41 protein-coding genes and 8 pseudogenes (2 of these 49 running past the window's edge) are annotated in these 57671 nt (G+C 70.0%); 24 read left to right on the top strand and 25 right to left on the bottom strand.

All coding sequences use genetic code 11. The features are described 5' to 3' along the window. Positions 1-757 carry the 5' portion of an NAD-dependent protein deacetylase gene (locus OO68_RS15030; protein ID WP_033308849.1) on the bottom strand. 158 nt of this gene lie to the left of the window's left edge, so 757 of the gene's 915 nt are visible here — the first part of the coding sequence; its start codon is at positions 755-757; the stop codon falls past the left edge of the window. A 180-nt stretch (positions 758-937) separates the two neighbouring features. On the opposite strand from OO68_RS15030, the gene OO68_RS15025 reads away from it, so the two are divergent. Next, positions 938-1216 (top strand): GlsB/YeaQ/YmgE family stress response membrane protein, encoded by a 279-nt coding sequence (locus OO68_RS15025; protein ID WP_033308848.1) that lies wholly within the window; start codon positions 938-940, stop codon positions 1214-1216. 88 nt (positions 1217-1304) lie between these two features. On the opposite strand, the gene OO68_RS15020 is transcribed toward OO68_RS15025, so the two are convergent. The 10 genes from OO68_RS15020 to OO68_RS14975 all read right to left on the bottom strand — a co-directional run bounded on the left by OO68_RS15020 (position 1305) and on the right by OO68_RS14975 (position 12371). After that, complete coding sequence (locus OO68_RS15020) at positions 1305-2126, bottom strand: endo alpha-1,4 polygalactosaminidase (RefSeq protein ID WP_078625309.1); 822 nt, start codon at positions 2124-2126, stop codon at positions 1305-1307. Beyond that, positions 2123-2785, bottom strand: coding sequence for a spherulation-specific family 4 protein (locus OO68_RS15015; RefSeq protein WP_033308847.1), 663 nt, complete (start codon positions 2783-2785; stop codon positions 2123-2125). The genes OO68_RS15020 and OO68_RS15015 overlap by 4 nt, the downstream gene beginning before the upstream one ends. Further along, the gene (locus OO68_RS15010) at positions 2782-3675 is read right to left on the bottom strand and encodes an NAD-dependent epimerase/dehydratase family protein (RefSeq protein ID WP_033308846.1); all 894 of its coding nucleotides are present in this window, start codon (positions 3673-3675) and stop codon (positions 2782-2784) included. The genes OO68_RS15015 and OO68_RS15010 overlap by 4 nt, the downstream gene beginning before the upstream one ends. A gap of 7 nt (positions 3676-3682) precedes the next feature. Next, positions 3683-4396: a nucleotidyltransferase family protein gene (locus OO68_RS15005; RefSeq protein WP_033308845.1), complete on the bottom strand. Its 714-nt coding sequence runs from the start codon at positions 4394-4396 to the stop codon at positions 3683-3685. 43 nt (positions 4397-4439) lie between these two features. Further along, the gene (locus OO68_RS15000) at positions 4440-5441 is read right to left on the bottom strand and encodes a GDP-mannose 4,6-dehydratase (protein ID WP_033308844.1); all 1002 of its coding nucleotides are present in this window, start codon (positions 5439-5441) and stop codon (positions 4440-4442) included. A gap of 49 nt (positions 5442-5490) precedes the next feature. Continuing rightward, a complete protein-coding gene (locus tag OO68_RS14995; protein WP_033308843.1) occupies positions 5491-6909 on the bottom strand; it encodes a hypothetical protein in 1419 nt (472 codons plus the stop codon). Next, complete coding sequence (gene pelF, locus OO68_RS14990) at positions 6906-8423, bottom strand: GT4 family glycosyltransferase PelF (protein ID WP_033308842.1); 1518 nt, start codon at positions 8421-8423, stop codon at positions 6906-6908. Before pelF ends, OO68_RS14995 begins: the two co-directional genes overlap by 4 nt. A 99-nt stretch (positions 8424-8522) precedes the next feature. After that, the gene (locus OO68_RS14985) at positions 8523-10649 is read right to left on the bottom strand and encodes a hypothetical protein (RefSeq protein WP_033308841.1); all 2127 of its coding nucleotides are present in this window, start codon (positions 10647-10649) and stop codon (positions 8523-8525) included. Between the two features lie 398 nt (positions 10650-11047). Further along, on the bottom strand, positions 11048-11560 hold the full coding sequence (locus OO68_RS14980) for a hypothetical protein (RefSeq protein WP_033308840.1): 513 nt from the start codon (positions 11558-11560) through the stop codon (positions 11048-11050). Between the two features lie 322 nt (positions 11561-11882). Continuing rightward, positions 11883-12371, bottom strand: coding sequence for a TetR/AcrR family transcriptional regulator (locus tag OO68_RS14975; RefSeq protein ID WP_033308923.1), 489 nt, complete (start codon positions 12369-12371; stop codon positions 11883-11885). Between the two features lie 272 nt (positions 12372-12643). On the opposite strand from OO68_RS14975, the gene msrA reads away from it, so the two are divergent. The 3 genes and pseudogenes from msrA to OO68_RS14960 all read left to right on the top strand — a co-directional run bounded on the left by msrA (position 12644) and on the right by OO68_RS14960 (position 14848). After that, positions 12644-13153 carry a peptide-methionine (S)-S-oxide reductase MsrA gene (gene msrA / locus OO68_RS14970; RefSeq protein ID WP_033308839.1) on the top strand — a complete coding sequence of 170 codons (510 nt, stop codon included), beginning with the start codon at positions 12644-12646 and terminating at the stop codon, positions 13151-13153. Positions 13154-13326: 173 nt separating this feature from the next. Then, positions 13327-13509 (top strand): annotated as a pseudogene (locus OO68_RS14965) (aldehyde dehydrogenase); the annotation flags it as partial. Between the two features lie 385 nt (positions 13510-13894). After that, the gene (locus OO68_RS14960; RefSeq protein WP_033308837.1) at positions 13895-14848 is read left to right on the top strand and encodes a GNAT family N-acetyltransferase; all 954 of its coding nucleotides are present in this window, start codon (positions 13895-13897) and stop codon (positions 14846-14848) included. A 51-nt stretch (positions 14849-14899) separates the two neighbouring features. On the opposite strand, the gene OO68_RS14955 is transcribed toward OO68_RS14960, so the two are convergent. Together OO68_RS14955 and OO68_RS14950 are read right to left on the bottom strand one after the other, a co-directional pair. Beyond that, complete coding sequence (locus tag OO68_RS14955) at positions 14900-16552, bottom strand: ABC-F family ATP-binding cassette domain-containing protein (RefSeq protein ID WP_033308836.1); 1653 nt, start codon at positions 16550-16552, stop codon at positions 14900-14902. An 84-nt stretch (positions 16553-16636) separates the two neighbouring features. After that, positions 16637-17317 (bottom strand): ATP-binding cassette domain-containing protein, encoded by a 681-nt coding sequence (locus OO68_RS14950; protein ID WP_033308835.1) that lies wholly within the window; start codon positions 17315-17317, stop codon positions 16637-16639. A gap of 313 nt (positions 17318-17630) precedes the next feature. Between OO68_RS14950 and rph the strand changes: the two genes are divergently transcribed. Then, positions 17631-20243: a rifamycin-inactivating phosphotransferase gene (gene rph, locus OO68_RS14945; protein ID WP_051814638.1), complete on the top strand. Its 2613-nt coding sequence runs from the start codon at positions 17631-17633 to the stop codon at positions 20241-20243. A 116-nt stretch (positions 20244-20359) separates the two neighbouring features. Next, positions 20360-21238, top strand: a complete 879-nt coding sequence (locus OO68_RS14940) for an alpha/beta hydrolase (RefSeq protein ID WP_033308833.1) — start codon at positions 20360-20362, stop codon at positions 21236-21238. An 86-nt stretch (positions 21239-21324) separates the two neighbouring features. Here OO68_RS14940 and OO68_RS14935 read toward each other — a convergent pair whose 3' ends face one another. Further along, complete coding sequence (locus tag OO68_RS14935; RefSeq protein WP_033308832.1) at positions 21325-21690, bottom strand: STAS domain-containing protein; 366 nt, start codon at positions 21688-21690, stop codon at positions 21325-21327. A 169-nt stretch (positions 21691-21859) separates the two neighbouring features. Between OO68_RS14935 and OO68_RS14930 the strand changes: the two genes are divergently transcribed. After that, complete coding sequence (locus OO68_RS14930; protein ID WP_033308831.1) at positions 21860-22327, top strand: ATP-binding protein; 468 nt, start codon at positions 21860-21862, stop codon at positions 22325-22327. A 49-nt stretch (positions 22328-22376) separates the two neighbouring features. Here the strand turns inward: OO68_RS14930 and OO68_RS46260 are convergent, their stop codons facing one another. Together OO68_RS46260 and OO68_RS48725 are read right to left on the bottom strand one after the other, a co-directional pair. Further along, on the bottom strand, positions 22377-22535 hold the full coding sequence (locus tag OO68_RS46260) for a hypothetical protein (protein WP_157852716.1): 159 nt from the start codon (positions 22533-22535) through the stop codon (positions 22377-22379). A gap of 18 nt (positions 22536-22553) precedes the next feature. Then, a pseudogene (locus OO68_RS48725) lies at positions 22554-23811 on the bottom strand (MFS transporter). 410 nt (positions 23812-24221) lie between these two features. On the opposite strand from OO68_RS48725, the pseudogene OO68_RS48720 reads away from it, so the two are divergent. From OO68_RS48720 to OO68_RS47150, 7 genes and pseudogenes are all read left to right on the top strand, one after another. Continuing rightward, positions 24222-25128 (top strand): annotated as a pseudogene (locus OO68_RS48720) (helix-turn-helix domain-containing protein). 247 nt (positions 25129-25375) lie between these two features. Continuing rightward, positions 25376-25737: pseudogene (locus tag OO68_RS48715) on the top strand (transposase); the annotation flags it as partial. A 29-nt stretch (positions 25738-25766) separates the two neighbouring features. Beyond that, a pseudogene (locus OO68_RS48710) lies at positions 25767-25914 on the top strand (IS5/IS1182 family transposase); the annotation flags it as partial. Between the two features lie 376 nt (positions 25915-26290). Continuing rightward, positions 26291-31123, top strand: coding sequence for an NAD-glutamate dehydrogenase domain-containing protein (locus tag OO68_RS14915; RefSeq protein ID WP_078625317.1), 4833 nt, complete (start codon positions 26291-26293; stop codon positions 31121-31123). Between the two features lie 15 nt (positions 31124-31138). Then, positions 31139-32515, top strand: a complete 1377-nt coding sequence (locus tag OO68_RS43460; RefSeq protein WP_063739315.1) for a lipase/acyltransferase domain-containing protein — start codon at positions 31139-31141, stop codon at positions 32513-32515. A 10-nt stretch (positions 32516-32525) separates the two neighbouring features. Then, positions 32526-36689: an AAA family ATPase gene (locus OO68_RS14905; protein ID WP_033308830.1), complete on the top strand. Its 4164-nt coding sequence runs from the start codon at positions 32526-32528 to the stop codon at positions 36687-36689. A 755-nt stretch (positions 36690-37444) separates the two neighbouring features. Beyond that, positions 37445-37609, top strand: a pseudogene (locus OO68_RS47150) (IS5/IS1182 family transposase); the annotation flags it as partial. 52 nt (positions 37610-37661) lie between these two features. Here the strand turns inward: OO68_RS47150 and OO68_RS14900 are convergent. From OO68_RS14900 to OO68_RS14890, 3 genes are all read right to left on the bottom strand, one after another. Continuing rightward, positions 37662-38063 carry a VOC family protein gene (locus tag OO68_RS14900; RefSeq protein WP_033308829.1) on the bottom strand — a complete coding sequence of 134 codons (402 nt, stop codon included), beginning with the start codon at positions 38061-38063 and terminating at the stop codon, positions 37662-37664. An 89-nt stretch (positions 38064-38152) separates the two neighbouring features. Then, complete coding sequence (locus OO68_RS14895) at positions 38153-38356, bottom strand: hypothetical protein (protein WP_033308828.1); 204 nt, start codon at positions 38354-38356, stop codon at positions 38153-38155. A 179-nt stretch (positions 38357-38535) separates the two neighbouring features. Further along, positions 38536-42189, bottom strand: coding sequence for a LamG-like jellyroll fold domain-containing protein (locus OO68_RS14890; protein WP_051814635.1), 3654 nt, complete (start codon positions 42187-42189; stop codon positions 38536-38538). 489 nt (positions 42190-42678) lie between these two features. On the opposite strand from OO68_RS14890, the gene OO68_RS14885 reads away from it, so the two are divergent. The 6 genes from OO68_RS14885 to OO68_RS46790 all read left to right on the top strand — a co-directional run bounded on the left by OO68_RS14885 (position 42679) and on the right by OO68_RS46790 (position 48960). Then, positions 42679-43701, top strand: coding sequence for a LacI family DNA-binding transcriptional regulator (locus tag OO68_RS14885; protein ID WP_033308826.1), 1023 nt, complete (start codon positions 42679-42681; stop codon positions 43699-43701). A 143-nt stretch (positions 43702-43844) separates the two neighbouring features. Then, on the top strand, positions 43845-45086 hold the full coding sequence (locus tag OO68_RS14880) for a sugar ABC transporter substrate-binding protein (protein ID WP_033308825.1): 1242 nt from the start codon (positions 43845-43847) through the stop codon (positions 45084-45086). A gap of 10 nt (positions 45087-45096) precedes the next feature. Beyond that, entirely contained in the window at positions 45097-46080 is a 984-nt protein-coding gene (locus OO68_RS14875) for a carbohydrate ABC transporter permease (RefSeq protein WP_033308824.1), read from the top strand. Continuing rightward, complete coding sequence (locus OO68_RS14870) at positions 46077-46901, top strand: carbohydrate ABC transporter permease (protein WP_033308823.1); 825 nt, start codon at positions 46077-46079, stop codon at positions 46899-46901. The genes OO68_RS14875 and OO68_RS14870 overlap by 4 nt, the downstream gene beginning before the upstream one ends. Before the next feature lie 81 nt (positions 46902-46982). Then, positions 46983-48719, top strand: coding sequence for an MGH1-like glycoside hydrolase domain-containing protein (locus OO68_RS14865; protein ID WP_033308822.1), 1737 nt, complete (start codon positions 46983-46985; stop codon positions 48717-48719). A 73-nt stretch (positions 48720-48792) separates the two neighbouring features. Continuing rightward, on the top strand, positions 48793-48960 hold the full coding sequence (locus OO68_RS46790; RefSeq protein ID WP_167345892.1) for a hypothetical protein: 168 nt from the start codon (positions 48793-48795) through the stop codon (positions 48958-48960). Between the two features lie 81 nt (positions 48961-49041). Here the strand turns inward: OO68_RS46790 and OO68_RS14860 are convergent, their stop codons facing one another. Together OO68_RS14860 and OO68_RS14855 are read right to left on the bottom strand one after the other, a co-directional pair. Continuing rightward, entirely contained in the window at positions 49042-49290 is a 249-nt protein-coding gene (locus OO68_RS14860; protein WP_157852713.1) for a serine hydrolase, read from the bottom strand. Positions 49291-49556: 266 nt separating this feature from the next. After that, entirely contained in the window at positions 49557-49934 is a 378-nt protein-coding gene (locus OO68_RS14855) for a MerR family transcriptional regulator (protein ID WP_033308820.1), read from the bottom strand. Between the two features lie 72 nt (positions 49935-50006). Here OO68_RS14855 and OO68_RS14850 point away from each other — a divergent pair, with 72 nt between their 5' ends. Further along, a complete protein-coding gene (locus OO68_RS14850) occupies positions 50007-50735 on the top strand; it encodes an SDR family oxidoreductase (RefSeq protein ID WP_033308819.1) in 729 nt (242 codons plus the stop codon). A 188-nt stretch (positions 50736-50923) separates the two neighbouring features. Here the strand turns inward: OO68_RS14850 and OO68_RS42260 are convergent. Beyond that, positions 50924-51892, bottom strand: a pseudogene (locus tag OO68_RS42260) (helix-turn-helix transcriptional regulator). A gap of 92 nt (positions 51893-51984) precedes the next feature. On the opposite strand from OO68_RS42260, the gene OO68_RS14840 reads away from it, so the two are divergent. Then, the gene (locus tag OO68_RS14840; protein ID WP_033308818.1) at positions 51985-52350 is read left to right on the top strand and encodes a VOC family protein; all 366 of its coding nucleotides are present in this window, start codon (positions 51985-51987) and stop codon (positions 52348-52350) included. Between the two features lie 126 nt (positions 52351-52476). Continuing rightward, positions 52477-52668 carry a cupin domain-containing protein gene (locus OO68_RS14835; protein ID WP_033308817.1) on the top strand — a complete coding sequence of 64 codons (192 nt, stop codon included), beginning with the start codon at positions 52477-52479 and terminating at the stop codon, positions 52666-52668. Between the two features lie 90 nt (positions 52669-52758). Here OO68_RS14835 and OO68_RS14830 read toward each other — a convergent pair whose 3' ends face one another. The 3 genes and pseudogenes from OO68_RS14830 to OO68_RS14820 form a co-directional block, all read right to left on the bottom strand. Then, positions 52759-53976 carry a GNAT family N-acetyltransferase gene (locus OO68_RS14830; protein WP_033308816.1) on the bottom strand — a complete coding sequence of 406 codons (1218 nt, stop codon included), beginning with the start codon at positions 53974-53976 and terminating at the stop codon, positions 52759-52761. Between the two features lie 599 nt (positions 53977-54575). After that, positions 54576-55727: a S1 family peptidase gene (locus OO68_RS14825; RefSeq protein WP_033308815.1), complete on the bottom strand. Its 1152-nt coding sequence runs from the start codon at positions 55725-55727 to the stop codon at positions 54576-54578. Positions 55728-56002: 275 nt separating this feature from the next. Beyond that, positions 56003-56356 (bottom strand): annotated as a pseudogene (locus OO68_RS14820) (ATP-binding protein); the annotation flags it as partial. A 253-nt stretch (positions 56357-56609) separates the two neighbouring features. Between OO68_RS14820 and OO68_RS14815 the strand changes: the two are divergent. After that, positions 56610-57671 carry the 5' portion of an S-(hydroxymethyl)mycothiol dehydrogenase gene (locus OO68_RS14815; protein WP_033308813.1) on the top strand. It continues 24 nt past the right edge of the window, so 1062 of the gene's 1086 nt are visible here — the first part of the coding sequence; its start codon is at positions 56610-56612; its stop codon lies beyond the right edge, outside the window.

Here is a 57671-nt window from a genome sequence, read left to right as displayed (position 1 = left end):
CGGCCTGGGCCGCCTGGCGGACGAAGCGGAGCCCGGACATCACCGTCAACGAGGAGCCCAGGACCAGTAGTGAGGCCGCCCCGCGGACCAGCTCGCGGCAGTGCTCGACGCGCTCCGGCGGAACCGGTTCGCCGAAGAACACGACGTCCGGTTTGAGGGTGCCGCCGCAGACCGTGCAGGGAACCACGCGGAAGTCCGCGACCTGGTCGTCCGTGAGGTCGGCGTCGCCGTCCGGGTTGATCCCGGCGGCCACGGGCTCGAACCCCGGGTTGGCCTCCTCCAGCCGCCGGGCGAGTTCGCGGCGCGGGCTGAACGCGCCGCAGGAAAGGCAGACGACCCGGGCCAGGGTGCCGTGGAGCTCCACGACGTCGTCGCTGCCGGCGGCCTGGTGCAGGCCGTCCACGTTCTGCGTGATGACGCCCGAGAGCAGGCCGTGCCGGCCGAAGGCCGCGACGGCCAGGTGCCCGGTGTTGGGACGGGCCCGGCCGAAGGTGCGCCACCCGAGGTGGCTGCGCGCCCAGTACCGGCGCCGGGCCCCGGCGCTCGCGGTGAAGTCCTGGTAGGTCATCGGAGTGTGCCGGCTGAGGCTCCCGCCCTCACCCCGGTAGTCGGGGATGCCCGACTCCGTCGAGATGCCCGCTCCGCTGAGCACCAGCACTCCGCCGGTGCTCAGCGCATCGGCGACCGGCCCCGGGTCCGAGGTGGCGGGCGGCAGGTCCTCGGAAGGGGTCCAGCTCAGGGTGGGGCGCATGCGCATGCAGTCAGGGTACGAAAGGACACCCCGCAAAGGGGACCGGACGGCCGCCGCCGGGGCCCGACGGGAGGCCGCCGCCCTCCACCGCGCCTGAGCCGATATCAGGCCGAGACGTTTGGCCGGGCCGGATCGGCGTACCCGATGACTTAACACAATCCTTATACGACGAAGCGGAGACGGACCATGGGCATCATTGCTTGGATCATCATCGGGCTGCTCGCCGGCGCGATCGCCAAGGCCCTGATGCCGGGCAAGGACCCCGGCGGCATCATCATCACCATGCTCATCGGCATCGTCGGCGGTCTGCTCGGCGGCTGGCTGGGCAAGGTCATCTTCGGCGTCGACTCCGTCGACGGGTTCTTCGAACTCTCCACCTGGATCGCCGCGATCGTCGGCTCCCTCATCCTGCTCGCCCTCTACCGCGTCGTCACCGGCAACCGGCGCACACACCGCCACGCCTGACCCGTTGAAGGCAGACACTCCGGACGCACCTGGACGGCTCCCTCCCGTACGCGGGGGAGGGAGCCGTCCAGGTGCGTCCGGAGCGCGCTCAGCAAGGGCGGCGCCACGCCCCGAGTTCCGGTTCCTTCAGCATCGACGACAGCTTCAGCCGGCGGGACTCGGCGCAGAAACGGCTCCGGGGCTCGGTGTACTCCACGTGGAACACGGCCTTGCCCGCCGCGATGAACGGCGAGAGCTCGCCGCACTCGTCATACTGGGCGCATTCCTCGTTGACCGCGAAGTCGAAGTGGTCCACGAGCTGGGGGATCTGCGGCAGGTCGTTCTTCAGCCCCACCGACAGCCCACGCTCGTGGGCGATGGCCGCGATCATGCGGTTGTACCTGAGCTGGTCGCGTGCCGTGAGCGGGAAGCCGGTGTCGTTGCCGTAGCCCTCCACCAGATCGGGTTCCACCGCGTCGAAGCCCTTGGCGCGGCACATGTCGAAGCGGCGTTCCATGATCGGTCTCAGGACGGCCAGCCGCCGGATGTCCAGCCACCGTTCGCCCGCCCACCCGTTGGGCTCGCCCAGCACCGAGTGAGGGAAGGCGTCCCGGTCCGGCCGGAAGTCCTCCCACGCACCCACGTTGACGTAGCAGATGACCTTCTTCCCCGCGCGGTGCAGCCGGGCCACGTCCGCCGCGGAGTTCTCGAACCCGTCGATGTCGTAGACGGGAACATCGGCCGAGGCATCGACCCTGCCGTCCAGTTGCCACTGCCAGGCGAGACCGGGACGGGGTTTCCACACAGCCCGGGGAGGTGACGTCGTAGCGGGCGGGCCGGCGGATCGCTCGGCGCTGCCGGAGCAGCCCGTCAGGGCCGCCGCCGTGAGGACGGTCAGCAGGGCCACGCGGACGGCAGCCCGCTCCCTCATCGCTCCGCCCCGGTGAGCGCGGGCGTCAACTGTGCCCACGGGTTGGGTGGTTCACCCGTCACCGGTCCGCTGACCGCCGCTCCGCGCTCGTGCGCGGTGCGCACGGCGAGGGGGACGAGAGCCCCGGGCACGCCGTAGACGAGGTGGCACAGCCGCTCGGGTGGGTGCCGTGCGGTCCAGGCCGGCCGGGTGAAGGCGGAGACGTACGTCGACCAGTGGCCCTCGAAGGTGACGGTCAGGTCGGCGAGGCGGGCGTAGCCCGGAGCCGGATGGACCCCGGGGTTGAGGACGACCGTCCCCGCCCCCAGCCGGCGTACCGCCCGTACCAGGCGGCGGCACGCCGGCAGCCCGTCCGCGGTCGCCGTCACCCGGTCCAGGAAGCAGCCGTCCGCCGCGTACCACTCCCGGTGCCGGCGCACGTCCTCGGCGACGGCCGCGGGGTCGCGCACCCCGTAGTCGGTGTCGACGTAGCCCAACAGACGTGCCCCTGCGGCTCGCAGCGCACCGGACGCGGCCGTGAACGCCGGGTCGGGGACCTCGCCCGGACCGCTCGCCGGGTTGAGGACGACCCCGTAGGTGCGGTTCGCGGCGGTGATCAGCCGGTGCCAGGCGCCCGGGTCCTCGGCCGGATGGACGTACAGCGGGATCAGCAGGTTCACGGGGTGCGGCCGCCTTCCCACAGCGCGGCCAGCGCGTCGCCGAGGGTGTGGGCCGGACGCCAGCCCAGGGCCCGCTCGGCGGCGGCGATGTCGGAACACTGCCACGACACCTGCGCGGAACGGGCCGAGCCGGCCGTGCCCTCCTCGATCCGGCCCCGGAAGCCGGCCAGATCGGCCAGGCCGCGCACCAGGTCACGCACCGGAACGGCCCGGCCCCCGCCGATGTTGAGGACGGGCGGCAGCGGGCCCGGGGCCGTGGCCGCGAGTACCGCCGCCCGTGCCACGTCGCGCACGTCGACGAAGTCGCGGTGGGCGGACAGGTCACCGAGCCGCAGCACCGCCTCCGGGCCCGGGCCGGCCTCCCGCAGCAGGGCGGCGATCCGGCCGGGCAGCCCGGAGGGCGGCGCCCCGGACCCCACCGGATTGCCCACCCGCAGCACCACCGCGTCCAGGCCGGAGGCGGTCACCGCGACCGTGCCCGCGAGCTTGGTCGCGCCATAGGGTCCGACCGGGCGGGTGGCCGCCGACTCCGTCACCGGGGTCCCCGGTGCGCCGGGGCCGTACTCGGCGGCCGAGCCCAGGTGCACCAGGCGGGCAGCCGGGGCCGCCTCGCGCAGTGCGGCGCACAGCACCGCGGGGCCACGGGCGTTGACCTCGGCGAGGGTGACAGCGTCGCCGCCGGTCGCGCCCGCGCAGTTGATCACGGTGTCGGGCGCGGCCGACGCGAGGGCCTTCGCCAGCCGCTCCGGGCGGACGCGGGCGAGATCGACGTCGAGGTCGGCGGCCGGAGACCGGCCGCCGCCGAGCACCAGCGCGCCGGGCAGGGCGCGCAGCCGCTCGACGACGTGGCGGCCGAGATAGCCGGTGAAGCCCAGGACGAGAATGCGCATGACGTGCTCAGGCTCCCTTGAGCAGCAGCGACTTGCGGGTGGTGAACTCGGCGTTGGCCCGGTCGTAGTCGTCGGGGCGGCCGATGTCCAGCCAGTACCCGTCGAACTCGTAGGCGTGCGGCTGGTTCTGCGTCTTCAGCAAGTCGAGCACCAACTCGTCGAAGCCCAGGGGCAGTCCGGGTGTGTACCCCTCCAAAGTGGCGCGGGACAAGCCGTAGACGCCCATGGAGACGCGGTAGTCCATGCTCGGCTTCTCGGTGAACGCCACGACCTTGCTGGAGTCGGTGGTCAGCACCCCGAAGTCGATGTGCACCTTGCGGGCGTACGTCGCGATGGTCAGCGGAGCCCCGGACGCGCGGTGCCGGCGCAGGACGTCGGCGTAGTCGAGGTCGGTGAGGACGTCGCCGTTCATCACCAGGAAGGTCTCGGGCAGCCGGTGACGCAGGGTGAGCAGCGGGCCCATGGTGCCCAGGGGGCTGTCCTCGGTGGCGTAGTCGACAGCCAGGCCCCACTGGGAGCCGTCGCCGACGTAGGCGCGGATGATTTCGCCGAGGTGGCCGATGGCGATGGTGCAGCTGGTGAATCCGGCCGCGGACAGCTGGCGCAGCACGATCTCCAGGATGGCGTGCTGGTCGCCGATGGGCACGAGCGGCTTGGGCAGCGCGGTGGTGTACGGCCGCAGCCGGACGCCCTTGCCTCCCGCCAGGATCACTGCGTGCATGGGGCTCCTCCTTCGTGAACGTGCGCTGACGTGCCGGACGGGGTCAGATGTTGTAGATGCCGGTCTTGTAGCGGGCCAGGTTGGCCGGGTCGCGGAAGAACGTCACGGTGTGGGCGAGGCCCTCCTCCAGCGTGTGCGCGGGCTGCCAGCCGGTTGCGGCGGCGAGCCGGCTGGCGTCGGCGACGAGGCGCATCACCTCGGAGTTGGCGGGGCGGATGCGGGCGGTGTCCTCGCGTACGTCGAGGGCGGTGTCCATCACCTTGCCGATCAGCGCGACCAGGTCGCCGACCGAGATCTCCCCGCCGGTACCGGCGTTGAAGGTACGGCCCACCACGCGCTCGGCGGGCGCGGTACCGACGGCGAGGAAGGCCTGTGCGGTGTCCTTGACGAAGGTGAAGTCCCGGGTGGGACGCAGGTCGCCGAGGGTGATCGTGCGCTCCCCGGCCGCGACCTGCCCGATGACGGTGGGGATGACCGCCCGCATCGACTGGCGCGGCCCGAAGGTGTTGAAGGGCCGCAGCGTGACGACCGGGGTGTCGAAACTGGCGTGGTAGCTGTCGGCCAGCCGGTCCCCGCCCGCCTTCGAAGCGGCATAGGGGGACTGGGTGTTGATGGGGTGGTCCTCGGTGATGGGCACGGTCTGCGCGGTGCCGTACGTCTCGCTGGTGGAGGTGTGCACCAGCCGGGGCGTGCCGAGGGCGCGCACGGCTTCCAGCACGTTGAGGGTGCCGGTGACGTTGGTGTCCACGTAGCTGTGCGGGGCTTGGTAGGAGTACGGGATCGCGATCAGGGCGGCCAGGTGGTAGGCGGTGTCGGCGCCTTCGAGGAGACCGCGGACGGAGCCGGGGTCCCGTACGTCGCCGAGGACGATCTCCACCTGGTCCAGGACGTCCGGGTGCAGGGTCTCCAGCCAGCCGTAGGAGGAGAAGGAGTTGTACTGGGCCATGGCCCTGACCCGGTGTCCGGAGGCGACCAGCGCCTCGGTGAGGTGCGAGCCGATGAAGCCCTCGGCTCCGGTGACGGCGGCGAGCGGTGCGGAAGTCAACTGCGGTGTCCCTTCGGATGGGGGGAGGGGAGTGGGAGGGGGGCGGGGCTCAGGCGTGCGGGGCGGGCCGGCCGAGCAGCCACAGCGCGCACGCCGACAGACACAGGGCGGCGGCGCCGCAGACGAGGGGCAGGGCCAGGTCGGCGCCCGGTGGAAGGTGGAAGAGGAGGACCGCTCCGGCCCCGCCCGCTGCCGTCAGACAGATCCCGGCCGACGACCAGGCCGCCCCGAACGCCTGGAGCAGCAGCGCGGTCCACAGAACGGCCGCGAGCAGCAGCAGGGCGACGGGGTCGGCGCCGGCGAGCAGGGCCGCGGGCAGCAGCGGGGCGAGGTAGGCCAGCAGACAGAGGCCGAGGATGCTGGCCGAGCGCAGCAGGAACCCGGCGGGCGTGGCGGCGGTGCGCAGGGCGGCGACCGACAGTCCGCGGTAGCGGTAGAGCAGCCATTCCGCCGGCCCCATGCTCAGCGTCAGCACGATCACCGCGTACGGCTCCTCCCGCCCCTCCAGCAGCACCAGCACCCCCGCGGCCAGCCCGAACAGGCCGTACGGCAGGGACCACAGCAGACGCGGCCGGGTCGCACCGGCGACGGCCGGGACGGCGAGGGCGCCCCGGAGGACCCGGCCGGTCACGGAGAGCGTGGCGAGCAGCGTCAGCAGGGGCAGCCCGGCCCGGAGCCCGGGACCCGGCTCCCACCACGGCAGGACGGCGGCACCCGCGACCAGCGGGCTCAGCGCGGCCAGCAGCAGCCGCTCCCGGCCCAGCACCAGCAGGACTCCGGCCGCTGCCAGGTACGCGGACTGTGCCGCCGCCGCCAGGGTCACCGGCCCGCCGTCGGCGGGCAGCGCGGCGGCCGCCGTGGCCACGACGGCTCCGGCGGGCGCGCCGGCCAGGAGGGTACGGCCCGCCTCCCGGCGTCCCGTCGCCAGCCGCAGGTGCGCACGGTGGCCGAGTGCCTGCCCCCACGCCCAGGAGACGAGTCCGGCGACGATGAGGGCGGGGGCGTACCCGCCGCCGTCCCACAGCGGTGCGGTCAGCAGGTAGGCGAGACCGGGCAGCGCGAACAGCACGCCCCGCAGCAGACAGCGGACGGTGTCGGGGCGCCATGGGTCGGCCGCCGGGGCGGGTTCGGGGAACGTGCGCGGCACCCGTTCGTACAGCGCGCAGGCGAGGGAGAAGAGGTTCGGGTGGCCGTACCGTTCGTTGATCAGGGAAGCGGACAGGCCCTCCGCCTCCAGAAGGGCGGCCACCTCGTAGGGATGGACGGCGGGACCTATGCGGTCGGCGAGTTCGGCGGCGAGTTCACTGACCGCCTCGTCGTCGGGGCCGCGCCGGGGCAGCCGGATGGCGAGGGTGGCGTCGTCGAGGGCCCAGCGCGGCCGACGGCGCGGCGGACGGGAGCCGGCCAGCCGGATGGCCAGCGTGTCCTGCTCGGCACCGCCGGGTTCGAGGGACATCGGCCCGCTCACCGGGCGAGGCTTCCGGTGCGGTGGACGGCCGGGGCGGCCGTCCCGGCCGTGGGCGTGTCCGTCAACTCCCGCGCTGGACAGGTCAGTTCCAGATAGATGGATCGAAACGTGTCAATGGTCTGCCGGAGGGTGAACTGCTCGATGACCCGCAGCCGGGCCGCCTCGCCCATCGCCCTGCGCCGTCCGGGATCGCCCAGCAGATCCAGCGCGGCCGCGGCCATCGCCTCCGGATCGCGCGGAGGCACCACGAGCCCGGTGTCGCCGACGGCCTCGCGGACCCCGCCCACGTCGGTGGAGACGGTCGCCCGCCCGCAGGACATGGCCTCGATCAGGGTGAAGGGGAAGCCCTCGCTGATGCTGGAGAGCATCACGACGCTCCCGGCGGCGTAGGCGTCCTTGATGTCGTCGACGCGCCCTTCGAAGGTCACGGCGTCGGCGTGCCCGAGCTCGGCGGCCAGGGTCTCGCAGCGTTCCCGGTAGGCCTCTCCGCCCCGGGGCGTCCCGCCGAACAGCCGCAGTCGTGCCTGCGGGAGCCGGACGCGGACGAGAGCGAAGGCCCGGACGAGGGTCTCCAGGTCCTTGATGGGGTCGACGCGGCCCGCCCAGCTGAGGGTCGGGACGTCCGGTTCGGGGCCGGCCGCCGGGAAGGCGGCGGGGTCGACGCCGTTGTACACGGTGCGGATCGACGCGGGGTCGGCGCCGCCCTCCTCCTCCCACAGCCGGTTGTAGCGGTTGCCCGGAGTGATCAGTGCGGCCCGGCGGTAGCTCTCCTGCGCGAGCAGTCGGAAGAACCCGAGGATCACGGCCTTCACCGGCCAGCGGTAGGGCGCGGTGCGATAGCCGAGGTAGCGCTCGCGCAGGTACACGCCGTGCTCGGTCAACAGCAGCGGCACGCCGTGGCGTTCGAGGGCGGCGAGCCCCGGCAGGACGGCGACCCCGCCGCTGACGGCGTGTGCGACCCCGGACTCGGGGGCCGGGGCGGCCAGCGGACGCAGGGCGTGCTCCAGCAGGGCGGTCGCGGTGAGCGCGTCGTGCAGGGTCGGCCGCGCCTCGCGGACGGCGAGCCCGGGGCGGTTCCACAGCGCGGTGAGGATCGTGACGGCCCGGTCTCCGCGCAGGAAGGGGCTCAGCGTCCCGTCCGACGCGGCGCGTGCCAGCGCGTAGAGGGCGGGCGGGAACCCGTCCTCGGCGCGCGGGTCGAGCAGCGCGGCCAGGAACCGCTCGTAGGCGGCGGCGAGTTGGTTGCGGGCCCGGCCGCGGGGCGGTCGGCCTGCGGGCGGGGCACCCCACATGGGGACGGACAGCACACCCGAGACGTGCGCGGGGAGGTCCCACACGAGCGGCTCCCGTCCGGTTCCGGTGACGGCGATGACGTCGAAGGCGAGGTCGGGCATGCCCTGGACGAGCTGGTCGCACCAGACGCTGACGCCGCCGTGGCTGTGCGGATAGGTGCCTTCGGTGAGCAGGGTGACGCGCGTCGCTCCGGTACGTCGCGCGCCCTGGGGAACGGGCATCGATGTGCTCCACGGCCGAGGAGTGGGGTGGTTCGGGCGGGTCACGGCCGCCCGCCGGGGCGGCCGTGACCTTCGGTGGGTCCTGTGCGGGTGCGCCGTTCAGCCGTCCGAGGTGTGGCCCACCGGATCGGTGACGCCCGCGGGGAACCGCGTCTTCGGCGCGGGGCCGGTGGCCGGGGCGGGTTCGGCGGCGTCGGCGACCGGAGCCGGGGCCGACGCCGGCAGGGTGAGAGCGAGCGGCTCGCCTGTGGAGGGGGTCCAGCCGGACACCGTCCCCGCGTACGCCTCGCCGAACGCGGCACCGGCCAGCGTGGTGCCGGTGGGCAGGGTCGCCGGCACCGCGAGCCCGTCCGGCGCGTCGACGGTCACGGTGTCGCCGACGCGGTGGGCGGTGACCTCACCGGCCCGGAGGGCGGCCTGCCAGTCGGCCCGGCGCCGGAGTTCGGTGCCGATGTCCCGCATCCGCGGGTTCACGACGGGGGTGTCCTCCGTGAAGAGGGCCTTATAGCCGTCCAGGACGCCGTTGAGCACGGGGTAGGCGATGCGGTCCTCGGCCAGGTTCGACTGGTGGATGAAGTGCGGCTTGGGGTCGTTGGCCAGGACGTGCCCGAGGGCGATCCGCGTCTCCAGCGGCACGATGTGGTCCGGGTAGCCGGTGGCGGCGTCCAGCGGAGCCGCCAGACACGTGGTGGTGGCCGGGTTGTCCTCGCAGATGCCGCTGCCGCCCTGGGCCCGACTGGTGTAGATCCAGTTGTACTCGTCCACCTGTTCCGCAGCCCGGCCGGCGTTGTAGAAGACGTTCATCGGATAGCGGGGCACGGTCGTGGCCGGACCGACCTGACGCTGGTCGGGCTCACGGGAGTTGTCGGAGCCGAGCCAGGTGATGTCGTTGTCGCCGAGGGCGAGCGCCAGGTTGGGGTTGTCCTCCGGCTGTTGCGGCAGCACCTTCATGCCGGAGTGCTCGCCGGTGACCAACTCGTCGTTCACCAGCGGGAGTCCGGCACGCTCGCCCCAGACCCGATTGGTTGCGATCTCGTCGGAGATGTCGTTGCGGCTCATCCACCGGGTGCTGCCGTCGGCGTCGGTCGCGCACTTCCAGGGCACCACGGTCGTGTCCTGCACGCAGCCGAGGAAGGGGTGCGAGTAGGTGTGGTTGATCCACCGGAACTCGCCCCGCCGCGCGATCAGCCGGTCGGCGAGCGCGTCGGCGCCGTTGTTGTCCTCCCGGTGGTCGACGCTGCCGGCGCCGTTGTAGGCGAAGTCGAGGGTGAACTTCTTGTCGTTCTGCCAGTCGACGGCGTGGTCGACGTCGGCGGCCGTCATCCGGATCGGGTCGGGTGTCGCGTTCGGGTCCGTGCAGTCGACGTCGCCGGGCGTGCAGTTGAGCGTGCTGTTCCACCGGTCGTCGGCGGCGAACACGTCGTCCACGTGGACGGAGAAGTAGTTCCGTGAGGCGCCCAGGTGCACACCGCCGGTCATCCAGTCCACGATGCCGCGGGCCAGGAGCCGGAACTGCTGCTGGTACCGGTTGTAGACGAAGGTGACGACCAGCTCGCGCCGCCCGTCGTGCCGGTACTCGCCCACCAGCGCGCCCTTGGCCGACTGCCCGGGGATCGTCGCCTCCACGTACGGGGTGAAGTCGGCCCCCGCCACGGGCTTCGACAGGTAGGCGTAACTCTCGCCGACGGCCGGGTCGTTGTCCTCGAAGGGCACCGCGCCGTCGAGATAGCCGAAGGGGCCCGACTTGCCGGCGGCGGTCACCTCCGCCCGCTTCCCGTCGATGCTGCCGGAGTAGCCGCCGTGGATCGGGTACTGCAAACCGGCTTCGGGACGCGCGTAGGTATAGGCGTCGACCTGGGGGATGTCGTAGGTCCGCTCGTACGCCGTGAGGGCCGCCATCTCGGCTGAGCCGGCCGGGAACGGGTTGTCGTTCGGCAGCACGACGGCCTGGAACTTCGCGCGCGGCCGGCCGTCGACGGTGTCCGCGAGGAAGTCGGCGTCGATCACGGTCCGGCCGGACTGCGTGAGGTCGATCCGGGTGTACGGCGTTCCGGCCGCGGTCAGTTCGGCGGCTATCGCGTCGGTGGACGGGCCGCCGTCACTGACCACCAGCACCCGCAGATCGACGCGGGGCGTGGTGTCGGCGTGGGCCGCGCCGGCCGGCAGGCCCAGTGCGGCGATGAGCACGCCCACCGTGAGAACGGTGGTGCGTAAGGTCCGCTTCATGCGGTGAGGTCCCCTCCCCGGGCAGGGGCGAGTACGGCTCCCGTGGAGCGGACGCACCCCCTTGCGTGCCGCCGGCGTCCCCCTCAGAAGCCGGTTCGTCACGCATCCGTTCGCGTCACATAGTGATGCCTGTGTGGAGATTTCGCGGTCATGTTGCGGAACATGACGGAAAAGCGCAGGTGTCGAATGGGGCCCATTCGAAAGCGAAGTGAGCCGTTCCCGGTCGCGGGACGAGGCCGGGCCTGGTGGGCGGCAGGGCTCGGCGTGCTGGTCCGGGCCCTGCGCGGCGCACCGGCGGGCCGGTGGGGCCCGCCGGTCGTCGTGCCAGTGGTCCAGACCGGAGCGCATGCCCGGGTGTGGCGGCTTTCAGGTCACGCTCGCCTATAGCGGACCGGGCGTCAGGCGCAGAGCACGCGCGTTACCGGCGTGTAGACCGGGCCGCCGCTGACGTTCGTCGAGTCGCTGAACTCGGCGTAGAAGTACGAGTAGAAGCCGATGTTGCCGTTGCAGCCGGAGTCGGCGGCGACGTCCAGCGTCAGGGTGACCGTACGGCTCTGGCCGGGCGGGATGGTGGCGCCGTAGTTCGCGCCGAGGTTGGCCGGGCCGGTCCCGGAGCAGGGGGCGGGGCCGTTCGCCGTCGTCAGGCTGCACCCGCTGAAGCCGTACTTCAGGTCGGGGCGCTGGGTGGTGAGCCAGGTCGGCTCGATCGTCTGGTACACGAACCAGACGTCATACGTGTTGTTGTTGGTGATGGTCATCGACAGCTTGACCGAGCCGCCGGGCGTGGTCGTGGCGCTGTCGGTGGCGAAGGTCAGCTCCGCCGGTGCCGGGCCGGCCGCGCTCGCGCCGGGAGCCAGGCCGAACACGGCGAGGGCGAGAGCGAGGACGGCGGTGAGACCGAAACGTCTCATCAAGGGTGATCGCATGGCCACGGAGGGTAGGCAGCGGCCGGGCGCAGCGTCTGCACCGGGAGGGAGGTGCCGTGCGTAACGCGGCTGGAAGTGTTCATGGTGTGGATGGTGCGTGACGAAAGCGTGACGGACCGGCAGGAGTCGCATTCGCCCAGGCAGTTGGTGTGCGAGGGGCCGGCGGTGCGGGGTGGGTGCCGTCGGCCGCTTCCGCGGCGCGTGGACGTGACATTGGCGCGTATGGGCTCAGGCCGGAGTCTCCGTCGCCCGCGATCCCCCTCGGCTTCTCGGCCATCCGTGGGATTCCGGCCCGCCAGGGATTCGGTCAGGACTCTCCGACTCCACGCAGCAAGGTGTCGACCACGACGTCCGCCGCCTGCGCGGGGCTCAGTTCGCGCATCTGCCGGGACGCGAGGTGCATGAGCTGGGCCAGCAGCGCGCCCGCCCACCCCTGCGGGAGCCCGGACCGCAGGAGTCCTTCCTCCGTGGCGCGCCGGAGGAAGGTGTCGACCTCGCGGACGGAGGCGTCCCGGCGGGCGCGGACGCTGTCGTCGGCGAGCATGCGGGCGAGGTCGACGGGCCACGTGCGGTTCACGGCGATGATGTTCTCGACGTAGCGGTGCAGGGCGACGGCGACGGGGGCTTCGCGCAGCCGGGCGTCCTCGATGGCGTGCTCGATGGCCGTGAGGCGAGCCGCGTAGATCGCGGCCAGGAGGTCCTCGCGGGAGGCGAAGCGCCGGTAGACGGTGCGGCGGTCCACGCCGGCCTCGGCGGCGATGTTCGCGATGCTCGCGCCCGGGTCGGCGGCGAGCATGCGCGCGCCGGTGGTCAGGACGGCTTCCAGATTGCGCGCGGCGTCGGCTCTCACCGCACCGAGTCTAGTCGTCGCCTGTGGAACCTGAGGTGGCTATCGCCTCACCTTCGTGAAGGGAGGTCGGGGAATCGCCACGCCGATGTAACGGTTATGCGTGGCAGGACCGCCGCGACCCATCGAATCGTCACCTGTCAGAATGGTGACTGCACGCGAAGGGCGTGTGTGCGAGGCTGGTCTCGTGTGGACGGATGCGGCGAGAAGGGTGATGCGTCATGAGTGATGTCGAGGAGAGGGCGCTGCTTGCGGGTGGCTGCTTCTGGGGGATGCAGGAGCTGATCCGGTCGCTCCCCGGTGTGATCCGTACCCGGGTCGGTTACAGCGGCGACGACGACAAGCCCCACGCCACCTACCGTGACCACGGAAGGCACGCGGAGACGATCGAGATCGTGTTCGATCCGACCGCCACCGACTACCGCACGATCCTGGAGTACTTCTTCCAGATCCACGACCCGACCACGAGAGACCGGCAGGGCAATGACATCGGCCTGAGCTACCGCTCCGCCATCTTCTACCTCGACGACGAGCAGCGGCGCGTCGCGCAGGACACCATCGCCGACGTCGAGGCGTCCGGGCTGTGGCCGGGCCCGGTGGTGACCGAGGTGGTGCCGGCCGGCGCGTTCTGGGAGGCCGAACCCGAGCACCAGGACTACCTCCAGCGCTACCCGGACGGCTACACCTGTCACTTCCCGCGACCGAACTGGAGGTTGCCCAGGCGCGGCTGATCCAGACCGCCGACGTGGCCGGGGAGGGCTCTGCCCTCCCCGGCCACGCGTCGTTTCCCCTGTCGTGCGAGGCGGACACCTGGCGCGCAGATGCGACGGAAATTCACACAAGTACTACAGAAGAGTGACAGATATCGATGGTGTTTGAACTGCTCCCTGAGGAGAGACGGCGCATGACCACTTACGACCGGCTGTTCATCGGAGGTTCTTGGGTGGAGCCCGGCGATCCGGAGCTCCTGGACATCACCTCGCCGCACGACCGGTCGGTGATCGGGCGCGCGGCCCAGGCGCAGCCCGTCGACGTGCACCGGGCGGTCGCGGCGGCGCGGGCCTTCTTCGAGGCGGGTGTGTGGCGATCATCGTCTGACGACCACTGCCACCGTCACCGGTTTGGCGGGTGACGCATGGAGGGGCATGCTGGTCCTCGTCCGAGGACCAGCGTGATTGCGAAGGGGAGACCGGTCATGGGCAAGGAACTGTCGACGGACACCGCCGCAGCGGCACGGCACGCGCGGTTCGGCCGGCTCCCCGAGCGCATCCGCTTCGAGGACATGGCCGAGGAGACGGAAGCCGCACCGGGAGGCGGGGTGAACGCCTACACCCCCGAGGGTTCGTGGAAGTACTACTCGTGTCTCGTGTCTCGCGCTCGACCTGGGCCTGTATACCCGCGGCACACCCGGGCCCCTGCTCAGGCCCAAAACGGTTCGACGGTCCTGCGGGATCCTGGCACAGTGACGCACCATGGCGAATGCCGAGCAGGTGACGGCCGGGGACGTGCTACTCATGCAGGGGCTGGCGCAGCGCGTCACCGCCGACCGCCCCGACCTGGTCAACAGCGACGCCTCGTACGGCGAGTTGGCCTGGAACTGGGGCAAGGGACAGGCCGTTGACGGCGCGAGCTGGCGACGCCGGATGTGGTTCTCCGGCGATGACCTGGTGGCATGGGGCTGGACCCACCTTCCGCGCCGGGTGAGGCGGAGCGACGGGTCGGTGCGGGACGTCACCGGCGCCTACCTGGCCTACCAAATCCATCCCGGCCACGCCGAGCTCGTCGACGAGGTGATCGACTGGTACGACCGTACGGCGGCGGGCACCGAGCGGACGGTGCTGCCGGGTGCCGCCGACGAGTACGCCCTGCGACGGTGGGCGGCGCACGGCTATGTGACCGACCCGGCCGGGCTGGGCGACAAGGGGACCTGGACCCAGCTCAACGAGCGGGACCTCACCGACCTGGAACAGCCGGTACTGCCGGACGGCTTCCGGTTCCGCACCGCCGACGAGGCCGGACCCGAGGCCGCCGTCCAGGCCCACCTAAACGCCTGGAACCCATCGGCGTACACAGCCGAGAGCTACCAGGGCGTCCGGCGGACGGCCGCGTACCGCGGCGATCTGCACATCCTGGTGGAGGCACCGGACGGGACGATGGCCGCCTCGACGATCATGTGGCTCGACGAAGCGAACAAGAGCGTGGAGTTCGAGCCGGTCGGGACACACCCGGACTACCGGCGCCGAGGGCTGGCGAGAGCGATGCTTCTGCACGGCATGCGCCGGGCACGGGCCGCGGGGGCCGCCCACGCGACCGTGGCGTGCCTGGGGGCGCCGGGCCACCCCCGGGCGCGCAGCCTCTACTACAGCGTCGGCTTCCGGGAGTTGTCGCGGGACGTGCCGCTCATCAAGACGGCGGCCGCCGGCTGAAGCCGGGCGCCATCACCTCCGGCGTTCCGGCTGCACGAGGACGCACCCCGCTCAGCGCCGGGCCTTCTCCCGCCGCCCCAGGTCCCCTTCCAGGCGCAGCTCGCGGCCCTGCCACCGCCGGCGCAGCCAGCGGTCGTGACTGGCGACCACGACCGCACCCTGGCCCGGGGTGCCCAGCGCCTCCTCCAACTCGTCGCACAGCCGCGGAGAGAGATGATTGGTCGGCTCGTCGAGCAACAGCAGATGCGGCGGACGGGCCACCAGCAGCGCCAGGGCCAGACGCCGGCGTTGCCCCACCGACAGGTGCCCGAGGGGCTTGCCCAGGTCCGTCTCGTGCATCAGACCGAGTGAACCGAGCGGCACCTTCTCGGCCCGCTCCTGGCCCACCGACAGCTCGTAGGTCTCCCGGACCGTGCGGTCGAGCCGCTCGAACGCGGTGTCCTGAGCGAGCAGCCCCACCGTCAGCCCCGACCGCCGGTGCACCTCGCCCTCGGCCGGAAGGTGTCCGGCGAGGACGGCCAGCAGCGTCGACTTGCCCGCGCCGTTGCCGCCCGTGACCAGCAGCCGGTCGGCCGGCGCCACCTCCAGGCCGTCCAGTGCGAGCCGGCCCGCCACCCGCACGTCACGCAGGGACACCAGCGGGCACGGGCCCTCCTCCGCACGAGCGGCGAGCTCCCCGGCCGCGAAACGCAACGGCCTGGGCGGCTCGGCGACCCGCGTGCGCTCCAGCTCCTCGAGCCGGCGGGTGGCGTTCCGCACGCGGCGCGAGATCTGGCTCTGGACCCGGCCCGCCCGGTGGCCGTAACCCATCTTCTCGTTGTCACGCGGCCCCCGGTCCGGGGCGACGCGGCGCGCGGTCACCCCCGCCGAGTGCCGCAGCTCCTCCATCTCCTGCCGCTCCTCGGCGTACCGCCGCTCCCAGCGTTCCCGTTCGGCGCGCTTCTCGCCCAGGTAGGCGCTGTAGTTGCCGCCGTAGCGGACCGGCCCGTCAACGGCGGGGTCGAGGTCGACCAGATCGGTGCAGACGGCGTCGAGGAAGGCACGGTCGTGACTGGCGAGTACGACGGCCCCGGCCAGACCGCGGAGTTGCTCCTCCAGGAAGGCGGCGGCACCGTCGTCGAGGTGGTTGGTCGGCTCGTCCAGCAGCAGCGCCGGGGGCCGCCGGACCAGCAACGCGGCCAGGGCCAGCCGGCCGCGCTGCCCGCCGGAGAGCGAACCGAGCGTGCGGTCCTGCCCGAGTGCGCCGAGACCCAGGCCCTCCAGCACCAGGGCGGCGCGCCGGTCGGCGTCCCAGGACTCGCGGTCCTGGGCCCGCTCCAGCCGCCTGCCATAGGCGTCGAGCAGTTCTGGGTGACCTGGGTCCTCCTCGGGGACGCGGGCCAGTTCTTCGCTGAGCCGTTCCAGCTCCGCGAGGTCCTCGCGGGCCTCCCGCAGTGCTTCGTCCAGCACCGCGGCGATGGTCGAGCCCGTGTCGAAGGGCAACTCCTGGTGCAGGAAGCCGAGGCCGTCGGGGCGGGAGACGGTTCCCGCGTCGGGCTCGTCCACACCGGCGAGCAACCGCAGCAGGGTGGACTTGCCGACGCCGTTCTCCCCGATGAGACCGACCCGGTGACCGGGGGAGGCGGTCAGACAGACGCCGTCGAGCACACGGCGGCCGCCCAGGGAGCGAACGAGATCATGGGCGAGCAGAGCAGGCTGGGGCACGGGTATCGTCCGGAGAGTGTTCGAGAGGGAGGGGAGGACGGCCCGCCGGGCGCACGGCCGCGGGCCACTGCACATGCCGCCGCCTCACACCCCGGGAACTCCCGCCTCCGTGAGCGTGCCGTCCGCGAGACGCAGCCGGCGGTCCACCCCGATCTCGGCGAGGAACCTCTCGTCGTAACTGATCACCATGAAGGCGCCCCGGTAGGAGTTGAGCGCGCTCTCCAACTGGCGGGCGCTGACCAGGTCGAGGTTGTTGGTCGGCTCGTCGAGCAGCAGGACGTCGGGACGTCTGAGCAGCTGGGCCGCGAGGCCCAGCGCGACGACCTGGCCGCCGCTGAGCGTGCTCAGGCTGCGGTCCAGGGCCAGACCGGCCAGGCCGAGACGGTCGAGCTGGGCCCGGGTGCGCTCCTCGACGTCCCAGTCGTCGCCGATGACCGTGAAGTGCTCCTCGCTGACGTCGCCGGACTCCACGGCGTCCAGGGCGCGGATCACGGCGGCGACGCCGAGGACCTCGGCGACGGTGAGGTCGCCGGTCAGGGGGAGGCTCTGCGGGAGATGGCCCAGCGTCCCGGCGACCGGCAACGAGCCGGTACTCGGTTGGAGTTCACCGGCGATCAGCTTCAGTAGCGTGCTCTTGCCGGCGCCGTTCGGGGCGACCAGGCCCGTACGGCCGGTCGTGACGGTGAAGGACAGGTCGCTGAAGACCGGGGTGTCGTCGGGCCAGGAGAAGGACAGGTTCGAGCACACGACGGCGGCGTCGGACATGGAGATGACCTCGAGAGAACCACGGACAGAGAGAGCTCTGCCCTGGACAGACGTGGGAAAGGGGGTACGACGACCGGCCACTTCGGCGGCGCTTCCTCAGCGCATCCGGTGGCCGTCAGATCCGGGTCTCACCCGGAGATGTCGTCTTCACCCACCACGTGTGTGACTCCTCGATGCACGATCAACGACAAAGGCAAGGAGATCTTCTCCTTGCCTCTCTCAAGCTATAGCGCACAGGGGGGCTTGCGGCAAGGCCCCGGTGGCGGCGCAGAATCGTCGACCGAAGCCACAACCTGCGGAAACGGGGACACGCGTGCGTGCGTTGAAGAGGGACGAGCCCTATGTGCTGGATCTTCAGGAGGTCGACGAGACACAGATCGCGGTCGTCGGGGGCAAGGGCGCGCAGCTGGGCGCGCTGTCGCGGATCGCGGACATCCGCGTGCCGGGTGGCTTCTGCGTGACCACGGACGCGTTCCGGCGGATCGTGACGCAAGCGCCGTCGATAGATGAACTGCTGGACCAGCTGTCCCGCTCGGACCCGGACGACCGGGATGCGATCCGCACGCTCAGCGCGCGCCTGCGCCGGGCCATCGAAGCGATCACCGTCCCGGCCGATCTCGCGGCGGCGATCACCGGCGCGCTCGCCCGCCACGGCGAGCAGGCCGCCTACGCCGTCCGGTCCAGCGCCACGGCGGAGGACCTGCCGACGGCCTCCTTCGCCGGACAGCAGGACACCTACCTGAACGTCATGGGGCCGACGGCGGTCCTCCAGCACATCAGCCGCTGCTGGGCCTCGCTGTTCACCGAGCGGGCCGTCACCTACCGGCGGCGCAACGGCATCGATCACCGCACGGTCCACATGGCCGTCGTCGTGCAGCGCATGGTCCTCCCGCACGCGGCCGGCATCCTCTTCACCGCCGACCCGGTCACCGGCAACCGTAAGGTGGCCACCGTGGACGCCGGCTTCGGCCTCGGCGAGGCCCTGGTGTCCGGTCTGGTGAACCCCGACGTCTTCGCGGTGCGGGACGGCGAGATCGTCGCGAGGACGATCGCCGCGAAACAGCGCGCCGTTCACGCCCTGCCGGACGGCGGTACGCAGGAGAGGGCGGTCGACGCGCAGCGGCAGGAACAGCCGGCGCTGACCGATGCGCAGGTCGTGCAGCTCGTGCACCTCGGGCGGCGGATCGAGGCACACTTCGGCCGCCCGCAGGACATCGAATGGTGCCTCGACGACGACGGCTTCCAGATCGTCCAGAGCCGGCCGATCACGACGCTGTTCCCCGTCCCCGAGACTGACGACGAGGAGAATCACGTCTACGTCTCCGTCGGACACCAGCAGATGATGACCGACCCCATGAAGCCGCTGGGGCTCTCCGTGTGGAAGCTGACGGCCATGGCGCCGATGACGGACGCCGGCGGGAGGCTGTGGGTCGACGCCGCCCGGACCCTGACGACGCCCACGGGCCGCAGGGGCCTCCTCGACCTCGTGGGCCGGGGCGATCCCCTGACCAGGGACGCGCTGGAGACCGTCCTCGAACGCGATGATTTCGTCCCCCTGCTCGCGGACCCGGCCCCCGGCAAGCGCCCGGCCGGGGACCCGCCCGCCCCGATCGAGACCGACCCGGCCATCGTGACCCGGCTGATCGAGCGCAGCGAGGCGTCCATCGCCGCCCTGCGGCGCGACATCGGCACGAAGACCGGACCGGCCCTGTTCGACTTCCTGCTGGAAGCCTTCACGGAGCACAAGCGGGTCCTTAGCGACCCGCTGAGCATCAAGGTGATCATGGCGGGGATGGAGGCCACCTGGTGGCTCAACGACAAGCTGCACGAGTGGCTCGGGGAGAAGAACGCGGCGGACACGCTCACGCTGTCCGCCCCCGACAACATCACCTCGCAGATGGGACTGGCGCTGCTCGACGTCGCGGACGTCATCCGTCCCCATCCCGAGGTGGTGGCGTTCCTGCAGAACGCCGAGGACGACGGTTTCCTGGACGGCCTGGCGAAGCTCCCGGGCGGGACCGAAGCCCGGGACGCCGTCGAGGCCTACCTCGACCGGTACGGCGTGCGCTGTGCCGGCGAGATCGACATCACGAGGCCCCGGTGGCGCGAACAGCCCGGCACGCTGGTGCCGGCGATCCTCGACAACGTCAGGAACTTCGAACCGGGCGCGGCCGAGCGGCGCTTCGAGCAAGGGCGGAGGGAGGCGGAGAAGAAGGAACGGGACGTGCTGACACGCCTGCGGACCCTGCCCGACGGCGAGAACAAGGCCGATGAGACCAAGCGGATGATCGACCGGGTCCGGACCTTCATCGGATACCGGGAGTACCCGAAGTACGACATCGTCAGCCGCCTCTTCGTCTACAAGCAGGCGCTGCTGGAGGAGGCCGGGCGCCTCGTGCGGGCCGGTGTGCTGGGCGAGCGGGAGGACATCTTCTACCTCACCTTCCAGGAGCTTCAGGAGGTCTCACGCTCGAACCGGGTGGACGACCGGCTCGTCCGGCGGCGCAGGGAAGCGTTCCGCACGTACGACGCGCTCACGCCTCCCCGGGTCCTCACATCGGACGGCGAGGGCCTCAACGGGGCGTACCGACGTGACGACGTGCCGGACGGTGCCCTGATCGGCCTGCCGGTGTCCGGCGGGACCGTCGAGGGACGGGCCCGCGTCATCCTCGACATGGCCGAAGCGGACCTCGAACCGGGCGACATCCTGGTCACGGCCTTCACGGACCCCAGTTGGTCCCCCCTGTTCGTCGGCATCGCCGGCCTGGTGACGGAGGTGGGCGGCTTGATGACCCATGGAGCCGTGATCGCACGCGAGTACGGCTTGCCGGCGGTTGTGGGCGTGGATCAGGCCACCCGGCTGATCCGGGACGGGCAGCGGATCCGCGTGCACGGAACCGACGGGTACATCGAGATCCTGTCCTGACCGACGACTGCGGCAGTGCGGCGGCGGCCCCAGGAACCGCGGGGCCGCCGCCCTCCCTGCATGGACGGCCCGCTCAGGGGCACCAGGACTGCGACGTCCGGGACCGGGGAGGCTGCGTGTTCGACGGCTTCGAGCTGACGCGATGCCAGGGGGAGGGGGCCTGGCTGAGGGTGCGTCACGGCGGCCGTGGCCCCGCCGTGCTGCTGCTGCACGGTCATCCCCGCACGCATGCGACCTGGCACCGGGTGGCCCCACTGCTGGCCGCGGCCGGCCATACGGTGGTCTGCCCGGACCTGCGGGGCTACGGAGAGTCCGACAAGCCCGCCTCCGACCCCGAGCACCGCCCGTACTCCAAGCGCGCTATGGCGGCCGACTGCCTGGCGGTCATGCGCCGCCTCGGGCACGAACGGTTCGCCGTCGTCGGGCACGACCGGGGCGGGTACGTGGCCATGCGTCTCGCCCTGGACCACCCGGAGGCCGTGTCCGCCGTCAGCGCGCTGGACGTCGTTCCGATCGGGGAGGCCCTGCGGCGCTGCGACGCGACGTTCGCCGCGAGCTGGTGGCACTGGTTCTTCCTCGGGCAGACCGCGAAGCCCGCCGAACGCGTCATCAACGCCGACCCCGATGCCTGGTACACGGCCACGAGCGAGCAGATGGGCGCCGAAGCCTACGAGGACTTCCGGCGGGCGATCCACGACCCGGCGACCGTGCACGCCATGTGCGAGGACTACCGTGCCGGACTCGGGATCGACCGAGAGCACGACGACGCCGACCAGCGGGCCGGTCGCCGTATCGCCTGCCCGCTCCAGGTGCTGTGGGCCACCCGTGACGACATGGCCACTCTGTACGGCGACGTCCTGGGGGTCTGGCGCGACTGGGCGGGCGACCGGCTCGAAGGGGGACCGATCGACTCCGGGCATCACATGTCCGAAGAGGCCCCCGACGCCCTGGCGGCGGCCCTGCTCGGCTTCTGGCGGAGCGGCATCGGCCGTTGAACCGGGGCTGCCGGCAGGGCGGACCGTGGGTGACGGGCCCCGACTGGGCACGGTCGTGGCGCCTGCCCCCGCCCGGCCGGAGCGGATCAGGAGGCCAGGGCCTGCTCCGTGGTGGGGTGGCAGGGGATGAGGGTGTCGACGCCGACCAGCTCCAGGACACGCAGCACCGATCGCTGAGCACCGGCGATGCGCACCCAGCCGTCCGCGCTGCTCGCCTGCTGGTGTGCGGCGACGAAGATGTTGATGCCGCTGGAGTCCATGAAGGTCACTCCGCTGAGATCCGCGACCGTCCGCGGCGGCACGGCGCCGCCCTCGACCAGCAGGGCCTCGCTGAGCACGTCCTGGACGTCGTGATCGATCTCACCTTGCAGCGTCACGACCCGGATGTCTCCGGCCATGCGGTGTTCGGCGTGGAGCCGGCCCGGCCGGTCCGCCTTCTCGTGCTGGGACACCTGTTCCTCGACTGTGTTTAGGCTTGCCCGGTCAGAACGTGCACGGTTGATTCTGCCCCACCGCCCCGGCCGGATGCACCCGGGCGGCTGTGCCGAACAACACCTTCGTGGCATGCGGGGCCGCAGAACGGGTACCGGCGCGCGTGAACGGGGAGTGAGGGCGAGGCCAGTGGAATCTGCTGCCGACGGTGACGGCTGTACGACACCGGACGTGCATCTCCTGCGCGTCGGGTACGCCTTGGACGGAGACGACAGCTGCATCGCGGATGCCCGCCATCACGCCGCTGCGTTCCTCGACCGGGCGAGTGAGGACCAGCACCTGCCCGTTTCCGCCCGGGCGAGGGACCTCACCCAGCTGGTGGTCAGCGAGCTCGTCACCAACACCCGCAAGTACGCGCCCGGGCCGGTCCTGCTGGAACTGCGCATCACCGCCCGCACCGTGGAGATCACCGTGTGGGACAGCGACCCCAAGATCCCCGCGGCCCGCGCCACCGACCCCAGCAGAATCGGCCAGCACGGCCTGGAGATCGTGAAGGCCGTGGCCGAGGACTTCGAGGTACAGCGGGAACCGGTGGGCAAACGCATCACCGCCCGGATCGCCCTGGCCGACGGGCCGGCCACCTGTGACGTGTCCTGACGGGGCACCCGGCGCCTTCGTACGGGGGAAGTGCCTCACACCATGCGCATCAGGCGATCCACGCCTCGTTGTGCCGGTGCCGGTGCAGCCCCACGGCGGAGAACTCGTCCTCGCCCGCGCCCGCCACCGCTCCCAAACGGCGTAGCGCCTGGGAGATCGGACTGCCAGCCGGCGGAGAGGGCTGGTCCTCGTCCCCATCTTGTCCCACCAAGACGGAGCTTCCGCGTCAGCCGCGGGGCAGGAGGAGGCGGGACAGGGCGGTCGTCGCGAGGAGGAGAACCGCGACGGCTATGAGGCCGATGCGCATGCCCGGGAGGGAGAAGCCGCCACCGGCGCCGGAGAGCAGGCCTCCGAACAGGGTGAAGGCGAGGGCACCGCCGGTCTGGCGGAGGGAGTTGAGTTGTCCGGAGGCCGTTCCCGCGCGCTCCTGCGGGACGACGTCCATCAGCAGCGCGGTCAGCACGGGCACCGCGAGTGCCCCGCCGATGCTCAGCGGCAGTAGCAGGACGAGCACGAGCCAAACCCGGCGTGTGGGCGGCCAGCGGCAGCATGGCCGGCATCGCTCCGGCGAAGACCAGTTGTCCGGCGACGATCACCGGGCGCCGCCTGATCCGTTCGGCCAGTCGCGGCGCGACCAGGTCGGTCGCCGTCACCACTGCCGCCACGGGGACGAACATCAACCCGGCCGCGATCGCCGACATGTCCCGCCGTAGAAAGCGGCGTTGACGGCGAAACCGCCGGCGAGCGATACGGACACCCGGCGGTCCCGCAGCATTGAATGGGAGACCATGGGGCAAGGGTGCCAGGCCTCCACCACGCGGAAGGCGCAGCCGGCAGCGAGGGCGAGTGCGGCGGCCGCCCAGGACGGGGCCGCTGGTCCAGCCCATGTGACCCCCCTCGATCACGGCGAAAGCCAGGCCCGCAAGGGCCAGCACGGCGGTGAGCTGTCCGCTGGCATCAAGCGCGGCGGGCCAGCGCGGGGAACGGGGCACCCGGACCAGCAGGGCCAGGAACACCGCACCCACGGGCAGGTTTGAGCAGTAAGACCGCCCGCCAGCCGGCCGAGTCGGTGAGCAGCCCACCGAGCACAGGCCCCGCGGCCATCGCCACCGAACCGCCGACCGTCCACAGCGCGATGGCCCGGGCACGCGCCCGCGCGTCCTCGTAGGCCTGCCGGATAAACGCCAGCGACGCCGGCATCACCACCGCGGCGGCGGCGCCCTGCGCCACGCGTGTGGCGACCAGCACGCCGATGCCGGACGCCAGCGCACAGCCGAGGAAAGCGAGGGTGAACAGGGCGATGCCCCAAGTGTAGGCGCGGCGGGCGCCGGTGCGGTCGGCGAGGGCGCCCGCCGAGAGCAGTAGGGCCGCGAACATCAGGGTGTAGGCGTCGACGACCCACTGCAGCCCCGACATCCGCCGTCGAGCGAGTCGCGGATCGCGGGCAGCGCAATGTTCACGGCCGAGACGTCGATGGTGATCACGGTGAAGCCGAGGAGCGAGGCGACCAGCGCAACGCCGCTCCGCCGTGGCGCCGCGGCAGGGCCGGCAGGCGGCCCGCCGGTTCGGGCTCCGGGCGGCCTGGGATGCCGTGGCCGAGGCCTCGACGGCTCCGAGCCGCGCCCGGGAGCGGTGGCGGTGGAGGGAGTCGGGGCTCAGTCGGACGACATGGTGAGCTCCGGGCAGTTGATCGACGGTGGTGGGCGGCCGCGACCCACCGGGGCCGCGGTCCGGTGTCGCGCACCCCCTGGGCTCCGGCGGCCGGGCCGTCCGCTCCGGCAGCAACTCTCCGCCTCCGCACCGCCGGGCGGCAGACCGCGCGCTGCCCCGGGGTGCGGCGTTCCAGGCCCTGACACGGCCCCCACGCCACTTGACCGCCTGCGACAATGACCGGATGACAGCAGCAGTGGAGGCAAGGGGCACGGAGCTCGGCCGGTACCTGAAGGCCCGCAGAGCACAGGTACGCCCGGAGGACATCGGCCTCCCGGCCGACGCGGGCCTGCGCCGCACCCCCGGACTGCGCCGCGAGGAGCTGGCCGGACTGGCCGGAGTGAGCGTCGACTACTACATCCGCCTGGAGCGCGGCCGGGAGACCAACCCTTCTCCCGCCGTCGTGGACGCACTCGCCCGCACCCAGCGGCTGCGCGGCGACGGGTAGGAACGCCTGCACGAACTGGCGGAGTTGGCCTCCGGCCGGCCCTCCGAGCTGCCGGCCTGCTCGGACCGCACTGTGCGGGACTCGGTGCTGCGCATGCTGGAGTCGGTGCGCCCGCTGCCCGCCTACGTGGTGAGCCGTTACAACCGCGTACTGGCGGCGAACCCGTCCGGCCGACGACTGATGCCCGGGCTCTGGAACTGGCCGGAGGAGCGGCGGAACCTTACGCGCTACACCTTCCTCCACCCGGTCGGCCGGACGCTCTACGAGCCGTGGGAGGAAACCGTCGCCCTGTCGGTGGCGCATCTGCGGGCGGTCGGCGGGGCGGACCCGGACGATCCCGAGCTGACCGCACTCGTCGGCGAACTGATACTCAAGTCACCTCAGTTCGCCCGTCTCTGGGAGCGGTACGACGTCGGCGAACGCGGCGGTGGGCAGAAGTCCTTCCGACACCCCAGCCGGCCCGATGACCTTGACCTACGAGGTCATGCGACTGGCCCGTACGGGCGGCCAGCGGATGGTCGCCTACCAGGCAACCCCTGGCACCCCCGACGAGACGGCCATGCTCCGCCTCGAATCCCCGGACGCCCGGCCGGTGCCGATGTCCTCGGAACGCCCAGAGTCGGCCGACGACTGCGCTGGCTAGGGGACGTCTCTTTGGTTGGCTTTTGGACGTCACTTCTGGCGGTACTGGGGGTGCTCGGCGTACGACTGCGCCAGCACTTTGAGCGCGTACGCGAGCCCTGTGTGACGTGAATCCGCCGGGTCCATTGCCTACGAACACGCCCGATCCGCCAGGACGGCCTCTGGGCGGATCCTCGGTCTGCCACATCCGCTCCGCGGAACTCGGATGTCGGCCATGACGGCCTCGAAGGCCGATGTGAATCTCGAAATGGCCGAAGATCCTTGCCGCCGTTCTCGCGGCAGCCGATGCCGCTGACGACAGCGGCTGGACCGTGTCGGTCGACTCCACCGTCGTCCGGGCCCATCAGCACGCCGCCGGAGCGCTCAAAAGGGGCGGAAGGGCAAAGCGAGCCGGCCGACCACGCACTCGGACGCTCCCCGGGGCGGGCTGACCACCAAGATCCACCTGGCTGCAGACGGCCATGCACGGCCCCTGGCATTGGCCATCACAGCACGCCAGCCGGTGACGGGCCCGCCTTCGAGACGGTCATGGCACGCATCCGGGTGCCCAGGTGCGGCCCGCCGGCCCCGGACCCGCCCCGCAATGGTCCTGGTCGACCGCTCCTACTCATACGATCCGGGGTCACCTGCGCCACCGGCACTGCCTACAAGCAGCGCAACGCCGCCGAGCGATGCATCAACCGCCTCAGACAATGGCGCGGCCTGGCCACATGAACCGACGAACTCGCCATCGTCTGCCAGGCCGCACTCCACCTCACCGCCCCTCATCATCTGGGCACGACGCTGACGAAAGAGACAGAACCTAGGTCGATGTCTCCTAGCCTGGCAGGGCTCCGGTCGAGGTGGTGACAGACGTATGGGTGCGCGGCTGCGAGATGGACCGGGCCGTCGGAGAATAGAAGGTAACGGCAGGCGTACGGCGCTCCCGGCAGTCTCCGGCTTTGGTCCGAACCAGGACGCAAAGGGGGAGAGACAGAGCGGCGAGAAGAGGGTCGGCGGGATGCCGTGCGCCCAGTCTCGGGTAATGCCTGGGTCATCGCTACTCTGGGTATAGCCATCGACACCCTCTTCCGACATCGACCTTCCGACATCGACGGGAGTTAGCAGGATGCGTACGCATCAGCACTGTGGCGATGGTGTGCCGCCTGACTGACAGGGGGGGTATGCAAACGAAGCTGGACGAAGCCAAGGCCGAGCTGCTCGAACGGGCCGCCCGCATAGCCGAGAACAGCCCTGCCGAGGTAGACCCGGATGCGATGCTCGCGTTTCTCCGGCGCTACTACCTGCACACCCCTCCTGAGGACCTCACCGACCGCGACCCGGTCGATGTCTTCGGAGCTGCCATATCGCACTACCGGCTGGCCGAGAACCGCCCCCAGGGCACGGCGAACGTGCGGGTTCACACCCCGACGGTGGAACAGAACGGGTGGACCTGCAGCCATACCGTGGTGGAAGTCGTAACCGACGACATGCCATTTCTCGTTGACTCCGTCACCAATGAGTTGACGCGGCAGGGACGCGGCATCCACGTCGTCGTCCACCCCCAGGTCACCGTCCGCCGCGACCTCACCGGCAAGCTGATCGAAGTCCTGCCGATTCCGCCCCCGAGCGACCTCCCCCAAGAGGCATCCGTCGAATCCTGGATCCACGTCGAGATCGACCGGGAAACCGACCGCGATGACCTGAAGCAGATCACCGCCGATTTGCTGCGTGTCCTGTCCGATGTCCGTAAGGCCGTCGAGGACTGGGAGAAGATGCGGGACGTGGCGCTGCGGATGGCCGACAAGCTGCCCACCGAACCCACCTCAGACCTGCGTGACCAGGAGGTCGAGGAGGCCCGCGAGCTGCTGCGCTGGCTGGCCGACGACCACTTCACCTTCCTCGGCTACCGCGAGTACCAGCTGCGCGACGACGACTCGCTGGCCGCCGTGCCCGGCACCGGGCTCGGCATACTGCGCGCGGACCCGCACCACGCGGCCGAGGAGAGCCACCCGGTCAGCCCCTCGTTCGAGCGGCTGCCGCGCGACGCCCGCGCCAAGGCGCGCGAGCACAAGCTGCTCGTCCTGACCAAGGCCAACAGCCGTTCGACGGTGCACCGCCCCTCGTACCTGGATTACGTCGGGGTGAAGAAGTTCGACGAGAACGGCGAGGTCATCGGCGAGCGCCGCTTCCTCGGGCTCTTCTCGTCCGCCGCCTACACCGAGTCCGTGAGCCGCGTACCCGTCATCCGGCACAAAGTCAACGAGGTCCTCCAGGGGGCCGGGTACTCGCCCAACAGCCACGACGGGCGCGACCTGCTCCAGATCCTGGAGACCTACCCGCGTGACGAGCTCTTTCACACACCTCTCGACGAGCTGCGCTCCATCACCACTGCGGTTTTGTATCTGCAGGAACGGCGCCGGTTGCGCCTGTTTCTCCGCCAAGACGAGTATGGCCGCTACTACTCCGCCCTCGTCTACCTCCCCCGCGACCGCTACACGACCGGCGTACGCTTGCGCCTCATCGACATCCTGAAGGAGGAGCTCGGCGGCATCAGCGTCGACTACACCGCCTGGAACACCGAGTCGATCCTCTCCCGGCTGCACTTCGTCGTCCGTGTCCCGCGGGGCACGGAACTGCCGCAGCTGTCCGATGCCGACAAAGAGCGCATCGAGGCCCGTCTGGTCGAGGCCGCGCGCTCCTGGACGGACGGGTTCGCCGAGGCGCTCAACGCCGAGCTCGGCGAGGAGCACGCGGTCGAGGCAATGCGCCGGTACGCGCACGCCTTCCCCGAGGGCTACAAGGCCGACCACAGCCCGCGGGCCGCGGTCTTCGACCTCATCCACCTCGAACACCTCACTGAGGACGACAACTTCGCGCTGAACCTGTACGAACCGGTCGGCGCCACACCCAGGGAGCGCCACTTCAAGATCTACCGCAGGGGCACGGCCATCTCTCTCTCCGCCGTTCTGCCCGTTCTCAACCAGCTCGGCGTCGAGGTCATCGACGAGCGGCCGTACGAAGTACATCGGGCAGATCGCGTGACCGTCTGGATCTACAACTTCGGTCTGCTCATGCACAAGTCAGCGGGCGATGCTGGCTACTACCTCGGCGACGACGCGCGCGAGCGGTTCCAAGACGCATTCGCCGCCACCTGGACCGGCAAGGCGGAGAACGACGGCTTCAACGCGCTGGTGCCGAGCGCCGGGCTGACCTGGCGGCAGGCCATGGTGCTGCGGGCGTACGCCAAGTACCTGCGCCAGGCCGGTTCCACCTTCAGTCAGGATTACATGGAGGACACCCTCCGCAACAACGTCCACACCACCCGCCTGCTCGTCTCGCTGTTCGAGGCCCGGATGTCGCCGGACCGCCAGCGCGCCGGGTACGAGCTCGTGGACGCGCTGCTCGAAGAGCTGAAAGATGCAATCGCCCCGATCGCGGCGCTTGACCAGAGCCGGATCATCCGTCTGTTCTGGGCATTGATCAGCGCTACGGTGAGGACGAACTTTTTCCAGCAAGCGGCACCTGGCCAGCCTCACGAGTACGTATCCATGAAGTTCGACTCGCAGGCCATCCCTGACCTACCGGGGCCGCGACCGGTGCACGAAATCTGGGTGTATTCACCACGTATGGAAGGCGTTCATCTCACGTTCGGGGACGTGCCACGCGGAGTCGTGCACTGGTCTCATCGGCGTGAGGACTTCCGCCGCGAGATCACAGAGATCACAGTGACACAGCTCCGCAATGGCGGCGTGGTGGCAGGCTCTTCCGTGGGCGGCTTCGTCGGGAAGAGACTTCCCGACCCCATGACCGCACGTCAGGCCTGGCTCCAAGAGGGACTTGCCTGCTACGAGATGTTTCTATCCGGGGTGCTGGACATCACTGACAATTTCGTCTCCGGTGAAGTTGTGCCCCCGGTCGATGTCATCAGGCACGACTGGGACGCCTCTTACCTGTGGCTCTCGCCCGCTCCCACCATGCCGGGGTATGAGGAGGCGTGCAGGCGGACCGACCAGATCCTGGCGTCGTACGACTTCTGGCTGTCTGATGCTTTCGGCGGTTCCGGAGCGCAAGTCGGCGCAGTCACCGCACGTGGTGTCTGGGAAGCCGCCGTGCAGCGGCTGGACGAAGCCGGCCGGTGGGCGCAGGGTGGGAGCTTCACTGCGGTCGGTGTTGGCCGTGCCGCAGGTGACCTTCTCGCGGACCTCCTGTGCAGAGCGGAAGGCATCAGACTGGTGGCCGCCTTCGACGATCGCCATATCCTGCTGGATCCGAATCCGGACGAGGCTGCATCCCGTGAAGAGCGTCTGCGCATGCTCGAGGAGGGACACGACAGCTGGGCTGCTTACGCCTCCTCAGCGATATCACCGGGCGGGGGTGTCCACTCCATGCAGGTTCGCCGGATCGCCATCACCCCCCAAGTACGCCTTGCCCTGCGCCTCCCCGCATCGGTACGTGAGCTCAGTCCTGACGACATGGTGAAAGCCATCATGGCGGCACCCGTTGATGTGCTCGCGCTCGGCGGCAATTCAGTGGGAATCAAGTCCGTGGACGAAGATCCACCGAACGTTGTCGGCGAACGGCATCCCACCTGGATCGGCAGTGAAACGCTGCGTGCGACCTGTTTGGTTGAGCTGCGAGCAGGAGCCGTCACCCAGGCCGCCCGCTGCGATTACGCGCTACGCGGTGGACTGGTGGCGCTCGATTTGGCAGATCTTGCTGCTGCGCGATTCGTCGAAGATCGCCGGGTGAACATCAGCACGTGCGCCCGCGCTGGCAGTCCCCGTCGCCCGGGCTGGCGTCCGGGCGGCACGGTCGCCACGAACATACTGGCGCGCATCGGTGACGACGCTGTTACCCGCTGCATGGAATTGCATAAATTGATCGCGATGGACGCACTGACCAGTTATGCCGGAATGAACGAACACCTGCGGGCGTTTCCCGGTCTGTCCCGAAAGGAAGCAGTGGAGGAATGGGGGCGGGGTCGAATCTCCCCTGAACGGCGAGCGACTGCCGGCGTCGGTCTGACCCGGCCGGAACTTGCCGTGCTTCTTCTCAACTCTCACGCCTCACTCAGGGACGAAGCTCTTAAGTCCGGTGTGCTCCCCTCTGGTTGGGCGGAGGAGCTATTGCATCGCTACTTCTCGGCCCTTCCCTCGGAGATGAGGGCGGAGGCCGCGGAGCACCATCCGTTGCGGGCCCGCATAGCCGCATCCGAGGCGGCATGGGAACTCCTCAACGCCCTTGGCCCATCGCGGCCCTTTAGCCTCGCCCGATCCGGCGATGGCGGACTCGCTGCCCTCATCCGGGCCTTCGTCGCCTGTCGTGGTGCATGGCGTGCCTGCGCGACGACCGCCGAGACCACGGCTATGCACCACCCCGCCGCCATGGCGGCGGAGCTCGCCCGCCGGGAAGCTCTCAGTGGCTCCTTGCTGTGGTTGCTCGCCAGTTCCGGAGATACGCCTCTCACGCCACCGCATGTACGGGAACTCTCGTTGCCGCCCCCTGGACTGCTGGACCGGAACGTGGCGCTCCCCCGGATCAACGACTTGATCGAGGTGGGTGTCCCTACATATCTGGCGACGCGCACCGGCATGCTGTCTATCCTCGGACCCCAGCTGGACGGCATCGCCGCAGCAATTGTCTCGGGTGAGGAGATGACGGACGCCGTGACCCGCTTCACCTCGCTTGCCGTGCACTACGACATCGCTGGCGGGGTGTCCACAGCTCTTGCGGCGATCCGTGGCGGAACCAATGACTCAGCACACCACGTCTTGCTGCTCGGTCAGGTGCGCGCCTGCCTGTACGCATTGGCGACGATCAACGGTCCCAAACCGCCGGACACGGATCGAATGGAGGCGATCGACGCTTTGCTCCGCCTGCCCCTGCCGCGGACGGACGTCTCCATCGTCCACACCCTGCGCCGCCTGCATCGAGACCTGAGGCGAACACTGACTGGTGCGCCGGCCGACCACGCCCTCCAGAGCAGGGCGACATCCCAGTCATCTCAAGGCTGACCGAAGGAGTCGCCGATGACCTCAGCCAGCAGCGCGACGACGCATCCTTCCGGCTCACACGATGCCGTCATCGTCATACCGGGAATCATGGGCAGTGAACTTGTGGACATCACCACAGGTAAAACACTCTGGGGACTTGCAGACGCAAATTGGTACGTGTCCGCCTGGATGACGGGCCAGGGACTTAGAAACTTGCAAGTAGACGACCCAGATCCGGAGGCAGAGCGCCGCCGGGTGCGCGCAACGCGACTCCTGCGCTTTCCGGCCTTCATGCCCGTACTGACGGGAGTAGAACCCTACACCCGCCTTTTGGAACGGATCACCCAAGTAGTGCGTCATCCGGCGGCACTTCGTCCTTTCCCCTACGACTGGCGCCTTCCCGTCGCCCACAACGCTGCCCTGCTGTCCAGGGTGATCGAATCCCACTTGACGGCCTGGCGATGGCATGCCGAATCGCGCGGACCGGGTGGCGTTCGGGCCCGCGTCGTCCTGGTAGCCCACTCGATGGGCGGACTCCTGGTGCAGGAGCTTGCCCGGATTCCCGGAGCCTTGGACCAGGTGCGAGCCATCGTCACCCTTGGCACGCCCTTTCTCGGCTCACTGGACCCGGTCCAGATGCTCTCCAAAGGTGTCGGTAGCCCCTTCCCCCTGCCTCGAAAGCGGCTGCGGACCCTCGCCCGAACCCTGCCGTCGGTCTATGAGCTTCTGCCCGCCTACCGCTGTGTGCAGGACAGCGGAACCTTGCGCCACCTCACCGCAGGCGATCTCGGAATCGCCCCGGAGAGCGTTGCGTCTGATCGTGCGGCGACCCGCATCCTCCCGTTGCCTGGCCACCGGTGTCTGGTGGGGCTTGGACAGCCGACCTTTCAAAGCATGAGTCTGCTCTCGGGAAACATCGAGGTCTATCACGGCATCCCGGACGAAGACACCACCTCAGCCGCACGCATGCTGGACCACTCCGGTGATGGGACCGTGTACCGGTACTCTGCAGAACTGCGGCAGGCTGAACGGACCTACGTGCACCAGTCCCACGGTGCTCTGGCCCGGTCCAAGGAGGCGATGGACCATGTCTGCGCGGTGATCTCGGAAGACGAGCAAGGAGCACCACTCGGCGGTGGCGAGCTAGGCCTCGAAGTGCCGGACGTTGTGCAAGCGGGCAAGCCCTTCACCATCGCCGTCACCGGCTCCCAGGCAGCCGGGGCGAGTTGCTACGTCGTCGACGTGGGCACCGGAAGCGTCAAGGAGGCGCCCGTCCTCCGGCACGGGGACGCGGAGCATGGTGAGAGGCGAACCGGAGAGCTGATCCTCATCCAGCCGGGCCTTTATCGGGTAGCTGCCGCCGGCGGCGGAGGTTCCCCCGTGACGAGGCTGCTGCTGGCTGCCGCGCCTTAGGAGATGAGCCATGAAGGAGCTGCAGTCGGCGGAGTTCGATGTCGTATCCGTCGTCCTCACTCACTACGACAACCTCCCAGACTTGCACGGGGATTCAGCACAGGGGCCGGGGGCCGCCGAGCTGGAAGCGCAGGCCGTGGGCGCGGCCCTGGCGGAGTTCGGCGGCGTCCCCGTGCCGTGGCCGGTTCTGCCGAGGGAGCGCAACGCGAGTGCGGTCACACGGCGTCTGCAGGAGTGGGCAAACCCCCGTCAGCCTCGTAACACCGTATTGCACTGGGTCGGGCACGGTTGGTCCAACGATCTGCGCGCTTCCATGGCGTTGTTGGAGAGCGATGTGGCTGTGGACGGCAGTGGCCTGACCCCGGAGGTGCTCGCCTCGTTCATCCGTAGACGCGAGCGCAGCCCCCACGCCGGAGACTCATGGGCCATGATTTTGATCGACGGGTGCAGGTCCGCACGCTTCGTCGAGTTCGTGCATTCCTGTCTCCTGCGGGACGACCCGCATGCCGCCGAGCGAGTACTGCTGCTAGGCGCTTCACGAGAGGGCGAAACCCGCCTGGGTGTCTTCTCTCACGCGCTCGAGCTCGCCCTCGGGTCCTTCCGCGGCAGCAACCAGGTGCGTACATGGGACCTCGCTGACCAGTTGCGGCGCCGGCTGCCGAATCCTTATGTTTTTGCGTCCTTCACGAGCGGGCTGCTGATCCGGCGCACACCCGTTGTCACGGGCGCCAACGCGTCGTTGGACGTCTACGAAGACCTCACCGGGTTCATTCGCTCGCTGTCGGCCGACGAACGCCTGCACCTCATTCCCAAGGCGAGTGGGGCAGAACACGGCGACGCGGCTTGGTACTTCGTGGGCAGACAGGCAGAGAAGCGCCGTATCGCGACATGGTTGAAGAAGGAAACGTCAGGGATGCTGGTGGTCACCGGCGAAGGCGGTCAGGGCAAGTCGGCGCTGCTCGGCAACGTCGCCGCCTTGTCACGCCCCAGGCTGCGGCAGCTCCTGGTCCGCGGCAGATACATCGCAGAGCCCGCCCCCGACGAAACACCCCCGGACTACGCGTTCCAGGGGATCGTGCATGCCACCGGTATGGATCGCCGGGGCATTCTGGAAAGTATCGCCAGGGCCGTCGGCTATCCCTCCGAAGCGCTGGCCGCCTTGGGTACGAGCTCACTGGCGGATTCACTCGCTTCGTCCTTGACTGACCGGAGCAGACCCTTCACCTTCCTCGTGGACGCTCTTGACGAAGCAGCCCATCCCCGCGCTGTGGCCGACGTGCTGCGCTGGTTGTCGGGGCTTCCGCGATGCGCCGTGGTGGTAGGCACCAGGCCGGTACAACGCCAGCACTCCCAAGATGCAGTCTCCGGTGACCTGCTGGAGGTGTTGGCTCCGGACGGCCTCCCCGGCGAACGGCTGATCGTACTCGACCGTGATCCTGAGGCCGTTCACCAGTACGTACGGTTGCGCCTGCAGAAGATGCGCACACTTGAACTCTCCGATCAAGCGATAGAGCAGGCAGCCGACGCGATCGCCGCGCAGGAACCAGCCTTTCTAGCGGCCCGGCTCGCTGTTCACGAACTCGTCTCGCGGATCGAAGGGCACCGTGCCGACGTCCTGCCCCAGGTCCTCACAGAAGTGGCCGACACCGGTTTGCAAGACGACGCCCTGTTCACCACAGCTATGAGGCGCGTCATGAGCACCTCCCAGGCCGCACGGCCGCTCCTTCTCGCCCTCGCTCTGAGCGAGGGACGCGGCATGCCGCGGTCAGGAGACGTATGGGCCTCCTCGGCCAGCGGCATATCGGGGGGGCCAGGCGTAAGCGAGCAGGACATTGACAACCTGCTCCGTATCGCAGCCCCGTACGTCCTGATCGACGAGGAGGACGAACAAGCCGTCTACCGGCTCTCCCACGAGGTCTTCCGCAGCCTGATGATCGCTCAATGCCTGGGCGGTGAGACCGAGGCCGCGGTGTCCGCACACCACGCAGACGTGGCCCGTAGTCTGGCGGCAGCCGTACGACAGAGGATGACCGATCCCGATCGACCCCCCGCGGATCTTCTGCCGCCACCCTATGTCCGCAAATACCTCGCCGTCCACGCCGCACACGGTAGGGCGCTCGAAGACATCCTCCTGCACGACCCCAACCTCGTGCTGGCTCTCGACCACCTCTCACTCGCGGAGAACGCGACCAGCCTCGACCCGCAGTCGGCTCAGGCCGTCGTCCTTGCACTGGAAGCCCGGCGTGCAGCCGCACCGCATGACGAGGAACCGCCGCATCACCTCGCACTCGCGGCCATGCGGCTCTGGGCGCGGCGCACCGGTGCGCACCGCCTGGCAGAAGCATGCGCGTCTGCTATGCCGGAATCCGGCTGGGCCCTGGAGCGCGCCCTGTGGAGCGGCATACGCTCACGCGCGCTACACGGGCATACCGCCAGCGTACGCGCGCTCGGCACCGGTACCCTGGGCAATCGACATGTCATCGTTTCCGCAGCCGAGGACAACACCGTGCGGGTGTGGAGCGGTGACGACATCGCCGTGTTCAGTGCACAACGGCCAACGTCCGTCGCCGTGACCCGCACCGAGGGGGAGGAGACGGTCACCGCATTGTGCGACGGGACTCTACGCAGCTGGAATAGAGCCGGTGATGAGCGGATCACAGCAGTTGTGCATCCCGAACGCATCACCGCCTTCACTGTGACGCCGGACGACGCGGACCTGTTGTATGCCACTGCGGCATCCCTAGAGATCCGGCGGACGCACGCGACAAAGAGAGTCGGATGGCACCACGACACGGTCATGGCTCTTTCAGCGGCCGGAGAGCCCGGTGCGGGGATGGTGCTCTCCGGTTCCGCTGACCACAGCGCACGGCTGTGGGACCTGAGGAAAGGCTCCCTGCGGGCTCTTCTCACGTGTCATACAGCCGGCGTCCTCGCTGTCGCCCTAGGCACCACTGCAGGGTGCACGCTAGCCGCCACAGCAGGGGCGGACCTCAAGGTGATCGTCTGGGACACCGAAAACGGCAGTGCGCGGCACGTCCATACCCTGGCGAGCGGCCCAGCGCGGTCCTTGGTCTTCGGGCGGGTCGAGGGCCGAGAGATGCTGATCGCAGGATGTGAAGACAACCGCGTGCACATCTGGAATGCCAACGATGGCACTCCTCGGGGGACCCTGTGCGGACACACAAGTCCGGTGGGTGCCGTGGCAGTCAGCGCGATGGCGGACGGAATCCAGTGTGTCAGCGGGAGCGACGACGGCACCATCCGCCTTTGGGACCTCTATTCCGTGCATACAGATCACAGGTCCGGACTTTCCGGTTCCGTCCGAGCCCTGTGCTGGACAGCGGATGCTGCCGGGGACCCACTCCTAGTCACGGCCGACAGCGAAGCGGAACTGTGGACCTGCAAGCCTGGGACCGCGGCGGCGCCTCTGCAAGCCGGACGCCATCAGTGCGGGGTTCGCGCCGTGTGGTCATACGGCCCCCAGGGCGCCCCAAGTATCCTGCTCCACGGGGAAGACGACGAACTGTGGCTGTGGAACGTTCTTTCGAACGAACGCTCACCCGTACCTCGAACGGGCCAGGCCCGGCTTGTCGCAGCAACCGTTGGCGGTCCTGACAGCACCACCTTGGTGACAGCGGACACCGAGGGCTGGGTCCGCCTGCGCGACCTCGTCGCCGGAAGAGACGTCGGCCAGCAGCACATGCCGACCCCGTGCCGTCTCATCGCCTATCAGGCGGGGCACATCATCGCCCACCACGACGACGATTCCCTCACCTGTTGGCGCCCGAGGGAGGCTGAGCCGGAATGGACAGTCGCCCTGCCCGGCCGGCGTCCCGGGTGCATGACGGTCGGCAAGTGGGGCGAACAGTCGGTGGTGGCGCTTGGGCACGATGACGGCGAAGTCCGGCTGTACGACACCAAGGACGGCCTGTTCGTGGACCGGCGCATGCATGACAGTCCGGTGACTGTGCTGGCCATTCCTGAGGGAAACGGAGAAGCAGCCATTGCAGCCGGCGCCGAGGACGGTCGAGTTTCCCTCTGGTATCCAAGCGGTCGATCGACGATCCTCACGGGCCACGCGGAACCTGTGTACAGCCTCGCTTTCGGCCCAGGCCAGCAGTTGGCAACGGGAGGCGCTTACGGGACCATCGCCATGTGGCGCCACACCCCGTAGTGCTCGGTGTGGCTTCAAGCGGGCCAAACTCAAGGGCAGGGCAGCGCGCAGACGGCGCACCGCCCGGAAGAAGGTGGCAGCAGGAGCGCCACCAACTTCAGCGAATACTTCCAGCAGCGCACTGGCCAGTCTCCGATCGCCTTCCGCGCAACTGTGCGGGTCCGCTCCTCGGAGAGCGGTGGGGGCGATGTGCCTCCCACCGGGCCAGCAGGGCGGTGAGGGTCACCCCTGCGATCGGTGCCACCAGGTAGATCCATAGATGTGACCAGTAAACAGGCTGGTGCGCCCAGACAGCGGGCGGGCAGGGTGGGCGGACCCGCCGGTGAGCGTGCCAAGGGTGACGATCAGGGCAGGGGGGCCGCGGCCATCACGTTGACGACGCCGCGCTGGATTTCTTGTTCCCACCACCAGGTGGCGGACCAGCAGGCTGATTTGTCGGAAGAACGCATTGAACTCGTCCTCTTGGGCGCTGGCAAGACGTGGTGCCTTCCTGCGGGGGCTCGGTTGAGCAGGGCATCCGATCACGCATCCTCCCCTGTCCCCGGCGCCGGTCGAGCATCCACGCCAGCCCCACCGCGACCACGGCGGTAGGACCGTGACGGCGAGGGAGTTTGTCGTCGTGTACACCGTGGCGAGAGCGCCAGCGGATCCGTGCAGGATCGCGATCTGGACTGCCAACCGCGAGTTACCGCTCGCGGGTACCGCGTCGTCCGCGTGGGAGAGCGCCCTGATGAGGGCTGACCGGGCAGGCGCCTCCACCGTCATCGGACCAAATGGGCCGGAGTCTGCGGCGAGGCCGCCAAGGCGGGCGCCCTCCAAGCTTCGATGCGGATGTCCATAAGCAGCGCCACACTCTCGAGCGATGCGCCAGCCGCCGTAAGCAGTGGCGAGGCCTGGCCACACGAACCGATCATTCCGCAGGGCGGGGCGGCCCCGGCCTGATGTCCATGAGTGTTTCGCCTCAGCGTGCGCTCAGGCGACGAAGACGCAGAACGGATGGCCCGCGGGATCGGCGTAGACCCGGAAGGGTTCGTCGGGCCCCTGCTTGTTGTCGGACAGCAGACGGCCGCCGAGGTTCAGCACGCGCTCGTGCTGTGTCTCGAGATCCTCGATCGACGTCACGCTCAGGTCCAAGTGCAGTTGCTGCGGCACCGGGCCGTCGGGCCACGTCGGCCGCGTCAGCCGGTCGACGTGCTGGAAGGCCAGCCGGGGCGCCCCGTCGGGGGTGCGCAGCACCAGCCAGTCCTGCCCCCGTTCGTCGTGCTCACCCGCCTCGGGCGGCTCGTCCCCCGGGCCGTAGACCAGACCGAGCAACGAGCGGTAGAACTCCGCGAGTCCTCGGATGTCGGTGCCGTCGAGCACCACCTGATGCATTTTCAGCGATCCCTGTTCTGACACGTGATCACCTCCGGCAGTCAGTGTGCCCGGTGAGCGCGTTCGAAACGGGGCGGGGCGACCCCGCGTCAGGCTGCCTTGCCGTGCCGCCGGGAACGCCGGGTGGGAGTGTGCCCGCTGCGGGGCGGGCCGGCGTCGTGGACCAGGCGCAGGTGACGTTTGCGGGCGTGGCGGGCCGCCGACGGGCGGGCGGACAGCCGGTCCTCGACGCGGTCCATCACAAACAGCAGCACACCCAGAGCCGGCAGCAGCAGTACGGCGACAGCGATCACAGCCCAGTCCCTCCCGGTCGATGACACCCGGGTTCCCAGGGAGGCCGCGCCGGCGGCGGACAGACGTGAAGGTCTGGTGACGGCGGGGTGTGGACGGCGCCCGGCCCGTCGGCCCGGGGGAGGGGGCATCCAGGGGGCGGCCCGGACCGTCAGGCGTGACGGACCGGGCCGATGTCACCTCAGCCGACCTCCCGCGCGAACGGGACGACGCTGATCCGGTCGATCAGCGGCGCGTAACGGGAGCGGAGCAGCACGCCGGGGAAGGTGTCCGACGCGTAGGAGGTGCCGTCGAAGTTCGGCAGTTCCTCGGAGCGGAAGCCGATCGTGTTCATCCCCTTCTTCAACTGCACCGGGACGGTCAGCTCCCAGAAGTTGTTCTGGTGGAAGCTGTGCGGGAAGCCGACGCGCCGCGCGGCGCCGCCGTTGACGCTGATGTCGGCGTGGCGGGCGAGCGGGTCGGGGTTGTAGTGGGTGGCCTCGGACTGCTCCGGGTTGGAGTAGCGGATGCGCAGCGCGTACAGGCCGGCCTGGTCGGCGGAGACGGTGAACGTCGCGGTGTTGCCGTTGCCGGGAGCCCCGCCGATGCCCGTGATCGCCGTGCCGCCGGTGGCGAGGGAGAGCGGGGCGAGCGTGGCCGAGCCCGCGAGCCGTGCGTCCCCCGCCTCGTAGGTGCGCACCGGCAGCGTGCCCACGGTCGGTGTGACCGTGAGGCGGTCGACCAGGGTCGTGGACGGGCCTCCGGTCACGGTCACCTTGTTGACGCCGCCGGAGAGGGAGACCGCCGCGCTGCTCCGGCCCTTGGCCAGGCGCAGGACGTCGTGGCCGTTGACGGAGAGCCGTGCGCCCGTGCCGCCGAGGGTGTCGACCTGGAGGGTGGCCTCGCGGTCGGCCGGCGAGTAGACCCAGAACGTGGCGCTCTGGCCCTTGGCGACGCGGACCGCGCCCGAGCCGGTGGCCGCCCGCTTCGGAAGGTCGTAGACCGGGCGTGCCCCGCCGGACGGCCAGGCCAGTTCACCCTCGTACACCTGGGTCCCAGCCGAAGCGCGGGGGAGGGAGAGGGTGAGGCGGTCGACGATGGCGTCGCCCCGGGTGGCGCGCTTGCCGTCGGCGCTCTTCGCGGCGAGGGTCAGGGTGTGCTTGCCCTTGGTGAGCTTCACCTGCGTGTCGGTGTGGTCCCAGACGACCCACTTGTAGCCGAGCGGCAGGTGCAGTTCCTGCTCGGTGCCGGCCTTGCCGTCCACACGCAGGAAGACGTTGGTGGGGCCCTGCTCCTTGACCTTGTCGAAGGTGTTGAGGGAGTTGGCGAAGACGCTCAGGTCGTAGGTGCCGTCCTCGGGCACGTCTACGGTGAAGTCGAGCGTGACGTCCGAGCCGGTGCGCAGGCCGCCGACGTCGTAGCCGCCCGAGGTGTAGAACTTCGAGACGTCACGCGGCGAGCCCTCCGGGCCGTTCTTCGACCAGCCGGAGCCCGTGTGCGCGGCGTCCTCCGCCTCGTACGACGTCTGCCAGCGCACGGGCGGGGCCTGTGCGCCCTTCGCTTCCCCGGCAGGACTGAGGACGACCTCGTAGGCCGAGGACTCCTTCAGCTTCGGGAGGACGCCGTCACCGAAGTCGAGGACGACCGTGCCGTCGTCACCGACCTTCAGGTCGGTCTCCGCGAGGAGCTTCGGGCCGGACGAGTCGCCGACCTGCCCGCTCCACTCGATCTCCCGCACCCAGGCGTGCACGTTCTTGCCGAACACCTTCTTCGGCACGCCGGCGAAGGTGATGTGGCCCTTACCGGTGGAGCCGCCGAAGATCAGCCGGGACTGCTTCCTCTTCTCGTCGAGCGTGGCGACGCCCTGCATGGTGTAGTTCTCGCCGGGGAACGGCGGGGTCACCTTCACCGTGTGACCGCTCATAGAGGCGTATGAATTCAGCAGCCACCACTGACCGTTGCCGCGGTTCGACTGCACGGCCGAGTCGGAGAGGTTGCCGTCGATGTTCCAGTACGCGATGTCGGCGTCGACCTTGGACTCCTCGATCGCGGACACCCACTGGATCATCTGGCCGGGCACCGAGGTGTGGTAGTTGAATGCGTACTCGTTGATGTTGACGGGGAGTTGAGTGCCTTCCCTGCTGGTGCCCTTGAACAGGTCCTTCTCCCACGCCCGGTACTGGGCGACGCTCTGGCGCACCGCCTCCGGGTGGCTCAGCTCGTGCCAGGTGATGACGTCCGGGAGCGTGCCCGCGGCCAGGGTGTGGCCGAGGAAGCCCTTTACCTGGTCGTACAGGACGCTGGTGTTGGGCCCGGCGATGCGGGCGCTGGGCATCTTTCCCTTGATGAGCTTGTACGCGTCGTCCCAGGCGGCGAGGAAGTCGTCGGGGTCGTTGAGCCAGCTGACCTTGTTGTAGCTCCACTCGCCGGTGCCGAACATGTTGCCCTCGGGCTCGTTGAACGGCACGAAGACGATGTTGTCCCGGTACTGCTCGGGCAGCTTCAGGACCTGGTCGACCTGCTCGGCGATCTTCTCCTTGTAGAGCTTCAGCTTCTCGGCGGGGGTGTCGCCGGGCCACTGGTACGGGAAACCGCGGTGGATGTCGGTCATGTAGATGTACACGTCACCGTCGGTGGAGTCGGCCAGCGGCTTCACCACCTCCAGGGCGTCGGCACCGGGGTGCTGGGGACCGTCCTGCGCCTTGGTGGAGACCGTGCGCAGGCCCATGCCCTCCATGAGGTTGTTCGTCGGGACGTCCGGGCCGTACACGCCGTAGAGGGTGCCGGAGGCGCCGCCGTGGAACGCGCCGGTGTCCGAGCCGAGGTCGACGGTCAGCTGCCCCTCGCGGAATACGGTGACGGTGGCCTTCACCGAACGCCCGGCGGCGGTTCCGGACACGGTGAAGGTGCCCGGCGCGGCGTATTCGTCGGCGGGGACGGCGTCCCAGGTGACGGGCGTGTCGCGGTCGTATCCGTCGGAGAAGGAGGCGCGGACGGCGGCGGGCAGGGACGGGGCGGTCCCGGTCGTGGTGCGCGCCTCGAAGGACGTCTTCGAGAGCTCCTGGAGGGTGGGCACGGTCCCGACCGTACCGGCGACCTGCTCCGCGCTCAGCGCCGAGTGCCACACGGTGAAGTCGTCGATGGCGCCCTTGAGCAGCGGATCCGGGTAGAAGGACTTGCCTATGTACCCGGCGGTGGTGGCCGAGGCGTCCAGCAGGTCCTTGGCCTTGACGGCGGTCGCGGCGGAGGAGACCGCCACGCCGTCGAGGTAGGTGGTGAGCCGGCCCGCGGAGGTGTCGAGGGTGACGGTGACGGTCCGCCACTCGGCCGAGGGGAGCGGCGCGTAGCCGCGGACCTGCGCCTCCGCGCCCCCACCGCCGGTGGTGACGGACGTCTGGAACAGTCCGCTGCCGTTGTAGGGGGTGCTGAAGAGGTACTTGGTGGTGTTGGTGCCCAGGTCGAAGATCCGCTGCCAGGGCGACTTGTCGCCGCTCCACTTCACGCGTGCGGAGACCGTCAGGTCGGCCGCGTCGCCGACCACGGCACGGGGCAGCCTGACGTACGCGCCGTCGGAGTCGGCCGCGCCGCCGGGCAGGGCGAGGGCCTTGCCTCCGCCGGTGCCCTCGACGGACCGGGCGGTGGAGCCGTTGACCAGGTCTGCCGTCAGCCCGTTGCCTGAACTGTCGGTGATCTTCCCGGACGTCATGTCGTCCTGGTCGAAGGTGTAGCGGGCGGCGGGCCGGGGCGCCTCGGCCGCCTGGGCGGGGGCGGCCGGTGCGGCCAGCAGGCCCGCGCCGAGGGCCAGCGTCACGGCGGCCGGTGCCCGTCGCCGGGCGGATCTGTCAGCGGATGGCATGGATGGCGTCCTCAATCCTTGAGTAGGCGGTCCGGAATCCTTGAGCAGGCGGCTCCGGCCGGCCGGAACCGGCCGGCTGCTCGTACGCGGGGGCTGTCCGTCGAGGAGTGTGCGTGGTGATCGACGTCGAATCGGTTCGATTTCGTGGACTGCGGACACGTCGCCGACCGAGCGATGCGGCAGCTCGTCTCCACAAGGGGAGCGGAAGGAGCGCGGGTTCGCCGGAAGGATCACTTCGTCGAACCGGTTCGCGAAGCTAGCACCGCGGAACGCGGCCAGCAATCCCTCCGGCACAAGGAAGCCCCCGGCTTCCGGACGGATCGGGAAAGTGTGGTGGGGGGTGTTGACAGGTCTTCGGGCAGTTCCTAGCGTCGCTTCACGCGAACCGGTTCGACGACCGGACCGCGCTCCCCGTCCCACCCCTCACCCTCGCGACCGGCACGCACTCCCTCCCATGGGGCGTCGAACCGGTTCGAGCAAGGAGCCGACGTGAACATCGGTGAGATCGCCGAACGGGCCGGTGTCTCGCGGAGCACCGTGTCCTACGCGCTGAGCGGCAAGCGCTCGGTGTCGGAGGAGACCCGTCGCAAGATCCAGCGGGTCATCGACGAGCTGGGGTACCGGCCCAACGCCAGCGCGCGAGCCCTGGCGAACGGGCGGACCAGCACCATCGGCCTGGTCTTCCCGCCGGCGGGCAACCACTACACGGGCATGCAGCTGGACTTCATCGGCAGCGTGGTAGAGGCCGCGGCGGTGCACGACTACGACGTGCTGCTGTCGCCCAGCGGGGTCGACAGCGACCGTTCGTTCCAGCGGCTGCTGGGGGAGCGGAGGGTCGACGGGGCGATCCTGATGGAGATCAGGCTGGAGGACGACCGGGTCGAGCACCTGGCCGAACTGGACTTCCCCTCCGTCGCCATCGGCCGCACCGCGCATCCGGAGAGCGGCTGGTGGGTGAGCCTGGACCACACCGCGCTCGCGGCGGCGTGCGTCCACCACCTCGCCGATCTCGGCCACCGCCGGGTCGCCTTCGTCAACCGGCCCGAACAGCTCCTGTACGCGGGATACGAGTCCGCGCACCGCGGTCTGGACGGCTTCACCAAGGCCGCGGCCGAGCGCGGGCTCACGGTTCGGACGTACTGCTGCGGGGACGACGCCGCGTCCGGTCAGGAGTGCGTGGAGCGGATCCTGCACGACGACCCGGCCACCACCGCTCTGGTCACTCTCAACGAGGCCGCCCTGGGCGGCTTGTACCGCGGGCTCGCCCGGGCGGGCCGTCACGTACCGCGCGACTTCTCCGTGACCGGCATCGTCGCGAGCCGGTGGGCGGAGACCGTCACCCCGCAGCTCACCGCGGCGGACGTGCCGGCCGAGGAGATGGGCCGGCGCGCGGTCGACCTGCTCGTCGAGCGCATCGAGCAGCCCACCGCGCCGGGCCGGCACCACCTGCTCACGCCGCCGATCTCGCTGCGGGCCAGCACCGGACCCGCGACCGGCACCCCCATCCCCTGAGCCCGACCGCACCTCACGCCCTTTCACTCCTCTCCCGCTCCGCCGGGCACCCGACCCCCTCACCCTCGCCGGTCCGGCGTGCCCGCTTCCCTCCCAGTCATCCCCTCCCACGGCACACGTGTGCCAAGAACGAAGGACCCGCCATGCACAGCTCCTCAAGGCGCCGGCTCACCGCGGTGGCCCTGTCGACCGTCGTTGCTGTCACCGGTGCCGCCTGCTCTTCCGGGGCGGGCAGTACCGACACGAAGGGCTCGGACAGCGGCACTTACACCCTCTGGGACCCGTACCCGCAGTTCGCCAAGGGCTCGGCCTGGGTGAAACTGCTGGACGCGTGCGGCGCCGAGGCCGGTGTGAAGATCAAGCGGACCGGCTACGACACCAGCGACCTGGCCAACAAGGCACTGCTGGCCGCCCAGCAGGACAACTCCGCCGACATCCTCATCGTCGACAACCCGGTGGTGTCGACCCTGGCCGAGGCGGGCGTCCTCACCACCACCGACGACAACAAGCTGGACACCTCGAAGGTCGACCCCAACCTGCTCGCCGCCGGCCAGTCCGACGGCAAGACGTACGGCACCCCGATCGGCGCCAACACCCTCGCCCTCTACTACAACAAGAAGATCCTCAAGGAGGCCGGGGTGGACGTCGCCTCGGTCAAGGACTGGACGTCGCTGACGGCCGCGCTGGCGAAGGTGAAAGCGGCGGGCAAGAAGGGCATCACGTTCTCCGCGATCGGCACGGAGGAGGGCAGCTTCCAGTTCCTGCCGTGGTTCTGGGGCGCGGGCGCGCAGCTGACCGAACTGGACTCCGCGCAGGCCGTGGCCGCCCTGTCGCTGTGGAAGGACTGGCTGAAGGAGGGCTACGCCCCCAACTCGGTCATCAACAACACGCAGACCACCAGCTGGCAGGAGTTCGCCGGCGGTGACTACGCCTTCGCCGAGAACGGAACCTGGCAGCTCGCCAACGCGAAGAAGGCCGGCTTCGAGTACGGCGTCCTGCCGATACCAGGAGCCGACGGAGGCAGCGCCGCCGCCCCGACCGGCGGCGAGTTCGTCACCCTCCCCACCCAGGGCGACACCGGCCGCTACGCCACGTCCCAGAAGCTGGCGACCTGCCTGACCAGCACCCAGAACCTGTACGACACCGACACCACCCTGTCCTACGTGGCCCCCACCGGTGAGGTGCAGGCCCAGCAGGTGGCGGCGAACGCCGAGCTGAAGCCCTGGGTCGAGGCGGTCAAGGCGGCCAAGGGGCGGACCAGCGACGACCTGGGCACCAGGTACCCGAAGATCTCGGAACAGCTGTGGAAGGCCGTCCAGTCCGCCCTCAGCGGGGCCAAGTCCCCCAAGGACGCGCTCACTTCGGCGCAGGCCGCGGTGAAGTGACGAGAGCCCGATGAAGCAGACCATCCATCCGCCGGACCACCCGTCCGCGCACGTCCGGAACGGGGCGGCCATCGCCGCCCCGCCCCCGGCCCCCGCGCGCGCCCGGCGCCGCCCGGCCTCCGAGCAGTGGGCCGCCTGGGCGTTCCTCACCCCGGTGACCCTGTACCTGGCCCTCTTCTACGCCTATCCGCTCTACCGCAACCTCGACCTCAGCCTGCGCGACTACACCGTCCGCTCCTTCGTCCAGGGCAACGCGCCCTTCACCGGAATCGAGAACTACCGGACCGTCTTCGACGACCCGACCTTCGCCCCCGCCCTGCTCCACACCGCGCTCTTCACCGCCGTCTGCCTGCTCTTCCAGTACGTCATCGGCCTCGCCCTCGCGGTCTTCTTCACCCAGCACTTCCGGCTGTCGGCGACCCTGCGGGCCCTGTTCCTGGTGCCCTGGCTGCTGCCGCTGATCGTGTCGGCGTCCACCTGGTCGTGGATGCTCAACAGCGAATCGGGCGTCGTCAACGCCGCCCTGCACGCCCTCGGCATCGCGCCGGTCAACTGGCTGACCTCGCCGTCCTGGTCGCTGACCTCGGTGATCATCGCGAACATCTGGATCGGCGTGCCGTTCAACCTGGTCGTGCTCCACAGCGGCCTGCAATCCATCCCCGCGAGCCTGTACGAGGCCGCCGCCCTCGACGGCGCGAACGCCTGGCAGCGGTTCTGGCGCGTCACCTTCCCGCTGCTGCGCCCGGTGTCCGCGATCACCCTCCTCCTCGGCCTGATCTACACGCTCAAGGTCTTCGACATCATCTGGATCATGACCAAGGGCGGCCCGGCCGACGCGTCGACCACCTTCGCAACCTGGTCCTACCAGCTCGGCTTCGGCAACCTCCTGCCCGCCTTCGGACCCGGAGCGGCCGTCGGCAACCTGCTGGTCGTCGCCGCCCTGGTGTTCGGCCTGATCTACCTCAAGGTCCAGCGAAAGCAGGCCCTGTCATGAACCGACGCACCGGCCGCACCTGGTGGAAGACCGCCCTCGGCCTGCTGCTGACCGCGCTCATGCTCTTCCCGGTCTACTGGATGCTCAACGTGTCCCTCACCCCCGACCGGGACATGCGCAAGAGCCCGCCGGACCTCTTCCCCGCACACGGCACACTGGACGGCTACCGCACCGTCCTCGACGAGCAGTTGCCCTACCTCGGCACCAGCCTCGTCATCGGCCTGGGCACCGTCGTCCTGACCGTCGCCCTGTCCGCCCCCGCCGGCTACGCCCTGGCCAAGCTGCGCCCACGCGGCGGCGGCATCCTCAACTTCGTACTGCTGGCCGCCCAGATGATCCCCGGCATCATCATGGCGATGGGCTTCTACGCCATCTACCTCCAGCTCGGCCTGCTCCAGTCCGTCCCCGGCCTGATCGTCGCCGACTCCACGCTGGCCGTCCCCTTCGGCGTGCTCATCTTCACCGCGTTCATGTCCGGCATCCCCGGCGAACTGCTCCAGGCCGCCAAGACCGACGGAGCGGGGGCCCTGCGGACGTTCTGGTCCGTCGTCCTGCCGATGAGCCGCAACGCCGTCGTCACGGTCTCCCTGTTCGCGTTCCTGTGGTCCTGGTCCGACTTCGTCTTCGCCGGCACCCTCGTCAACGGCGGCGCCCACGAGCCGATCACCCTCGGCATCTACCACTACATCGGCAACAACAACCAGGAGTGGAACGCCATCATGGCCACCGCCGTCGTGGCCTCGCTGCCCGCCGCGGTCATCCTCGTCCTCGCCCAGCGCTACGTCGCCGCCGGCGTGACCGCCGGGGCCGTCAAGGACTGACCGCCTCCCCCTCCCCGTCACGACTGAGCCGCCTGACCGTCATGCGGCCGGTGACCCCTGCTCGAGAAACGAGTCAGCTTCATGACCGCCGCCCGATCCGGCCCGGCCTTCTCCGTCCACGACATTCCGTTCAGCACCCAAGGGTCCTGGTTCGACATCTCACCCGTGGTGGCCGAGAAGACCTACGCCGAGGACCTCCACCTCGTCTCGCACCAGAACGGCATGCACGCCGTCCTGCGTCTCGTGCCCCTGGACCCGGCGACGGGCGACCGGACCGATGCCCGCGTCGAGGCCACACCGGGCCTGCTCAGCTGGATCAGCACGGGCGGCCGCGTCGACCTGTCCTACGAGTCGCCCGACACCGTCCGCCTGCGGGGGAGCGGCCTCGGCATCGGCGTCGAGGCGGCCGCGCGGACCCTCACGCCGTTCAGCGGCACGTACTTCTTCCGCGACCCGGCCGCGGACGCCCACGTGTTCACGTCCTACGAGACCGGACGCCGCTACCGCGTCACCGTGCTGTCCGGCACCGTCGCCGCGACCCCCGGCACCCAGATCCTGGGCGGCGGGCACCGCGGCCTCACCATGACCGCGGAGACCGACGGCCACTGGGAGATCGCGATCGAGGAACTCGACACCGCCCGCCCGCCGTACGCGTCCCCGGCGCCGTTCGACGCGATCACCGAAGCCGCACAGACGCGGTTCGCGGACTTCGCCGACCAGGTGGCTCCGTGGCGTTCGTCCGCCACCCCCGCCGCCGAACTCGCCGCCTATGTCCTCTGGTCGGCCACCGTACGGCCCACCGGGCAGGTCACGCGGCCCGCCGTGCTGATGTCCAAGCACTGGATGGACAAGGTGTGGAGCTGGGACCACTGCTTCAACGCGCTGGCCCTCGCCCCGGGGTGCCCGGACCTGGCCCTCGACCAGTTCGCCCTGCCCTTCGACCACCAGGACGACAGCGGCGCCCTGCCCGACTCCGTCACCCACTCCGAAGTCCTCTACAACTTCGTCAAACCGCCCATCCACGGCTGGACCTTCGGCCACCTGCGCCGACGGCTGCCGACACCCCCCGGGCCCGCCGAACTCGCCGAGACCTACGACCGGCTGCGACGCTGGACCGGCTTCTGGCTCACCGCGCGGCGAGCACCCGGCTCCGACCTGCCGCACTATCAGCACGGCAACGACAGCGGGTGGGACAACGCCACCACCTTCGACCCCGAGCGGGTGATCGAATCCGCCGACCTGGCCGCCTTCCTCGTCCTCCAGCTCCACGAACTGGCCGACCTGGCCCAGGTATTGGACAGGCCCGACGAGGTACGCCGGTGGACACGGGCGGCCGAGGAGACGCAGGCGGCGCTGCTCGACCGGCTCTGGGCCACCGACAGGTTCGTGGCCCGGGGCGTCGAGACCGGGGACACCTGGAGCAGCTCCAGCCTCCTCGACCTGATGCCCGTCGTCCTCGGCGAGCACCTGCCCGGCCACGTCAGCAGCACCCTGGCCGACCACATCAAGGCCCACCTCACGCCGTACGGTCTGGCCACCGAACTGCCCACCTCACCGCACTACCTCGCCGACGGCTACTGGCGCGGCCCCATCTGGGCCCCCGCCACCGTCCTCATCGAGGACGGCCTGCGCCGCGCCGGCCACGAGCGCCTCGCGGACGACATCAGCGCCCGCTTCCGCGCCCTGTGCGAAACCCACGGCTTCGCCGAGAACTTCGACGCGCTCACCGGAACGGGCCTGCGCGACCGCGCGTACACCTGGACCGCCAGCAGCTACCTCCTCCTCGCCGAAGCCCACGCACAGCGGGACGGCCGCTGACCGGCCGCCTCCGGGTGTCCGGAGGCGGAGGCGGGGCATACGGGCTTCACCCCCTTGGAGAGGAGCTCGTCTCATGCTCGGCATAGTCGCGGCGGTGTTGTTCTTCGTGGCGTTCCTGATCAACGCGGCAGAACTCGGCACCAACGATGTGTTCTCTTCGACCAACGTCATGCTGCTGGGTCTGATGTGCCTGGCCCTGCAGGTCGCCGGAGTCGGCGGCGGCTGGGCTCGCCGGCGCTGACGCCGGCACCCTGAGGTCCGGTGGCACCCTGCCACCGGACCTGCGGTTCGCCGGCCGTACACCGGCGCCTCCTGGCTGAGCCTAATGCCGGAGGAACCCTCGGACCGACCCCAGTTCACCGACGGTAGCCTCCAGGCGGAACCGGCCGTCCAGGACCGCGCTGCCCACGAGCGTAGACGGCACGCTCTTGGTGACGGAGAAGATGTCGCCTGGTTCGTCGACCGCCCGTCGCCTGTAGGCGTGCTCGGCCACCCTGCGATTGCCGTGCATGACCACCAGGTGCTCAGTGTGCGAGAACCACGATTCTTTCCTGATTCGTGCGTCAGCCACTGCGACGGCCTCATCAACAGTCAACAAGCGCCCCTCCATCCCGTTCGATTGGACGCATAGTCGTCGTGAACCCGACCTGGGCCCAGCCGATTTACGGCGGGGAGATCGTTCGGCCTGGCCATTGACCGGGTAAGGCCGACGAGGTACCCACCACGCGTGCAGCCGCCGACATCCCCCACCCACACGGCCACCACACCTCCGAATTTACGAAAAGATCAGCAGCACTCCAGCCGTAGATCGCTGGTGCGACGTCCGACCGACCGCGCCTACGGGTGCGTGTCCGTGATCGCGATGACCTCGTCGAGGCGGTCGAGGGCGGCCTGCAAGTCGTCGACCTTGGCCTGGATGCGGTCCCGCTCGGCGCGCAGCATGGCTCGTTGCTCGGCGTCGGTGTGCCCGGCGTCCCAGCATGGAAGGAGTTCTGTGATCCTTCGGCTGCTCAGGCCGGCGGCGAACATCTGCTGGAAGAACCGGACCAGGGTGACGGCGTCCTGCCGGTAGAGGCGCTGGCCGGATGGGCTGCGCTCGGAGATGAGCAGCCCCTGCTGCTCGTAGTAGCGCACGGCGCGTACCGAGACGCCGGCACCCCGCGCCACCTCGCCGATGCGGATCAGCCGCTCGGCCGCGGCCTCGGTGACGGTCATGGTGATTCCTCTCCCCCGCCTGATGATCAGCACTTGCCTCTGACGTTGGCGTCAGGTTTTAGCGTACGGGGCATGGACATCAACAACTCAGTCGCCCTTGTCACCGGAGCCAACCGCGGCCTGGGCCGCGCTTTCGCCCAGCGCCTGCTCGAACGGGGCGCCCGCAAGGTCTACGCGACGGCTCGCCGGCCCGAGACCGTGGACCTGCCCGGGGTCGACGTGCTGCCCCTCGACATCGCCGATCCCGCATCCGTGAAGGCCGCAGCCGAGGCTGCCCCGGACGTCTCGCTGCTCATCAACAACGCGGGAATCAGTACGGGGACCGACTTGGTGACCGGCTCGCTGGATGCGGTACGCCACGAGCTGGAGACCAACATGTTCGGCCACTTGGGAATGATCCGGGAGTTCGCGCCGGCGCTCGCCAGGAACGACGGGGGCGCGATCGTCAACGTCCTCTCCGCCATGTCATGGTTCGGGGGCAAGGGCGCCAATGCCTACCACCTGACCAAGGCAGCCGCCTGGGCCATGACCAACGGCGTCCGCCTGGAACTCGCCGAGCAGGGCACACTCGTGACAGCGGTGCACCTCGGCCTGGCCGACACCGACATGGCCGCGGGCTGGCCCGTGGCCAAGATGGCTCCGTCGGACCTGGCCGACGCGGCTCTCGACGGTGTCGAGGCGAACTCCGCCGAGGTCCTCGCCGACCAGTGGAGTCGGGACGTCAAGTCCCGGCTGCCGCTGACGCCGGAAGAATTCAACGCCGCGATGGACCGGGCCCTGGCGGCGCTGACGGCGGCATGAGGGCCCCTTGGGGCGCACTGCCTTCGGTCGGTTGCTTCTGAGCTCGGTCAATTGGAATTCCATCCGCAGTTGTGGATCTTCATGCCGTGGCCTCGCGTCGGCGGTAGTGGCAGCCGCGGGCGCGGGCCTGGTGCCGACGACGCCGGCTTGCCGCGGGCACCGGGCTCGTGGAGGACTGGTGCTGCGGGTCAGGACGTTGGCGACGGCGCATAGTGGTGGGCAAGGCTGGTGGCGAGGTCGCTGAGGTGAGCCCTGGCTTCGGTGGGGCCGTGCACAGTGATGGCGCTCCCGAACGGCAGTAGTGCTCGCACGTCCTCCAGATGCAGGAAGTGGATCGTTACTTTGTGGCCGGTGGCGGAATCCTCACGGTCGTCCCGGACGAGTCGTTGGCCGAAGATCCGTTCCGCTCGCTCGATCTACGTCTGGTCGATGGTGGCGCTGACCTCTATCGCGTGGTTGTGTTCCCACTGATCAACGAGCGCTGCAGCGACGGTGGCCAGGGTCTCGTTCTCGCGGATCCGTCGTGGCTGGTCGACTTCTTTCCACGTCGTGATCCGTTCGAGTCGGTACATCCGTGGCACTCGGGCACAGTCGGCGACGAGGTACCAGGTGCCGGCGGCCTTGGCGAACAGCCCATAGGGATCCACGACCAGGTGGCGTGGGCATGATTCGCGTGGGCTGTCGTACTCGATCCGTAGTCGGCGACCTCGCCGCACTGGGCCGATCAGCGAAGCCGGAGTCGTGCTGGAAGTAAGTGCCTGGAGCCAGGGACGGCTGTCCACGTGCACTACGTCGGCGAGCGGCAGGAGCTCATAACCTTGACGTGACTGTGTCGCGGCGATCTTGGAGAGCGCGCGCCGGCTTTCGGCGGATGCGTTGAGCTCCGCGCGTTGCTTCTCATCCAGCCCGGTGAGCGACAGATGATCACGCTCGCCCGGCGTGAGTCGCGTGAGGTCGAGCCCGGACCCGGGCAGCATGGTCACGCCTCCGAGGCGGCCCCGTTGCGCGGTCACCGGCAGACCGGCGTCGCGGAGCCAGTTCAAGTCCCGGGTGATGGTTCGAAGGGACACCCCGAGCGCCGAGGCAAGTTCCTGTGTGGTCACAGCATTTCTTGATGCGAGGAGCAGCACCAGGGAGAAGAAGCGGTCCGGTGTCACACACCAAGCTTTTCAGGAATTGCGACATGATGCGGCGCATATCCCGGTCAGGCTGGTCGAGGCGTACCTACGACCTGTGAGAAGGAAGAACCATGACCACATCCGTCGTGTCCATCGTCTATGTGAACGACGCTCCCGCCGCAGCGCGTTTCTACGGTGACCTCCTCGACATGAGGCCGTCGTTCGAGACTCCGGGATACATCACCTTCGACCTCGGGCCAGGCGCTGACCTCGCTCTGTGGTCTGGCCAGTTCGAGGATCTGTCACCGGACGTCCCGCGTACCAGTGAGGTGTGCCTGGCCATCGGCGGTGGGCCCGACGAGGTCAACGCGATCTTCAAGCAGTGGCAGTCCAAGGGCGTCACTATCGTGCAGGAGCCATATGATGCGGGGTTCGGGCTGACCTTCCTCGCAGTTGATCCTGACGGGAACCGGATCCGCGTGGCACCGCTTGACTGAAAGGGCGCAATGCGGCAGGCGCGCACGATGGGTGTCGCGCCTGCCGTTGTCTGACGTCGAGAGGGCGACGATTGCCCCACGCGCATGCGCCTTGAGCGTCGAGGGCAGCATGCGGCTCGTGAAGCGGTGCGAGGCGTCCCGTCGCCCACGTCGCCGCTGCACGGCGAGATCGTCCTCGAACTCGACGACGGCCACTGCGCATCGCTCTCGGCAGGCGACATCGTGATCCAGAACGGCACCCGCCACGCTTGGCGCAACCGCAGCGACCAGCCCGCCACGGTGGCGTTCGTCCTCATCGGCGTGGAACAAGGCCACTGACCGCGCCGGGCCGGACGTCTGCAACGGGGGCGAGCCTTGCCACTGCTTCCGCCGGCTGACGCGGGACGTGTCCGAGGACTGCGGGCGCGGTCAGAACCAGTGCAGGCAATGCGGCGAGCGCTCGGTGCGGAAGAGCGCGTCGGCGAGGGTGGCCGCGCCCGGGTGGTGGACCCGGATGTGTCCGGCCCGTGCGAGTGTGCTCGGGGCGGTGCCGCCGAGGTAGACGGAGCCCAGGTCGCGGACGTCCAGGGACAGGTCCGGGTCCCGGTCCGTCGGGACGCAGTCGGCCTTGCCGTCCCGGACGCTCAGCAGGTAGCGGTCGTGTTCGCCGAGGAACGGGTCGTCGATGTCGAGGACCAGCTCGCCGTCCGCGAACCAGCCGCGCGCGCTCAGAGCACGCGGGACGTCCAGCAGCCGCACCCAGAGCCAGTCCATGTCGCCGCTGACCTCGCCGGCCCGGAAGTCCGCGAACCGCCAGCGCAGCGGGTGATCGGACGGGACGTGCTTGAACACCACGTGAGAGACCAGGTCGTGTCCGAGGACGAACCGGGCCAGGGCCGTGAAGACGGCGTCCTCGGTGGCGATCGTCTCGTCCACCGTCAGGGTGCCGGAGTCGATCGAGTAGCTTGCGTACCCGTCCGGGACGCCGTCGGTGTCCCGGTGGACGGCGATGTATCGCTGTGCCGGTGATATCGGCGGCTGCCCCGCGCGCACGGCCCACCAGCGGTGCGGGCGGGACAACGCGCCGGGCTGGGCGCGGCGGTACCGGTCGTAGACCTCCTCCAAAACCTCGCCGCACTCGGCCCTGCGCAGTACCTCGACCGAGCCGGCCGCCACTCCCTCGGCCGCTCCGCTCGCCCGGGGAGCGGCGAGGGCGGCCTTGTGGCGCGGTACCTTCAGCTGCGCCGTGTACGTCGCCGGTCCGTAGCCGAACCTGCCGTAGATCAGTGCCTCGGAGGCCAGCAGCACCGAGAGCATCTCCCCGCGGCCCCGCAGCTCGGTGAGCTGATGCCGCATCATCGCGCTGAGCACGCCCTGACGCCGGTGCGAGGGCAGGACGCCGACGGCGGTCACCCCGGGGGCCGGGACGAGCGTCCCACCGGGCAGGGTGAGCTCGAAGGAGTGCGTGGCGGCGGTCCCCACGGGCCGCCCGTCCGCCGCCACGGCGAGGAGGCAGCGGTCCATTTCGAGCGCCGACCACCAGAGCCCGCCGCCGTCGACCGGGGTCTCCGGGAAGAGCCCGAAAGCGGCATGGAGGGTGTCGACGAAGACGTCGAGATCCTTGTCGGTCGTGGGACGGATTTCCATCGTTGCCGCTGCCTCCCCGGGATACCGGCACCACGGCTCGTGGTGTCCGGGCACAGTGCAGCGGCAACTCATGATGAGGGCAAGTCAATTACCCGCCAGCAGGTCCCGGTCAGAGGCCGGCGTCGGTCAGCCACTGCCCGGTGGTCCGGGGGGAGATGCCGAGCAGCTTCTGGGCGGAGCTCTGGGGTGTGATCGAGCGGTCCGGAAGCGTGCTCACGGCCGCGTAGGCACTCGGGCTGGACGAGGGCCTGGTCTCCGAAGGGGAATGCGGGAGGGTCCTGGATGTGCTGGTCGAACTCGGCCACGCCCACCGGCCGTTCGGGGGCGGCGCGTGGTGTCCGTCCGGTGGCTCCGCGAGAAGGGCCGGTTCCGGCTCGACGTCGAGCTCCAGACCACGGGTCCGGGTACGCACCGGCGGACGCCAGGCCCAAGTGACCGGGACGGCGCGGTGTCCCAGGGCCTACGGGGCGATCGGGCCACGTACGGCGTGGCGGCTCGGGGAGGCATGGGTTCGTCACCTACGACGGCGAAAGCCGATGGTGCGGTGGACGTGCTGTCCGCCGGACAGCACGTCCACCGCACGGTGTGCCGTTCCGTGGTCAGGCGGTGTGCAGCCGCAGCCCGTACCTGTTGAGGATCTCGTTGACGGGCTGGTGCCAGGTCTCGCCGCCGCTGCTGCAGTTGCCCCAGCCGCCGGAGGTGACGCCCTGGGCCTGGTCCCCGCTGATGAAGGATCCGCCGGAGTCACCGGGCTGGGCGCAGACGCTGGTCTTGGTCATCTGGTGGACGGCACCCTGGCTGTAGTTCACCGTCTCGTTCTTCGCCAGGACGGTGCCGCAGTGCCAGTGGGTGGTGGAGCCCGAACGGCAGACGGAGGCGCCCACCGGGGCCTCGGCGGAGCCGCGCACGAGCCGGTCGGGAACGGTGCCCCAGCCGAGCACCACCGGCACGGTCCACCAGCCGCTGCCCACGTTCACCCAGGCGTAGTCGTTGCCCGGGAACGACGACCCCTGGAAGTTGCCGATGTAGGACCGGTCCCAGCCGTACACGGCCGCGCTCGGCGAGCCGCAGTGCCCGGCGGTGACGAAGCCGCCGTGCACCGAGAAGCCTATGGAACAGCGGACGTTGCCGGTGTAGTACGGGTCACCTCCCACGGTGCCGGCGGCGAAGGTACGCGGCGCGGCGGGGGTCTGCCGGACCGCCACGGGACCGGCCTCGCGGGCCCGGGCCAGGAAGGCCCGGACATCGTTGTCGTCCCGGTGCCCGTCGACGACGTTCACGACGACCTTGTTGGCCTTCGGATCCACGTGCCAACTGCCCACGCCGGCAGGCGCGGACAGTGCGTCGATGCGCTGCTTCGCCGCATCGAGCTGCCGTGCGTCGTACCGCACGAGGCGTACGGTCGCTCCGGTCGCGCGTACGGCGTCGGCCCGCTCGGCACGGGTGACGGCGACGGTGAGTTCGCCGCGGCCGGCGTCGAACCACGAGCCGCCGTAGGAGGAACCGGCGGCGCTGCGGGCCTCGCGTTCGACGGCTGACGCGGTCTTCTCCGCAGCCAGCCGTGCCTCGACCGCCTCCCGGGTCAGCCCCAAGTCGCGCTGCATCGCGGACAGGAGAGCGGGGGAGGCGGGTGCTTCGGTGGAGCGTGCGGGGGTGTCCGCCGCGGAAGCGGGCAGGGCGCCGGCGGCGGTCCAGGTGCCGAGGAGGAGGAGCCCGGACAGTGCGGTACGCAGAGCTGTGGTGCGTCTCAAGGGATGCCCCTTCGTTGTTCCAGCAGAGTGGGGTGGAACAGCAGAGCCTGAGAGCGCTCTCGTGGTGCGCGCGGCAGAGCCTAGCCGTGGAGCACGAAAAGGTCTATGCCAGCGTTTCGGCCGTCTGTGAGGCCGGACGCGGATGCTGGATCGGGAGCTGCATACACATGACCGCGGGTAGGGCCCTCCGCCCCAAGTGAGGGACAACACCCGGCTCGGCGCAAGCCCGGCCCCGGCCCCCGGCTGACGGCTTCAGCGGGTCACCGGGGCATGTCTCACCCCCGAGGGTGATCGTCGCCCCTCCGGACTTCCTCTCGGTCCGGGCCGCCCGGCACCCCGGCGGCCTGGCCCGGTTCGAGGTCCTGCTCCGTCCAGATGTACTTGCCGTCGTGGAGATTGCGGGCGCCCCAGCGCCGGGACAGGGCGGCGACCAGTTGCAGGCCTCGTCCGCCCTCGTCGGCGCGGCCGGCGTGGCGGATCCGGGGGGTGGTCAGGCTCCCGTCGTAGACCTCGCAGATCAGCGAGCGGCTGCGCAGCAGTCGCAGGCGCACGGGGTCCCTGGCATGCCGGACGACGTTGCCGACCAGCTCGCTCACGAGCAGCTCGGTGGTGAGTACGAGATCGTCCAAGAGCCGTGCCGACGTCCAGGCTGGGGTGCGCTGACCGGTCTGGTCGCGGCCGTGCTGCTGATGGGGGGCTCGAAGGCACTGGCGGACTCGCGGCCCGCGCGCTGCATCCGCCGAGTCTGTCCGGTACCGGTCGACCCCTTGACCCCCGGTGTCCTCCTCCCCGATGCTCAGTTGCGTATAGCGGTGCGTGTATCTGATGAGGCAACTCTCGAAGCAGCGCACCCGCGCGACTTTCCCGTCTGAGGAGCAGCTCATGGCTCACGAGGTACGTGCCGTCGTCGCCCGGAAGAAGGGCGCCCCGGTTTCCGTCGAGACGATCGTCGTCCCCGATCCCGGTCCGGGCGAGGCGCTGGTCAAGGTCGAGGCCTGCGGCGTCTGCCACACCGACCTCCACTACCGCGAGGGCGGGATCAACGACGAGTTCCCCTTCCTTCTGGGACACGAGGCGGCCGGTCGCGTGGAGGCGGTGGGGGAGGGGGTCACCGGCGTCGAGCCCGGGGACTTCGTCATCCTCAACTGGCGTGCCGTGTGCGGCCAGTGCCGGGCATGCAGCAAGGGCAAGCCCTGGTACTGCTTCGCCACCCACAACGCGACGCAGCCGATGACGCTGCTCGACGGCACCCCGCTCTCGCCCGCCCTCGGTATCGGCGCCTTCGCGGAGAAGACCCTGGTCGCCGCCGGACAGTGCACCAAGGTGGACCCGGCGGCCCCGGCGGCGGCAGCCGGGCTGCTCGGATGCGGTGTCATGGCGGGCTTCGGTGCCGCCGTCAACACCGGCGCCGTCGGGCGGGGTGACTCCGTCGCCGTCATCGGCTGCGGCGGGGTCGGCATGGCCGCCGTCGCGGGCGCCCGGCTCGCCGGCGCGTCCAAGGTCATCGCCGTCGACATCGACCAACGCAAGCTGGACCGTGCCCTGACCATGGGGGCCACTCACACCGTCGACGGCACCAAGGGTGACGTGGTGGAGGCGGTGCGCGAACTGACCGGCGGCTTCGGTGCGGACGTCGTCGTCGAGGCCGTCGGCCGCCCGGAGACGTACCGGCAGGCCTTCTACGCCCGGGACCTGGCCGGAACCGTCGTCCTGGTCGGCGTGCCCACCCCGGAGATGAAGGTGGAGCTGCCCCTGCTCGACGTCTTCGGCCGCGGCGGCGCGCTGAAGTCCAGCTGGTACGGCGACTGCCTCCCCTCGCGCGATTTCCCGGCTCTCATCGACCTGTACCTGGGCGGCCGGTTCGACCTGGACGCGTTCGTCACCGAGACCATCGGCCTCGGTGATGTGGAGGAGGCCTTCGAGAAGATGCACGGCGGCGACGTG

Origin of the sequence: Streptomyces iakyrus, assembly GCF_000717055.1 — a bacterium.
GTDB classification, from domain to species: Bacteria; Actinomycetota; Actinomycetes; order Streptomycetales; family Streptomycetaceae; genus Streptomyces; species Streptomyces iakyrus.
This window is presented reverse-complemented; position numbering and strand designations above follow the sequence as displayed.

Excerpts from the sequence above, each read along its gene's own strand:
- OO68_RS15025 (WP_033308848.1), top strand. The coding sequence starts at position 938 with ATGGGCATCATTGCTTGGATCATCATCGGGCTGCTCGCCGGCGCGATC.
- OO68_RS15020 (WP_078625309.1), bottom strand. The coding sequence starts at position 2,126 with ATGAGGGAGCGGGCTGCCGTCCGCGTGGCCCTGCTGACCGTCCTCACG.
- OO68_RS15010 (WP_033308846.1), bottom strand. The coding sequence starts at position 3,675 with ATGCGCATTCTCGTCCTGGGCTTCACCGGCTATCTCGGCCGCCACGTC.
- OO68_RS15005 (WP_033308845.1), bottom strand. The coding sequence starts at position 4,396 with ATGCACGCAGTGATCCTGGCGGGAGGCAAGGGCGTCCGGCTGCGGCCG.
- pelF (WP_033308842.1), bottom strand. The coding sequence starts at position 8,423 with ATGCCCGTTCCCCAGGGCGCGCGACGTACCGGAGCGACGCGCGTCACC.
- OO68_RS14985 (WP_033308841.1), bottom strand. The coding sequence starts at position 10,649 with ATGAAGCGGACCTTACGCACCACCGTTCTCACGGTGGGCGTGCTCATC.
- OO68_RS14980 (WP_033308840.1), bottom strand. The coding sequence starts at position 11,560 with ATGAGACGTTTCGGTCTCACCGCCGTCCTCGCTCTCGCCCTCGCCGTG.
- OO68_RS14975 (WP_033308923.1), bottom strand. The coding sequence starts at position 12,371 with ATGCTCGCCGCCGACCCGGGCGCGAGCATCGCGAACATCGCCGCCGAG.
- msrA (WP_033308839.1), top strand. The coding sequence starts at position 12,644 with ATGAGTGATGTCGAGGAGAGGGCGCTGCTTGCGGGTGGCTGCTTCTGG.
- OO68_RS14960 (WP_033308837.1), top strand. The coding sequence starts at position 13,895 with ATGGCGAATGCCGAGCAGGTGACGGCCGGGGACGTGCTACTCATGCAG.
- OO68_RS14950 (WP_033308835.1), bottom strand. The coding sequence starts at position 17,317 with ATGTCCGACGCCGCCGTCGTGTGCTCGAACCTGTCCTTCTCCTGGCCC.
- OO68_RS14915 (WP_078625317.1), top strand. The coding sequence starts at position 26,291 with ATGCAAACGAAGCTGGACGAAGCCAAGGCCGAGCTGCTCGAACGGGCC.
- OO68_RS43460 (WP_063739315.1), top strand. The coding sequence starts at position 31,139 with ATGACCTCAGCCAGCAGCGCGACGACGCATCCTTCCGGCTCACACGAT.
- OO68_RS14905 (WP_033308830.1), top strand. The coding sequence starts at position 32,526 with ATGAAGGAGCTGCAGTCGGCGGAGTTCGATGTCGTATCCGTCGTCCTC.
- OO68_RS14900 (WP_033308829.1), bottom strand. The coding sequence starts at position 38,063 with ATGCATCAGGTGGTGCTCGACGGCACCGACATCCGAGGACTCGCGGAG.
- OO68_RS14890 (WP_051814635.1), bottom strand. The coding sequence starts at position 42,189 with ATGCCATCCGCTGACAGATCCGCCCGGCGACGGGCACCGGCCGCCGTG.
- OO68_RS14880 (WP_033308825.1), top strand. The coding sequence starts at position 43,845 with ATGCACAGCTCCTCAAGGCGCCGGCTCACCGCGGTGGCCCTGTCGACC.
- OO68_RS14875 (WP_033308824.1), top strand. The coding sequence starts at position 45,097 with ATGAAGCAGACCATCCATCCGCCGGACCACCCGTCCGCGCACGTCCGG.
- OO68_RS14870 (WP_033308823.1), top strand. The coding sequence starts at position 46,077 with ATGAACCGACGCACCGGCCGCACCTGGTGGAAGACCGCCCTCGGCCTG.
- OO68_RS14865 (WP_033308822.1), top strand. The coding sequence starts at position 46,983 with ATGACCGCCGCCCGATCCGGCCCGGCCTTCTCCGTCCACGACATTCCG.
- OO68_RS46790 (WP_167345892.1), top strand. The coding sequence starts at position 48,793 with ATGCTCGGCATAGTCGCGGCGGTGTTGTTCTTCGTGGCGTTCCTGATC.
- OO68_RS14855 (WP_033308820.1), bottom strand. The coding sequence starts at position 49,934 with ATGACCGTCACCGAGGCCGCGGCCGAGCGGCTGATCCGCATCGGCGAG.
- OO68_RS14850 (WP_033308819.1), top strand. The coding sequence starts at position 50,007 with ATGGACATCAACAACTCAGTCGCCCTTGTCACCGGAGCCAACCGCGGC.
- OO68_RS14840 (WP_033308818.1), top strand. The coding sequence starts at position 51,985 with ATGACCACATCCGTCGTGTCCATCGTCTATGTGAACGACGCTCCCGCC.
- OO68_RS14830 (WP_033308816.1), bottom strand. The coding sequence starts at position 53,976 with ATGGAAATCCGTCCCACGACCGACAAGGATCTCGACGTCTTCGTCGAC.